We start from the raw sequence: 56,928 nt of genomic DNA on the forward strand, positions 1-56,928 counted from the left end.
GAAGCGGTACAGCACCACCTTGCCGTCGCGCCAGACCTCCTCGCGCGGGGTGACCCCGAAATCTACGTCGCCCATTTCGCGCAGCGTTTCCACGCTGGCGGAAAGCTTGCGCTGAAACCGGCCGGTTTCCTCGGCCAGCGACTCCAGAGTGATGTTCAGCGGCCCGATCATCTCAACGCCTCCTGGCGGCGGGCTTGCCCGCGCGCGCGTTCACCCCGGCCGCACTGTCCTTCGCGGCCGGCTTCACGATCTTCCCTGCCATTTTCGTCGCAACTCTCCTGGCCGCACCCGCTGCCGGCGCTTTCTTCGCCGGCGCATTGGCCGATGCAGCCTTGGCCGCGGGCGGCTTCTTGGCCCCGGGCGTCCGCTTCGACGGCGCCTTGCGCGGTTCCACGTCGCCGGCAGCCGCCGGCACGGGCGCGCGCTGCATGCGCCGCAGCTGGCGCTCCAGCTCGGCGATCTTGCGGTGGGCGCTGTCCAGCTCGCCGCGCTCCGGCCAGCCGTAGGTGCTGGCCACCTGCTCGCCAATGGCCTGTGCGGCGGCGCGCTGGCGCATCTGCGCGTTCACCAGCGCACCGAACGCGTGGCGGTATTCCTGCGACAGCGCCAACTCCGCCCAGGCCTCCTCCGCAGCCTCCACCCACAGATCGAACAGCGCACGCACGCTGGAGATCTGCCGACCGGGCTCCTCGTGGCTGGCCAGCTTGGATTCGAAGCGCGAAAACGCGTCGCGCGACGCCTTCGCCATCAGCCTGCCGTAATCCTGCTGCGCCTCCTGCCAGCGCAACTGCGCCAGCGCCAGCGCCTGCAACCGCTCCTGGTGCTCGCGGGCGAAGCCGAATGCCGGCATCCGCATCGCCGCTGCGGTCTCCGCGCGCAGGCCGTGGAGCGACGGCATGCCCGCCTCTCCCCACTGCGCGATGGTTTCCAGCCCCGGCCCGCGCATGCTTTCCATCAGCCCTGCGAACGGGTGGGTGCCGGCAAACGCCTCGCGCCAAGCGCCGGCAACGTCGCCCGCGCTGTGGTCGCGGCCGCTGAACCGCGACGCCACCTGCTGCATCTGCGCATACCAGTCGCTGCTCTGCCGGTTGAAGTGCTCCATCGCGGGGCCAAGCCCACCCTGCCCGCCGGCCTTGCGCCCCCACGCCTCCAACATGTCGTTCAGCCCGGGCACGCCCACAGCGGCGGGCTGTGGCGCGCTCCCGCGCAGCGCCTGCCCCCACAAGTCCAGATATTGGCGCGTCAGCGCCGCGAAATCATTGGATGCGTCCGCCATGTCCCCTCCGTCCATGCAGCGATGCTAGCAACGCCGCGGTGACACCGCCATTGCAGGAACCTCAGGGTTTGGGGATGCGCAGCGTCTTGCTGATCATCAGCGCGCCGGACAACGCGAACACCAGCGCCAGCGGATGCAGCTGCCAAGGGCCCAGCCGGACCACGCCCAGCCACAGGTCGGCACCGATGTCGCCGCGCCAGGCCGCCCACGCCAGCATGCCAACGATGACCACGCTGGTCGGGATCGGCGTGCCTTCGAAGTACTTCACCTTGTCGCCCCCATCCGCCAGGGTCTCCGCGGTGACGTTGTAGCGCGCCAGCCGGCTCACCCCGCAGCCGACGAAGCCGCTCAGGATCAGCCAGTCCCAGCCGCCCTGCAGGCCGCAGGCATAGCCCAGCGCCGCCGGGGCGACGCCGAAGCTGATCACGTCGGCAAGCGAATCCAGCTCGCGCCCCAACGTCGAAGACACCTTGCGCCAGCGGGCGATGCGCCCGTCCAACGCGTCGAACACGAACGCCAGCGGGATCAGCGCCATGCCGATGAGCAGGTCGCGCACCACGCCGTCCTGCAGGAACCGCATCGCCGCGAAGATCGCGCCGGTTCCGCAGAAGGCATTGGCCAGGGTGAACCAGTCGGCGAGGTGGAACTCCCGCAACATCGAGAAATGGCGCTGCTTCATCGGCTGCTCCGGTTGGCCTGTAGGCAGAGCCTAACCCACCGCGCGCGTGGCCTGCGTGGAGTCGGCCGCGCGGTCAGCGCGGCATCGCAAGGTGTTCCGGCGCCAGCGGCTTGCCCATCCGCGGCACCGTGGCCACCACCGCATCGGCCGGCAGCGCGGCCTTGCCGTCCAGGTACGCATCGATGCGGTCCAGCGCCTCGTACACGTACGGCAGCAGCGGCAGGTAGGCCGCCGCCATATGCGGCAGCGCCAGGAAACCGTCGAAATGCTGGGCGTTGCGCACCTGCCAGTAGCGCACGTCCCGCCCGGCCGCCTTGGCCATCGCCACGTACGGCGCGCTGGAGAACGCCTGCGGCACCAGCCCGTCGTCGGTGCCATGGACGACAACCACCGGCAGGCCGGTGCGTGGCGCGCTGGCGCGGGTCCGGGCGATGCCGTCGCGCACGCGCTGCGCATCCGCGCCGTCGTCCGTCCACAGCGCGCGCAGGCACTGCAGGCCGGTCAGGCCCAGATCGGCGAGCGGCTGTGGATCGACGATGCCCACGCCGGCGCCCGGCGGAATGCCGCTGCCGTCGGCCCACCACGCAGCTCGCTCGGCATCGGTCACCGCGCGCGGCTGCATATCCGCACCCAGCGCCGCATAGCGATACCCGCAGGGATGGGCGTCATGCGCGTAGCGGCCATAGGCGGAGGCATAGCCCACCGCCACCGCGCGCCATAGGTCGAAGCCCACGCTGATCGCACCCGCCCGCAGCGCCGCATCGGTCCAGCCGGCCGCGCGCAGCTTCGCCAGCGCGTCCTTCTGCAACGCGTCCGCGCTGGCGCCGGACAGCAGGCCGCGCGCGGACAGCGCCGCGCACTTCGCATCCAGTCCCGGCATCGCCGGAATGCCCAGCTGCGGCAGCGCGCACGGCATCAGCAGCGCGGCTTCGGTGGTGTAGTCGTACAGGCTGCGCGCACCCGCGCCTTCGGCCAGCACGTTGGGTTCGCCGGCCACCACCGCGTCCAGCCACGGCTCGCCGTCTTCCGCCGCGCGCAGCACTGCGCCGCCGCCGTTGGAGATGCCCACCGCGATGACGCGGGTGTTTTCAAAGGTGAACGGCGCCTGCTGCGGCAGCTGCGCATCCAGCGTGGCCAGCGCGAACTGCGCGGCCTGCTTGACGTGGCGACCCCAGTCGGCCTCCGGGTTGTCCTGTGAATGCGCGTGCTTGAACGCCACGCCGCTGCCACCGGCCGGTTGCGGAACAAATGCCAACGCCGCATCCGCAGAGGCCAGCGTACCGTCGGCGGCCACGCCCTGCCCCGCATCGAGATCGAAATAGTCGGTGCCCGCGCCCTTGTCGGTATAGGCCACTGCGCAGCCGCGCGGCAGCCCCCACGCACCGGCTACCGCGATGGCGCCATAGATGCCGCGCGACCCCGATGACGCGGCCACCACTACGCAGCGCTTGCCGGCATCGAAGGCGTCCGGCAGCTGCACCAGCACGCGATGCGGCTGGGTCGCCCCGGCGAGCTTGGCGAACGCGCTGAACTCGCGGCCCGGCACGGCGGCGACGCTGCCGTAAAGACTGCCGTAACCACCGCCGGGCGAAAGATCCGCGATCCCGCGCCAGTTGCTCCACAGCGCGCGTTTGCGCAGCTCGGCCGGGGCCGGACGCGCGGCGTCGGCGAAGCCTGGCGGCAGCATGGACTGCAGGCCGGCAAGCCCCAGCCCGCCGGTAAGCAGGTCGTCCTGCCCGCGATGTTCGGTGGCACGCGGCTGGCTGAACATGGCGGCGGTTTCCTTCGCGGCGGGCAGGCTGGCGCAGCCGGCCATCAGGGCGACGGTCGCGGCGAGGGCGCAATGGCGGAGTGTGTTCATGCTGCGACCATAGCTGCTGCCGCGGCGCGTCGCATCGTACTTTCGTACCAGCAGGCGGCGTCGCGTTCCTGCTAGCGTATGCGCCTCTCCTCCGTTGCAGAGCCGCACCATGAGCGACACCTTCCTGCTGGGCCGCACCGCGCTGGTGACCGGCAGCACGTCCGGCATCGGGCTGGCCATCGCCAAGGGGCTTGCGGCCGCCGGCGCGAAGGTGGCGATCAATGGCCTGGGCTCGCCCGAGCAGATCGCTTCCGCGATCGCCGAGGTGGATGCCGCGGGCGATGGCGGGACCCGGCACTTCGGCGCCGACCTGCGCGACCCCGCCGCCATCGAAGCAATGATGGCCGATCTTGCCGGCTGGTCGAACGGCGGCATCGACATTCTGGTCAACAACGCCGGCATCCAGCACGCGGTGCCGCTGCACGAGATGCCGGTGGGAAAGTGGAACGACATCATCGCCATCAACCTGTCCTCGGCCTTCCACACCATGCGCCTGGCGATGCCGGCAATGGCCGGCCGCGGCTACGGTCGCGTAGTGAACATTGCCTCGGTGCACGGGCTCGTAGCCTCGAAGGACAAGGCCCCGTACGTGGCCAGCAAGTTCGGCATCGTCGGCCTGAGCAAGGTCGCGGCGCTGGAATACGCCGCGCAGGGCAACCGTGACTCCGGCGGTGTCACCGTCAACTGTATCTGCCCGGGCTGGGTGGAAACCCCGCTGATCGAGCCGCAGATCGAGGCGCGCATGCAGGGCGGCAGCTGCGACGACGGCGTGCGCGCGCTGCTGGCGGAAAAGCAGCCCAGCCTGCGCATGACCCTGCCCGCCGAAATCGCTGCGCTGGCGGTGTTCCTGTGCCGGCGCGAGGCCCACAACATCACCGGTACCGCGATGCCGGTGGACGGGGGCTGGACGGCGCAGTAACGCCATGGCCTCCCTGCTGATCGCCGACGACCACCCGCTGTTCCGCGCCGCGTTGCGGCAGGCCGCGCGCGACGCGCTGGGCGACGTACAGCTGTTCGAAGCCGGGACGCTGGACCAGGTGCTGGCGCTGCTGGATGCGCAGCCGCAGGTCGACCTGGTGCTGCTGGACCTGCACATGCCGGGCAACCACGGGCTGGCCGGTCTGGCGGCGATCCGCGCGCAGTTCCCGGGCGTGGCGGTGATCGTGGTTTCGGCCAACGACGACCCGCGGGTGGTGCGCCGCGCGCTGGACCACGGCGCCGCCGGCTACCTGCCCAAGAGCGCCGGCCTCGACGAACTGCGCGACGCCATCCGCAGTGTGCTGGCCTGCGAGACCTGGCTGCCGCCGGCGCTGCGCGCAAGCGTGGCGCGGGCGCAGAGTGCGCCGCAGGATGCGGATCTTGCCGCGCGCCTGGCCAGCCTGTCGCCACAGCAGTTCCGGGTGCTGGCGCTGGTCGCCGAGGGCCTGCTCAACAAGCAGATCGCCGACCGCCTGGACGTGCAGGAGCGGACGGTGAAGGCGCACCTGACCGCCATCTTCGAGCGCCTCGGCGTGCGCAACCGCACCCAGGCCAGCGTGGTGCTGCGCGAGCTGGAGCTGTCGGATCCCGCGCGGCAGATCGAGGCCTGACCCGCACCACGGGAGGGAACCGCATGGCTATTTTTTAGCCAACGCCATTGACAGCCGCACCCCGCCTCGCGCTCGGACGGTTATCCACACCGTTATACGATTTCCATCCACAGCGGCTGTGGACAACGCACTTGCCGGAACGCGCCGGCAACCGGAAAAACTCTGGCGAATTTTTCACCACGCCTGTTGACAGCCGCGCCACGCCTGTCGCGCAGGTGGTTATCCACACTCTTATACGAGTTCCATCCACAAGCGCTGTGGACAACCGCCACCGCGCGGGCCGTCGCAACGGGAACGGGGTGGCGAAATATTCGCCACCCCGTTGGAAGCATTGGCACGGCTTGCGATCAGCCGCTTATCCACATCGTTATGCGACCACCGATCCACAGCGATTGTGGACAACCGTCGCGACTCACATCGTCGCCGCGTCGATCACGAAGCGGTACTTGACGTCGCTCCTGAGCATCCGCTCGTAGGCCGCGTCGATGTCCTGCGCGCGCACCATCTCGATGTCGGCGACGATGCCGTGCTTGGCGCAGAAGTCCAGCATCTCCTGGGTCTCGGCAATACCGCCGATCAGCGAGCCAGCGATCGCCCGGCGCTTGAAGATCAGGTTGCCGATGTTCGGCGAGGGGTGCGCATGCTCCGGCACGCCCACCAGGCACAGGGTGCCGTCACGCTTGAGCAGCGCGGAGAACGCATCGAGATCGTGGCTGGCCGCCACGGTATCCAGGATGAAATCGAAGCTGTTGCGCTGCGCCTTCATCTGCGCGGCATCGCGCGAGATCACCACTTCGTCGGCACCGAGGCCGTGTGCTTCGGCGCGCTTGGATTCGCTGGTGGTGAACGCCACCACCCGCGCGCCCATCGCGTGCGCGATCTTGATGCCCATGTGGCCCAGCCCGCCGATGCCGACGATGCCGACCTTCTTGCCGGGCCCGACGTTCCAGTGCCGCAGCGGGGAATAGGTGGTGATGCCGGCGCACAGCAGCGGCGCCACTGCCGCCAACTGCTCCTTCGGGTGGTGCACGCGCAACACGAAATCCTGGTCGACCACGATGCGCTGCGAATAACCGCCCAGCGTATGGCCCGGCGCGTCCGCGGTGGGGCCGTTGTAGGTGCCGACCATGCCCTGCTCGCAGTACTGCTCCAGCCCTTCGCCGCAGGCGGCGCAATGCTGGCAGCTGCCCACCATGCAGCCCACGCCGACGGTATCGCCCACCTTGAAGCCGGAGACTTCGGCGCCAACCGCGCTGACATGGCCGACGATCTCGTGCCCGGGCACGCAGGGATACAGCGTGCCCGCCCATTCGGCGCGCACGGTATGCAGGTCGGAATGGCAGATGCCGCAATAGGCGATTTCGATCTGCACGTCGCGCGGCCCCGGCGCGCGACGCTCGATGTCCATGGCGACGATGGGTTTGTCGGCGGCGTGGGCGCCCCAGGCTTTGATGGTCATGACGGCTTCCTGTCGGGGGGAAACGCCAGATTCTGCACCCGTCGCGGCCGCGCGGGGAGTGCCCGGCCGGGATGCAGCGTTGCGCCCGTTCAGACCCGGGAATAGCGCCAGGACAACATGCGCCCGCCGCTGTAGGGCATCACCCCATGGAACGCCCGCGGATCGTCGTCGAACACCAGTGGCAGGAAGTGGCGGTCGCCCTCCCACAGCGGCAGCTCCAGGAGGCGCTCGCGTGCCACCCACTCCAGCGCACCTTCCGGGTTGCGCTCCAGCGGCGCGCCTTCGAACGCATCCACCACGAACACGAAACCCAGCCAGTCCTCGCCATGCTTGCCGAAGCCCGGCCAGCTGATCGTGCCGCGCAGGCGCAGCGACGTGCACTCGATCCCAGCCTCCTCGCGGATCTCGCGGCGCATGCCGGCCAGCACGTCTTCATCCGGCTCGATTTTCCCGCCCAGGCCGTTGTACTTGCCGAGGTGGTGATCGCCGGGCCGTGCGTTGCGATGGATCATCAGCACGCTGCCGCCATCGGGCGACAGCACGTAACCGAGGGTGGCGACGATGGGGGTGTAGGGCATGGGGTAGTGTCCTTGCGGGTCAGGGCAGCCGGACATCGGTTCGGCAAAGTCATTTGCCTTTATCTCATCTGCCCGCCCGCTCTCTGCCCATGTCCTCCGGTAAATGCTTGTCTCAGCCAGTCATAACGGAACGGCTCGAACACCAGCAACTGTTCGATGACCTTTGCCCTCTCCTCCTGTGGCATCTGCGTCAAGATCGAGCGGATCTCCGAATCGACATGCTTGGGGGGCGCACCACGCTCTTCGGCCTTTTGATACCACTCATGCCCCAGGGCAATTTCCCGTTGCTCCATGTGGATCGCACCCAACAAGGTGCAGGGACGAAAATCGTCAGGAAGCAATGTGTGCGCATCTTCCGCCAGGCGCAAGGCTACCTCGCGTCGGTTGAGGTCGCGCAGAGCACCTCCGTGCGTCGTGCGTACCGCCGACTTGAGTTTCGGCGAATGCTGACGCCGCTCCGGAATGTTGGCCAGCAAATCGTGAGCTTCCTGCGACGCACCGCATTTCCGCAAATGCCCGCTTGCCGTCACCGCCTTCCAGACGTTTGCGGTGGTGTGGTACTCGGCCAAGGCCGCATCCGCCTCGATGCGATGATACGCGCGCAACACCTGTTCCGTCCGATGTTCACGCCCCTCAGTCGCAAGCCAGACCATCTCCGTTTCCGCAACACGGCCGCGGTTGTCCAGCCGGGTCAGGATGGCCATCAACCGCTGGAAGTGGTCCTGCTCGACATAGCCCGGAATGCCGTATTTTTCACGCAGCGCTTGGTTTCTCCTCCGGGCGATGCAACGCGGGTCGCTCTCGCGGCGCAGCCTGTCCGCTTCGATGGCTTGTTGATGGGCTTGCATCTCCGCATTCCGCGCGTCCGCCCTTGCGGTCGCCTCCGCCCGCGCTTGCTCCGCGGCCCCGCGTCGGGCCTCTTGCTCGGCTTGTGCGGCCTTGGCGAAGTCAGCATCGGCCATACCGCCTTTCGCATAGCTGCTCAAGGCATGTAGTCCGCGCGAGGCCAAGAACGCTTGCGTGGTTTCCGACGCCGGTCGACCCGCCTCGAGCAATTGCAGGATGTTGGCAAGTCTGGTTCCTGGCACGTTGGCCGCCGGCACGTCCTCCACCCGATATCGCTCCGCGCGTTGTCTCACCGAATCCTGCATCAGCAATTCCTCTTTGGCCCACCAAGCATGTGGCTACCCCAGAAGCTATCCGAATCGGCAGATTGATTGGGAACCCGGTGCAATCAGGCATCGGCGATGCCCATGGCATGCGACAATGACGACCGAGGGAAGCGTGGCCGAGTGGTTTAAGGCAGCGGTCTTGAAAACCGCCGATGGGTCAAACCATCCGTGAGTTCGAATCTCACCGCTTCCGCCAAATCGCATTGCATTCCGCAAAGCGGGATCGTGAGTTCGGCGAATCGGCAGGACTGCCGATTTGGACAACCGAAGGCTGCCCCACGCACAGCGTGGGGTGAGGCCCAGCGACGGGCCGAATCCATCTCACCGCTTCCGCCCCCCTCTACGCCGCCTTGGCCTTACCGCCGGCCTTGGCCTTGGCCTTTGCCTTCAGGCATTCCGGGTCGCTGCATTCCAGCCGCGCCTCTTCCAGCATCTTCGGCAGCTTCTGGGCGAGGAAGTCGATGAATACCCGCACCGCCGGCAGCATGCCGCGGCGCGAGGCGAACACGGCATGCGCGATGCCCTGCGGCAGCCGCCAGTCCGGCAGCACCACTTCCAGCGCACCGCTGCGCACCGCGTCGGCGCAGATGGTTTCCGGCAGCAACGTGATGCCCACCCCGCCTTCCGCCATCGCCTGCATCATCGGGAAATCGAAGCCGGTGACCCGCGGCTGCAGCTCGATGCGGCGCACCTCGCCATTGGGGCCGTGCAGCTCCCAGCGCTGGCGGGCCTCGTCTTCGCTCACGCTCAGGGTGACGTGGTCGGCCAGCTCTTCCGGCACGCGCGGGCGGCCGGCGCGGTCCAGGTATTTGGGGCTGGCGACCAGCAGTTCCTGGATCTGGCCGAAGCTGCGCATCACCAGGCTGCCGTCCTCGTCCAGCTTGCTGCGCACGCGGATGGCGACGTCCACGCCCTCGTTGATGACATCGACGCGCCGGTTGCTGACGGTCAGCTGCACCCGCACCTTCGGATACAGCGCCATGAATTCCGGCAGCAGCTTGGGCATCTGCTGCTGCGCCATCGACACCGGCACGCTGACCCGCACGCTGCCGCGCGGCTCGGCGCTGAGCCGGTCCACCGCCTCGCGCGCGGCCTGCGCCTCGGCCAGCATCGACTGTGCGTGGCGATGCACGCTGGTGCCGACGTCGGTGACGGCGAAGCGCCGCGTGGAACGCTGCAGCAGGCGCACGCCCAGCTCCGCCTCCAGCGCGCTGATGCGCCGGCTCAGGCGCGACTTGGGAATGCCCAGCGCGCGTTCGGCAGCGGCGAATCCACCGTGGTCGACCACCGCGGCGAAGTAGTAGAGATCGTTGAGATCCTGCATTGGGGCAATTCCAAATATGGAACGTAAAGTAGTATTTGACTTACTTTATCCCAAAAAAGCAACAATCTACATTGATCCCATCGCGGCTGCGCCGCACCTACCGGGATCGCCCACCATGAAACTGCTGCATCTGGACTCCAGCATCCTCGCCGAAAACTCCGCCAGCCGCGAACTCTCCGCTGCCATCGTGGCCCGCTGGCAACGCGAGGTCCCAGGCATCGAGGTCCTCCACCGCGACCTTGCCGGCAGCCACGCCCTGCCCCATCTCGACGGCGCCAGCCTGGCCAAGGCGGACGCCGTGCAGGCGGCCCGTGCACAGCGCGCGCTGGATGAGTTCCTGGCCGCCGACGTGGTGGTCATCGGCGCGCCAATGTACAACTTCGGCATCCCCAGCCAACTCAAGGCATGGATCGACCGGGTGGCGGTGGCCGGGCAGACCTTCCGCTACACCGAAGCCGGCCCGGTGGGGCTGGCCGGCGGCAAGAAGGTGATCGTGGCCGGGACCTACGGCGGGCTGTACCCGGTGGAGGAAGGGCGAAATTTCATCGAGCCCTACCTGCGCCAGGTGTTCGGCTTCTTCGGCATCGACGACATCAGCTTCATCACGGCCGAGGGCCTGGCCATCTCGCCCGCAATGCGCAGCGAAGCCATGGCCGCCGCCCATGCGCGGATCGACGAGGCGCTGCCGCTGGCGGCTTGACGGCGCCCCGCGATGCAAACGCGAACGGGCCCTCCCGGACCCGTTCGCTTTGCATCGGTGGCGGCGATCAACCGATCCGTTCTGCCCCGCCCATGTACGGGCGCAGCACTTCAGGAACGTCGATGCTGCCGTCGGCGTTCTGGTAGTTCTCCATCACCGCGATCAGCGCGCGGCCGACGGCCACGCCGGAGCCGTTCAGCGTGTGCACCAGCTCGGGCTTGCCGGTGGCCGGGTTGCGCCAGCGCGCCTGCATGCGGCGGGCCTGGAAATCGCCGCAGTTGGAGCAGGAGGAAATCTCGCGGTAGGTGTCCTGCGACGGCAGCCAGACTTCCAGGTCATACGTCTTGGTGGCGCCGAAGCCCATGTCGCCGGTGCACAGCAAAACCTTGCGGTACGGCAGGCCCAGTTTTTCCAGCACGGTTTCGGCGCAGCGCGTCATGCGCAGGTGCTCGGCATCGGACTCTTCGGGTTTCGCGATGCTGACCAGTTCGACCTTCTCGAACTGGTGCTGGCGGATCATCCCGCGCACGTCGCGGCCGCCGCTGCCGGCTTCGGAGCGGAAGCACATCGAATGCGCGGTCATCCGCAACGGCAGGCGTTCGGCGTCGAGGATCTCGTCGCGCACGATGTTGGTCAGCGGCACTTCGCTGGTGGGAATCAGGTAGCGCCTGTGCTCGCCCAGCTGGGTGGAGAACAGGTCCTCCTCGAACTTCGGCAGCTGCCCGGTGCCGCGCATCGATTCGGCGTTGACGATCACCGGCACGTTGGTTTCCTCGTAGCCGTGCTCGCCGGTGTGCAGGTCCAGCATGAACTGCGCCAGCGCGCGGTGCAGGCGGGCCAGCTGGCCGCGCAGCACGGTGAAGCGGGAGCCGGAGAGCTTGGCCGCGGTCTCGCCGTCCAGCCAGCCATTGCGCGCGCCCAGCTCCACGTGGTCCTTGACCGCAAAATCGAAGCTGCGCGGGGTGCCCCAGCGGTGCTGCTCGACGTTGTCGGCCTCGCCACCGCCCAGCGGCACGCTGGCATCGGGCAGGTTGGGGATCGCGCCGGCAATCGCCTCGATCTCGCCGCGGATCCGCTCCAGCTCGATTTCGGACGCCTTCAGCTCCTCGCCGAAACCGGCCACCTCCTTTTTTAACTGCTCCGCAATTCCTTCGTAATGGCCGACATCTAGCCCGTCCTCTGCGGCCTCTTTATTAGCCAGCATCATGTTACGACCGATATCCTTTGACTTAGAGTTGCGCAGGCTCTGCAGCTCCTGCGTGCGCACCTGGATGCGCTTGCGGTCGGCTTCCAGCGCTTCGATGCGGACGACGTCGAGTTCGAAGCCACGCGTGGCGCGCAGGCGCTCGGCAAGGTCGGCGGGATTGGAGCGCAGCAGGGCGGGATCGAGCATGGGAGCTTCGCGGTGCGAGGGTGAACGCACATTATCGCCGAGCGCGCGCGTGATGACAGCGAGGCACGGGCGCTGTGCAAGAATGCGGCCATGTCCGCGCCCGACCCGCAGCTCCCGCAGCGCCAACCGCTGCTGCCGTCCAGGCTGGTGATTCGCCTGGCCATCGCCTTCGGCGTCGGCCTGCTGCTGTTCCTGCTGGTCTGGCTGAATTCGCGCCGAGACTATGACTTCTACAAGGCCGACGGCACCGAGGCGGCTGCCGGCCAGTCCGACACGCTGCCAGTGCCGTTGCCACCGGACGTGGCCGGCAGCGACGGCGGCGACGCCACCGCCAGCGGCCTGCGCACGGTCGCCAGGGGCAGCGCCACAGAACAGTCATCCACTCCGGGCAGCGACCAGCCGCGGATCATCGAGGCCCCGGTCCGTCCCGCGCCGCCGCGCGTGGCGCCGGCCGCTCCCGCGCCCGGCGATCGCGCCCAGCCGCAGCCACTGTCCACGCCCGCCCCGCGTTATCCGCCGGAAGCCTTGCGCATGGGCGCCGGCGGCACCGTGCGGATCACCGTCACCGTGGCCGCTGATGGCAGCGTGGAACGGCAGGCGCTGGTCGACAGCAGCGGCAACCGCCATCTCGACCGCGCCGCACTGGAGGCGGTGCGCCGTTGGCGCTTCCAGCCGGCCACCCGCAATGGGCAACCGGTGGCAGCCGAGGTATCGGTACCGATCGTGTTCAACCCGGACGGCAACTAGCGCCGGGCAAGGCATGGGTCGCGCGCAACACCCGTCCGCGGGGCGCGTTCGCCCCGGTCATCCCGCCTCGCTCTTGATCCCGCCCTTCGTCAGCGCCGCCGGGTCCAGCAGCTTGCGCAGCTGCTTTTCGCTCAGGTCGCTGTCTTCCAGCGCCACCTCCAGCACCGGGCGCCGCTCGGCATAGGCACGCTTGGCGATCTTCGCGGCCTTCTCGTAGCCGATCACCGGATTGAGCGCGGTGACGAGGATGGGGTTGCGGTCCAGCGCCTGCGCCACCACGTCGCGGCGGATCTTCAGGGTGGCGATGGCGTTGTCGGCCAGCTCGCGCATGGCATTCGCCAGCAGGCCGATCGCCTCGTCCAGGTTGCCGGCCAGCAGCGGCAGCATCACGTTGAGCTGGAAGTTGCCGCTCTGCCCGGCCACGGTATTGGCCTGGTGCAGCCCGATCACCTGCGCGCAGACCATGCACAGCGCCTCGGGGATCACGGGATTCACCTTGCCCGGCATGATCGAACTGCCGGGCTGCAGCGCCTGCAGCTCGATCTCGCCCAGCCCTGCCAGCGGGCCGGAGTTCATCCAGCGCAGGTCGTTGCCGATCTTCATGAGCGCCACCGCCAGTGCGCTCAGCTGACCGGACAGCTCCACCAGGTCGTCCTGCGCGGCCAAGCCTTCGAAGGTGTTGGGGTTCTGACTGAAACCCAGACCGGTGGCGGCGTTGAGCGCCTTTGCCACCGCTTTGCCGAACTTTGGATGGGCGTTGATGCCGGTGCCGATGGCGGTACCGCCGATCGGCAGCCGCGCCACCCGCTTCAGGCTGTCCTCGATCCGCGCCTGCGCCGACGCCAGCTGCGCCTCCCAGGCGCCGAACTCCTGCGCGAAAGTCAGCGGCATCGCATCCATCAGGTGGGTGCGCCCGGTCTTCACCACCGCACCGATCGCCTTGGCCTGGGCGTCGATGGTGTTGCGCAGATGCTCCAGCTGCGGCAGCAGCGCGGCTTCGGTTTCGCGGACCGCCATCACCCGCAGCGCGGTGGGGATGGTGTCGTTGCTGCTCTGGCCTAGGTTGACGTGGTCGTTCGGATGGACCGACAGGCCGGTGGCCTTGCCAGCGAGGTGCGCGATCACCTCGTTGGCGTTCATGTTGGAGGACGTGCCGGATCCGGTCTGGTAGCGGTCGATCGGGAACTGGTCGGCATGGGCGCCACCGGCCACGGCGGTGGCGGCCTCGACGATGGCGTCGGCGCGCTTGCCATCCAGCAGCCCCAGGTGCCCGTTGACCAGCGCCGCCGAGGCCTTCACCAGCGCCAGCGCGCGGATGAATGCCGCCGGCATCGGCCGTCCGGAGATGTGGAAATTGTCCACCGCGCGCTGGGTCTGCGCCCCCCACAGCGCATCTGCGGGCACCTGCAGCTTGCCCATGCTGTCGTGTTCGCTACGGAATCCCTTGCGCTTGCTGCTGGCCATGTCGCCCTGCCGTTCATTGACGTGTAGGGCGGGAGCTTGCGCCGGGCGGGCGCACTTCCACAAGGCAGCGGCACGGCCTCCGCTCTACAATATCGGCCCCGTTGCCAGCCGCTGCCCCCATGTCCGACGCCCTGACCGCCCTGTCCCCGCTCGATGGCCGCTACGCCGGCAAGGTCGATGCGCTGCGCCCGATCTTTTCCGAATACGGGCTGATCCGCGCCCGGGTGAAGGTGGAAGTCGAATGGCTGCTGGCGCTGGCTGAGGCCCCGGGGATCCCCGAACTGGCCCCGTTCTCCGCGGCCGCCGCCGGTCGGCTGCGTGCGCTGGCCGATGGTTTCAGCGTCGAGCACGCGGCGCGGGTCAAGGCCATCGAAGCCACCACCAACCACGACGTCAAGGCGGTGGAATACTTCATCAAGGAGCAGCTGAAGGACGACGCCGAGCTCGGCCCGGCGCTGGAATTCGTGCACTTCGCCTGCACCAGCGAGGACATCAACAACCTGTCCTACGCACTGATGCTGAGCCAGGCGCGGCAGGACGTGCTGCTGCCGAAGCTGGACGCACTGATCCAGAAGCTGCGCGCGATGGCGCACGAGCACGCGGCGCTGCCGATGCTCTCGCGCACCCACGGCCAGACCGCCTCCCCCACCACCGTCGGCAAGGAACTGGCCAACGTGGTGGCGCGCCTGCAGCGCCAGGGCGAAGTGCTGGCCGGCCTGCCGATGCCGGGCAAGATCAATGGCGCGGTGGGCAACTACAACGCCCACGTGGCCGCCTACCCGGACGTGGACTGGCCGGCGTTCTCGCGCCGCTTCGTCGAGTCGCTGGATCTCGACTGGCAGCCCTACACCACCCAGATCGAGCCGCACGACGGCGTGGCCGAACTGTGCGACGCGGCCAAGCGCATCGACACCATCGCCATTGATCTCTGCCGCGACATCTGGGGCTACATCTCGCAGGGCTATTTCAAGCAGGCGGTCAAGGCCGGCGAAGTGGGCAGCAGCACCATGCCGCACAAGGTCAACCCGATCGACTTCGAGAACGCGGAAGGCAACTTCGGCATCGCCAGCGCGCTGTTCGAACACTTCGCGATCAAGCTGCCGATCAGCCGCTGGCAGCGCGACCTCACCGACTCCACCGTGCTGCGCGCGCTGGGTACCGCCTTCGGCCACATGCTGATCGGCTTCGACGCTTTGCAGCGCGGCCTCAACAAGCTCAGCGTCAACCCGGAGCGACTGGCCGCCGACCTCGATGCCAGCTGGGAAGTGCTGGCCGAAGCCGTGCAGACGGTGATGCGCCGCCACGGCCTGCCGAACCCCTACGAGCAGCTCAAGGCGCTGACCCGCGGCCACGGCATCACCGCCGACTCCATGCGCGCCTTCGTTGAATCGCTGGACCTGCCCGCAGCCGACAAGCAGCGCCTGCTGGACATGACCCCGGGCAGCTACACCGGCCTGGCGGAGCGGCTGGCGCGGGAGGCCTGAGGTGCCGTACGGCCGCCAAGGAGTCCTCGTGGCGGCCATGCTGGCGCTGGCGGCCTGCGCCTCGCGGACCGCACCGTCGCTGGACCGCGCGGCCCCCGGCGCAACGCATGAAGACGGCGTGCCGGCCTGCCCGGCCGACGCCAGCCCGATGGACGGCTGGAACGACCGCGCGCCGCCGCGCAGGATCTTCGGCAACACCTACTACGTCGGCACCTGCGGCATCGCGGCCATCCTGGTGGTGGGCGATGCCGGCGCGATCCTGATCGACGGCGCAACCGACCGCGCACCCGCCGCCATCCTCGCCAACATCCGCGCGCTCGGCTTCGCCCCCCGCGACATCAGGCGGCTGCTCAACACCCACGAGCACATGGACCATGCCGGCGGACTGGCTGGCCTGCAGCGCGCCACTGGCGCCCCCGTGCTGGCCCGTGCCCCCGCGGTCGCCACCCTGCGCAGCGGCAAGCCAGGCCAGGACGACCCGCAGCTGGGCGAGCTGGCCGGCTTTCCGGCCGTGGCGGACGTGCGCACATTGAGCGAAGCCGAAACCGTCCGGATTGGCGACCTCGTGCTGCAATCGCATGCAACCCCCGGCCACGCTCCCGGTGGCACCAGCTGGACCTGGCGGTCCTGCGAGGGCCCACGCTGCCTCGACATCGCCTACGTCGACAGTCACACCGCGCTGACCGACGGCCACTACCGCTTCGCCGACCACCCCGGCTACGTGGCCGCGTTCGAACGCAGCCTCGACACCGTCGCTGGCCTGCCCTGCGACCTGCTCCTCACCCCGCACCCGGCCGCCAGCAACCTGCTGGCGCGGCTACATGGCGAGGCGCCGCTGGTCGATGCCGGCGCCTGCAAGGCCTTCTCCGCGAATGCGCGCACCAATCTCCGCGTGCGCCTGGCCAACGAACGCAAGGAACCGTCGCGATGACCGACGCACGCCCCACGGCGACACCTCCCATCGAGATCGACGCCGCCGCCGGGCCGGCCCCGCTGGGCATGCCGCCGGCGACGTTCCTGCGCGACTACTGGCAGAAGCGCCCGCTGCTGGTCCGCAACGCCTTCCCCGGCTATGCGTCCCCGATCGAACCCGAAGACCTCGCTGGCCTTGCCTGCGAGGACGGCGTGCTGGCGCGACTGATCGAGCACGACAAGGCCAGCGATGGCTGGAAGGTGCGCCACGGGCCGTTCGCCGAGGACGATTTCCCCGGCCTGCCCGACCATGACTGGACCCTGCTGGTGCAGGACGTGGACAAGTGGGACGCCGACATCCGCACCCTGCTCGCCCATTTCGATTTCCTGCCGCGCTGGCGGATCGACGACGTGATGGTGAGCTTCGCCGCCACCGGCGGATCGGTAGGCGCGCACGTGGACCAGTACGACGTGTTCCTGCTGCAGGCGCACGGCCAGCGGCGCTGGCAGATCGATGCCAGCGCCCACCCGTCGCTGGATTTCCGCAACGACGTGGACATCAAGCTCCTGCGCGAATTTCACCCGACCCACGACTGGGTGCTGCAACCCGGCGACATGCTCTACCTGCCGCCGGGTGTGCCGCACCACGGGGTGGCGGAAAGCCCCTGCCTGACCTTCTCCGTGGGCATGCGCGCGCCCGCCGCAGCCGAACTGCTGGGCGACTACGCCGACACGCTGGCCGCCGACGCGCCGGACGAACTGCGCTACGCCGATCCGGACCTGGCCCTGCCGGGCGACGCCGGCGAGATCGACGATGCGGCCATGCAGCGGGTGGAAGCCGCCCTGCACCAGCTGCGGATGGACGATCCCGACCGCTTCGGCGACTGGTTCGGCAGCTTCATCACCACCTACCGCAGCGCGGTGCTGCCTGCCGCCGAGGAACATCCGCTGCCGCGCGCCGCGATGGAACAGGCGCTGGCCGGCGGCGCGCAGCTGTGGCGGCACCCCTGGTCGCGCATGGCCTGGCGCCGCGCCCGCCAAGGGGGCGACGCGGACCCGGGCCGGCTGTATGCAGGCGGCACCGCCTATCCGCTTGGCTTGGACGACGCCCGCCGGGTGGCCGCCGCGGACAGCATCGACCACACGCTGTACGCTGGGCTGGGCGAGTCGGGACGGGCGGCGGTGGTCGCCCTGCTGGCCGCCGGCCACTACCGGCTGGAACAGGAGGAGGACGAAGCATGAACGGCGACCCCAGCAGCGAACCGGTCCGCATCACCGACCATCCGGCGGCCATCGAGGCCGCCACCCGCATCGCCGCGGACGCACGGCGCAGCCTGTGGATCCGCAGCCTCGACCTTGAAGGCTGGCTGTTCGACCACCCCGACTTCCTGGCCGCGCTGCGCGGCTTCGCCACCTCCGGCCGCGACGTGCAGGTACTGGTGCTGCTGCACGATGCCGCCGCCCCGCAAGCCGCCCACGCCAAGCTGCTGGCGCTGGCCCAGCGTCTGCCCAGCGTGTTCCAGTTCCGTCAGGTGGACGATCCCGTCTACCGCGAGGAGCGCGTGGCGCTGGTTGCCAATGACGCCGGCGGCTACTACGTCCGCACCCAGGGCGACCGCGTGGAAGGCATCGCCGCGTTCGATGCGCGCGCGCGGGTGCGCCAGCTGCAGCAGCGTTTCGAGGAAATCTGGGAGCGTTCCCGCCCGGTAACCGAATATCGCGCCCTCGGGATATGAAATCGCCGCGTTCTTGACTTTGGTCGCATGCGCCCGCGACACCCCAGCGGCTATAATTCCGACTCTTTGCTTGCGCGCATTCAGAATTTGTCCCGCCCGGTCTGGCGCCAGTACCGGCGCGGGCGCACCCCCCACCCCACCGATAGGTTGCTAGCCACACCGTGGACAGTCTCCTCAAGCAGTTCGCTCAAACCTCCCAGCTCGGCGCCAACGGCGCGTTCATCGAAGACCTCTACGAGCAGTATCTGGTCGCGCCCGACAGCGTCGACCCCAAATGGAAGCAGTATTTCGATGGCCTGAAGGGCCGCGAGGCCGGGGATATCCCGCACTCCGCGGTGATCGACCAGATCGCCGAGGCCGGCCGCCAGGCCGCGCGCGGGGTGGTTCCCGCCAACAGCGGTAGCGGCGACGAGCGCGAGCGCCACGTCGGCCGCCTGATCACCGCCTACCGTTCGCGCGGCCACCTGGGTGCGCACACCGACCCGCTGGGGCTGACCCCGCCGGTCAACCCGCCGGACCTGGACCTCGCCTTCCACAAGCTGTCCGGCAGCGACCTCGACACCGAATTCAGCACCGGCGGCGTCGGCGGTGAGCCGCGGATGAAGCTGCGCGACCTGTACGCGCGCCTGCGCGCGACCTATGCCGGCAGCATCGGCGCCGAGTTCATGCACATCACCGACGCCGACCAGCGCCGCTGGATCTACGAGCGCCTGGAGAAGGCGGCCGGCAACTACGGCCGCAGCAAGGAAGACAAGCAGCGCATCCTCGAGCGGCTGACCGCCGCGGAAGGCCTGGAACGCTACCTGCACACCAAGTACGTCGGCCAGAAGCGCTTCTCGCTGGAAGGCGGCGACTCACTGATCCCGCTGCTGGACGTGACGATCCGTCGCGCCGGCCAGGCCGGGGTCAAGGACGTGGTGCTGGGCATGGCCCACCGCGGCCGCCTGAACGTGCTGGTCAACACCCTCGGCAAGCCGCCGCGCAAGCTGTTCGACGAGTTCGAAGGCAAGTTCGAGCACACCCGTCAGGGCGACCACGCCCATACCGGCGACGTGAAGTACCACATGGGCTACAGCGCCGACGTCGCCACCCCCGGCGGCCCGGTCCATCTGGCCCTGGCGTTCAATCCCTCGCACCTGGAGATCGTCGACCCGGTGGTCGCCGGCAGCGTGCGTTCGCGCCAGCATCGCCGCGGCGATGCCGAGCGCAAGCAGGTCATGCCGGTGCTGATCCATGGCGACGCGGCGTTCGCCGGCCAGGGCGTGGTGATGGAACTGCTGCAGATGTCGCAGGCCCGCGGCTTCCGCGTTGGCGGCACCCTGCACGTGGTGGTCAACAACCAGGTCGGCTTCACCACCAGCGCTGCCGAAGACGCGCGTTCCACCCTGTACTGCACCGACGTGGCCAAGATGGTCGGCGCGCCGGTGCTGCACGTGAACGGCGACGACCCGGAGGCCGTGGCGTTCGTGGCCGAGATGGCGTTCGATTTCCGCCAGACCTTCGGCAAGGACGTGGTCATCGACCTGGTCTGCTACCGCCGCCACGGCCACAACGAGGCCGACGAACCTGCTGCCACTCAGCCGGTGATGTACAAGAAGATCCGCGCGATGAAGACCACGCGCGAGCTGTACGCCGACAAGCTGATGGCCGAAGGCACGCTGTCCGCGGCCGATGCGCAGGCGCTGGTCGATGCCTGCCGCGACCGCCTTGATGCCGGCGAGGTCACCACCGACGTGGTGCCGGCCGAGGCCAACGCACTGACCGTCGACTGGTCGCCGTACCTGGCCGGCAAGCTGTCCGACCCGGTGGACACCAAGGTGCCCCGCAAGGCGCTGGACAAGCTGGCATCGCAGATCAACACCATCCCGGACGCGGTGAAGCTGCATCCGCGCGTGGCCAAGATCTACGAGGACCGCCGCAAGATGGCCGCAGGCGAACAGCCGGCCGACTGGGGATTTGCCGAGAACCTGGCCTACGCCACCCTGCTGCAGGACGGCTACCGCCTGCGTCTGGTCGGCCAGGACTGCGGTCGCGGCACCTTCTTCCATCGCCACGCGATCCTGCACGACCAGAACACCGACGCCTACCACCTGCCGCTGCGCGAGCTGGTGCAGAACCCGGAAGACGTCACCATCATCGACTCGCTGCTCAGCGAGGAAGCGGTGATGGCGTTCGAATACGGCTACGCCACCGCCGATCCGATGACCCTGGACATCTGGGAAGCGCAGTTCGGCGATTTCGCCAACGGCGCGCAGGTCGTGATCGACCAGTTCCTGGCCGCCGGCGAAGCCAAGTGGGACCGCCTGTGCGGGCTCGCGCTGTACCTGCCGCACGGCTATGAAGGCCAGGGACCCGAGCACAGCTCGGCGCGCCTGGAGCGCTTCCTGCAGCTGTGCGCGCTGGACAACATGGTGGTCTGCACGCCGACCACCCCGGCGCAGGATTTCCACATGATCCGCCGCCAGATGCGCCAGAGCACCCGCAAGCCGCTGGTGGTGATGACGCCGAAGTCGCTGCTGCGCCACAAGCTGGCGGTGTCGAGCCTGGACGAACTGGCCAACGGCGAGTTCCAGCGCCTGATCCCCGATACCACCGCCACCGCGAAGAAGGTCAAGCGGGTGGTGGTGTGCGCCGGCAAGGTCTATTACGACCTGCTGGAAGAAGCGCAGAAGAAGGAGATCAAGGACGTGGCGCTGGTCCGCGTGGAGCAGCTGTACCCATTCCCGCGCCCGGAGCTCGTCGCCGAGCTGAAGCGCTTCGGCTCCGCCACCGACGTGGTCTGGTGCCAGGAAGAGCCGCAGAACCAGGGTGCCTGGTACCAGATCCAGCACCACCTGCGCGCCTGCCTGCAGCCCAAGCAGGTGCTGGGCTACGCCGGCCGCCTGCGCTCGCCCTCGCCCGCGGCCGGCCACATGGCCGAGCACGTGGCCGAACTCAACAAGCTGCTTGCCGACGCACTGGTCAACCCGGTGGGCAACGACAGCGACGCCGACTAATTCCCCTCCGAATTCCGACAGGACGCCCTCATGGCCATTGAAGTCAAAGTCCCGGTTCTCCCCGAATCCGTTTCCGACGCCACCATCGCCAGCTGGCACAAGAAGGCCGGTGACGCGGTCAAGCGCGATGAAAACCTGCTCGACCTCGAAACCGACAAGGTGGTGCTGGAAGTGCCCTCCCCGGTCGACGGCGTGCTGAAGGAGATCAAGTTCGACGCCGGCGCCACCGTGACCAGCCAGCAGGTGATCGCCGTGATCGAGGAAGGCGCCGTCGCCGCAGCCGCGCCGGCCGCCCCTGCCGCGGAAGCGCCGAAGGCCGCCGCGCCCGCCGCTGCCGCCCCGGCCAAGGCCGCGGCACCGGCCGCCGCCTCCGCCGACGTGCCGCCGGGCGCGCGCTTCGCCGCCGCCACCAGCGGCGTCAACCCGGCCGAGGTGGCCGGCACCGGCCGCCGCGGCATGGTCACCAAGGAAGACATCGTCAACTACGCCAGCGGCAAGACCGCCGGCGTGGCCGGCGGCGCGCGCCCGGAAGAGCGCGTGCCGATGACCCGCATGCGCGCCCGCATCGCCGAGCGCCTGATGCAGTCCAAGAACTCCATCGCCATGCTGACCTCGTTCAACGAGGTCAACCTCTCCAAGGTCATGGAGATGCGCAAGGAGCTGCAGGATGACTTCGTCAAGGCGCACGGCATCAAGCTCGGCTTCATGAGCTTCTTCGCCAAGGCCGCCGCGAACGCGCTGCAGAAGTACCCGGTCATCAACGCCTCGGTCGATGGCAATGACGTCATCTACCACGGCTACGCCGACATCAGCATCGCCGTGTCCACCGACAAGGGCCTGGTCACGCCGGTGCTGCGCAACGTCGAACGGATGGGCTTCGCCGAGATCGAACAGGGCATCGCCGACTACGCCAAGAAGGCGCGTGACGGCAAGCTGGGCCTGGACGACCTGCAGGGCGGCACCTTCACCATCACCAACGGCGGCACCTTCGGCTCGCTGATGTCCACCCCGATCGTGAACCCGCCGCAGAGCGCCATCCTCGGTATGCACGCGATCAAGGAGCGCGCCATCGTCGAGAACGGCCAGGTGATCGCCGCGCCGATGATGTACATCGCGCTGAGCTACGACCACCGCATCATCGACGGCAAGGACGCGGTGCTGTTCCTGGTCGACATCAAGAACCAGCTCGAGAACCCGCACCGCATGCTGCTGGGCATGTGATTCCGGCGACGGGAACCGGCAACGGTTCCCGTCCTGTTTCGGGGCACCGCAGGTTCGGATCCTGCCCCCCCGCTACCAAGTTCAGGAATGAAGCAATGAGCGAACAACAGCAATTCGACGTCGTCGTCATCGGTGCCGGTCCCGCCGGCTACCACGCCGCCATCCGCGCCGCGCAGCTGGGCCTGAAGACCGCCTGCATCGACGCCGCGCTGGGCAAGGACGGCAAGCCGGCGCTGGGCGGCACCTGCCTGCGCGTGGGCTGCATCCCGTCCAAGGCGCTGCTGGATTCCAGCCGCCAGTTCTGGAACATGGGCCACCTGTTCGACCAGCACGGCATCAGCTTCGAGTCGCCTTCGATCGACGTGAAGAAGATGGTCGCCCGCAAGGACGGCATCGTGAAGCAGTTCACCGGCGGCATCGCCGCGCTGTTCAAGGCGAACAAGATCACCGCGTTCTACGGCTTCGGCCAGCTGCAGCCGGGCAACGTGGTGACGGTCAAGCAGCACGACGGCAGCGAAGTCGCGCTGAAGGCCACCAACGTCATCCTCGCCGCCGGTTCCGATTCCATCGAGCTGCCGTTCGCCAAGTTCGGCGAGCACATCATCGACAACGTCGGCGCGCTGGACCTCGAGAAGGTGCCGAAGCGCCTCGGCGTGATCGGCGCCGGCGTGATCGGTCTGGAACTGGGCAGCGTGTGGAAGCGCCTGGGCGCCGAGGTCACCATCCTCGAAGGCCTGCCGAACTTCCTCGCCGCCGCCGATGCGGAAGTGGCGAAGGTCGCGGCGCGCGAATTCAAGAAGCAGGGCCTGGACATCAAGCTGGGCTGCAAGTGCACCGCCACCGAGGTCAAGAAGGACGGCGTCCATATCAGCTACACCGACGACAAGGGCGCGGCCCAGGAACTGGTGGTCGACAAGCTGCTGGTGGCCGTGGGCCGCCGCGCCGCCACCAAGGGCCTGCTGGCCGATGGCACCGGCGTGCAGGTCAACGAGCGCGGCCAGATCGTGGTCGACGAGCACTGCCACACCGGCGTCGACGGCGTGTGGGCGGTCGGCGACTGCGTGCGCGGCCCGATGCTGGCGCACAAGGGCTTCGAAGAAGGGATCGCGGTGGCGGAACTTATTGCCGGCCTGCCGGGCCACGTCAACTTCGACACGATTCCGTGGGTGATCTACACCGAGCCGGAAATCGCCTGGGTCGGCAAGACCGAGGAGCAGCTGAAGGCCGAAGGCGTCCCCTACAAGGCCGGCAGCTTCCCGTTCGCAGCGGTCGGCCGCGCGGTGGCGATGGCCGAGCCGGCGGGCTTCGTGAAGGTACTGGCGCATGCCGAGACCGACACCATCCTGGGCATGCACCTGGTCGGCGCCAACGTGTCGGAACTGGTCCACGAGGGCGTGCTGGCGATGGAGTTCAAGGGCAGTGCCGATGACTTGGCGCGCATCTGCCACGCCCACCCGTCGCTGAGCGAGGCCGTGCACGACGCCGCGATGGCGGTGCACAAGCGGGCGATCCACAAGGCCAACTGATACGCGGCTCTGCATCGCATGGAAACGGCGCCAAGGTGGCGCCGTTTTCGTATGCGCCGCGCGATAATCGCCTGATGAACGCGCAATTCCTGCTGAAACTCGCAATCACCGTGGTGCTGGTGTTGACCGCCTCCGCGCTGTCCAGGCGCCCCGGCGTGCTCGGCGCACTGGTGGCGGCACTGCCGGTGACATCGCTGCTGGCGCTCGGCTGGTTGCAGGTCGAAACCGGCGACAGCCAGCGCGTGGCCATGATGTCGATGGACATCTTCTGGTTCGTGCTGGGTGGCCTGCTGTTCTTCCCGGTGCTCAGCCTTTGCCTGAAAGCCGGCTGGCAGCCTTGGCTGTGCTTCGTCGCAGCGGGGATCGCGGGCTTCGCCGGCATGAACGGCGTGCAATACCTCCTTACCCAATTCAGGGCTCCGGCATGAAAACCCTCTGCGTCTATTGCGGCTCCAATGCCGGCAGCGACCCTGCCTATGCCGCGCTGGCCCGCGACCTCGGAACCCGCCTCGCGCGCGACGGCATCGCGCTGGTGTACGGCGGCGGCAACGTCGGCCTCATGGGCATCGTGGCCGATGCGGTGCTTGCCGGCGGCGGCGAAGTCATCGGAGTGATCCCGCAGCAGCTGGTCGACTGGGAGGTCGCCCACAAGGGCGTCACCCGCCTCGAAGTCGTAGATTCCATGCACACCCGCAAGGCGCGGATGTTCGAACTGGCCGACGGCTTCGTCGCCCTGCCCGGCGGCTTCGGCACCCTCGACGAGATGTTCGAGATGCTGACCTGGCGCCAGCTGGGGCTGGGCCGCAAGCCCTGCGCCTTCCTCGGCGTGAACGGCTTCTGGGAGCCGCTGATGGCGATGCTGGACACGATGGTACGCGAGCGCTTCCTGCATCCCGAGCAGCGCGCCGACATGTGGCATGGGACCGACATCGAGGCCCTCCTGGAATGGATGCGCGGCTACGTGCCGGCGCAGGCCGACAAGTGGCTGGACGAGAAGCGTCGCAGCCAGCTCAAGCTCACCACGGAGGATGTATGACCATCCCGGCGACGTTCCGCGCCTTCCGCATCCACAGCGACGCCGCCGGCTACCGCAGCGGCATCGAGACCATATCGCTGGGTGATCTCAATCCCGGCGAGGTGGTGGTCAAGGCCGCGTACTCCTCGGTCAACTACAAGGACGCGCTGGCCGGCACCGGCAAGGGCAAGATCCTGCGCAGCTTCCCGCTGGTCGGGGGGATAGATGTGGCCGGCCACGTGGTGGCATCCACCGACCCCGCGTTCCGCGAGGGTGACGCCGTGCTGGTCACCGGCAGCGGGCTGTCGGAAACCCGCGACGGCGGCTATTCGGAGTACGCGCGGCTGGATGCACGCTGGGTCATCCCGCTGCCTGCCGGGCTGAGCCTACGCGAAGCGATGATCCTCGGCACCGCCGGTTTCACTGCGGCGCTCGGCCTGCTGCGGATGACCGAGAACCGGCAGACGCCCGCGCTGGGCCCGCTGGCCGTGACCGGTGCGACCGGCGGCGTGGGTTCACTGGCGGTCGCGATCTACAGCCAAGCCGGTTACCAGGTCCATGCGATCAGCGGCAAGCCGGAACATGCGGTCTACTTGAAGGCGCTGGGGGCCTCCGAGGTGCTGGGCCGCGACGCACTGTCGACCACCAAGCCAATGGACAGCGCCCGCTTCGGTGGCGGCCTGGACAATGTCGGCGGGCCAATGCTTGCGGCGCTGCTGGCGCAGACCGCCCCCTATGGCAACGTCGCCAGCTGCGGACTGGCCGCTTCGCCCGAACTGCACGCCACCGTGATGCCCTTCATCATCCGCGGCGTCTCGCTGCTGGGCGTGGCCTCGGCCGGCACCGCCCGCGACATCCGCGACGAGGTCTGGCGCCGCCTGGCCGGCGACTGGAAGCCGGACAACCTGGAGGCGATCTGCACCCGCGAAGCCAGCCTGGACGAGCTGCCGCAGGTATTCGACGGGATGCTTGCCGGCGGCGCGCTGGGGCGCACGCTGGTGCGCATCCAGCCTGTCATCTGACCGCGCTTGCAGGCCGCTGGCCTGCGGCTACAATCGACCCGCATACCCGGGGATTCACATGGCACGCATCCTGATTGTCGACGATTCGCCCTCCCAGCTGATGAGCATCCGACGCATCGTCGAGAAACTCGGCCACGATGCGCTCACCGCCGAGGACGGCGCCGCCGGCGTGGAAGCGGCCAAGCGCGAACTGCCCGACCTGATCCTGATGGACGTGGTGATGCCGAACCTCAACGGCTTCCAGGCCACCCGTTCGATCAGCCGCGAAGCCACCACCAAGCACATCCCGGTCATTCTGGTCACCACCAAGGACCAGGACACCGACCGCGTCTGGGGCATGCGCCAGGGCGCCAAGGCCTACATCACCAAGCCGTTCAGCGAGTCCGAACTGGCCGACGTCATCAACCAGTACATCGCCACCGGTCCCAGCGCCGCGTAAGGCGTTCTTTGTAGGAGCGCACCGCAGGGGCGCGATGCTCTTGGCGGGATCCTGCGAAAGCGTTCGCGCCCCTGCGGTGCGCTCCTACAAAAATGGGGCAGCGTCAGCCGCGCCGCCAGTCGTCACCGAACGCGTCGCGCATCTTCGCGTAGGCCTTCCGCTGGGCGTCGTTGTGCGCCTTCGGCGCGAGGATTTCCAGCTCCACGATCTGGTCGCCGGCCGCCGCACCCGTGGTGCCCGGCAGCCCGCGTCCGCGCAGCCGCAGCTTGCGTCCGGATTCGGAATCGGCCGGAATCTTCAGCTCCACCGGGCCGCCCAGGGTGGGCACGCTGAGGGTGGCGCCCAGCGCCGCTTCCCACGGGGCCACCGGCAGCACGTGGATCACGTTGCGACCATCCACCTCGAACTGCGGATCGGCGGCGTATTCGACTTCCAGCAGCAGGTCCCGGCCGCCGTTGCCCTGCCGGGCCAGGCGGATGACCTGGCCCGGACGCACGCCCTTGGGCACGCGGACGTCCAGAGTCTTGCCGGCCACGCCGATGCGCACGCTGCTGCCGTTGTAGACGGCATTCAGCGGCACCGCCAGTTTGGCGCGGGTGTCGCCGGCCGGCTGGCCGCCGCGGGCGCCGCCGTTGCCGCGCCCGCGCTGACCGAACAGGTTCTCGAAGAAGTCGGAGAAGCCGCCGCCCGCGCCGCCACCGGCGAAGATCTCGTCGAAGTCGAAGTCCGGCTGGCCACCCTGGCCACGTCCGAAACCGCCGGGCGGCGGACGGATCTCGTCGCCGGGGCGGTAGCCGCCTGCGCGCAGCTGGTCGTAGGCCGCGCGCTTCTGCGGGTCGCGCAGCGCCTCGTAAGCCTCATTGACCGCCTTGAACTTCTCCTCGGCGCCCTTTTCCTTGCTGACGTCGGGATGGTATTTGCGCGCCAGCCGCCGATAGGCGGTTTTGATCTCGGCCTCGCCCGCGCTGGGCTCGACCCCGAGGATCCCGTAGTAGTCCTTGAATTCCATCGATGCTCCCTGCCGCGGCCTGCGTACGGGGGATTATCCCACCGCGCATCGCAACCGCAGCCACAGGCCTTAGACTGTATTCCCGTCGAAGTGAGGTCCGGTCATGTCGATTCAAGTCGGCCAGCACGTTCCCGCGGCGATCCTGCAGTACATCGACAACGGTGTGCACCGGATCGATACCCACAGCCTGTTCGGTGGGCGCAAGCTGGTGCTGTTTTCGGTGCCGGGCGCGTTCACGCCCACCTGTTCCGAACGCCACCTGCCCGGCTTCATCCAGCATTTCGATGCGTTCCGAGCGAAAGGCATCGAGGTCGCCTGCATGGCGGTAAACGATGCCTTCGTGATGCAGGCGTGGGGCAGGAGCCAAGGCGTACCGCAGGGCATGAAGATGCTCGCCGACGGCAATGCCGACTTCACCCGCGCGCTCGGGCTGGAACTGGACGCCAGCGGCTACGGCATGGGCGTGCGCAGCAAGCGCTTCGCGCTGTATGCCGAAAACGAGATCGTGCGCGGCCTGTGGGTGGAAGCGCCGGGTGAATTCCGGGTGTCGTCGGCGGAAAACGTGCTGGCGAACCTGCCCGGCTGATTGCAGCGCCCGCCCGGGCACCACGCCTCAACGGGGCGGCAGGATCGCAAAACGCAGGCTGTCCCAGGCACCGCTGTCGGCCAGCGCGGTGAGTTCGTGCCGGCCCGGCTCCGCGAACTCCCGAAGCAGCGGGCGCGCACCTTTGGTTTCGCCGATCCAGCGCCCATCCAGCAACCACTGCACCCGGGTGCTGGCGCCCAGCGCACGCAGCGAGAGCCGCACCCCGCGCGCACTGCCCGGCGCCGCGGCAAGCGCCGCGCCATCGTTGAGTCCTTCGATGCGCAGGGTTTCCAGCGCACCGCGGCCATCGTCGGCGCAGTCCGTGGCCAGCGGCGGCAGGCTCGCCGCCGCCCGCCATGCTGACGGCAGCCACGGCATCGCCAGCGCCGGCCAGCGTGCGATCTGCCTCTCCTGCGCGGCATGCGGCAAGCGGCAGTCGGCCGACAACCGGCGTCCGCTGCCGGCGTCCACTTCGAAGCGTTCGATGCCGGCGCTCCACAACCGCGCCTGACGCTCCGGCAGGGTCGGCGGCACCATCCCGTCCAGCGTCCAGGCCTCGCGCCGGTGCTGGCACAGCGCCTCCGGCTGCGCGGCGGCGGCAGTGCCCAGCGGCCAGCAGATCCCGGTTTCCGCCACGCTGGCCGGCATCGGCACGCGCCGTGCGTCGCCTGGCGCGCGCGGCAGGCTGTCGATCACTTCGAACAGCAGCGGCAGTGCGGTAACCGCGCCGTACTGGCCGGGCAGCGGCGTGCCGTCCGGCCGCCCCACCCAGACACCCACGCTGTAACGCGGGGTGGCACCGATCGCCCAGGCGTCGCGGAAGCCGTAGCTGGTGCCGGTCTTCCACGCCACCTGTGGCCGCCGGTCCGTGTCGAACATGCCCTCGGCCTCGCCGGGACGCGGATTGGCGGCGAGGATCTCGCGCACGATCCAGGCCGCGCCGGGCGACAGCAGGCGGCGCTCGAGCTTCGGCGCATCGCCGGTGTAGCGCACACGCCCGGCGATGCCGCCACGCTGCAGGGCGGCAAAGGCGCCAACCAGGTCTTCCAGCCGCGCGCCGGTGCCGCCGAGGATCATCGACAGGTTCGGCGCCGCCCCGCGCGGAAAACGCAGCGCGATGCCCGCATGCTCCAGCCGCGCAGCGAAGCGCGCCGGGCCCACCCGGTCCAGCAGGTCCACCGCCGGCACGTTGAGCGACAGCCGCAGCGCCTCGGCGACGCTGACCGGGCCGTTGAAGGCGGTATCGAAATTGGACGGCCGGTAGCCGTCGAAGGACTGCGGCGCATCGACCAGCAGGCTTTCCGAATGCACGAGCCCATCGTCCAGCGCCATCCCGTACAGGAACGGCTTGAGCGTCGAACCGGGCGAGCGCCAGGCCTGCACCATGTCGACATGCCCCAGCCGCGCCTTGTCGGCAAACGCCACCGAACCGACGTAAGCGCGAGCCTCCAGGCTGGCGTTGTCGACCACCAGCAGCGCCGCCGAGGTCCGCGGCGGCAGGCCAGAGAAGTACGCGGCGACCCGCTCCTCCAGCGCACGCTGCAGCGCCGGCTCCAGGGTGGACACGATGCGGCGGGCATCCGGCTGCGCGGCATGCAGGCGCTGCGCCAGCAGTGCGGCATCCATCGGCGTGCGCAGGCGCCGCGACACCACGTTCTCGATGCGCGCATCGTCCACCTGCGCGCGTGTCCACACGCCGCGCGCGGCCATCCGCGCCAGCAGCTTGTCGCGCGCCGCCTGCGCGGCATCCGGGTAGCGGTCCGGCCGCAGCCGGCTGGGCGCCTGCGGCAGCACCGCCAGCAGCGCCGCTTCGGCATGCGACAGCTTTGATGCCGGCTTGCCCAGATAGGCCCAGCTGGCGGCTTCCACGCCCTCGATGGTGCCGCCGAACGGCGCGCGCTCCAGGTACAGGGTGAGGATCCCGCGCTTGGACAGGTGCGCTTCCAGCTGCAGCGCGCGCAGCAGCTGCCGCAGCTTGCCGGCGGCGCTGCGGGTGCGCGCGCCGTGCAGGCCCGGATCGATGATCCGCGCCACCTGCATGGTCAGGGTGGAGCCGCCGGAGACGATGCGGCGGTTGCCCAGCACCTGCGCGCCGGCGCGCAGCATCGCCACCGGGTTGACGCCGGGATGGCGCCAGAACCAGCGGTCCTCGTAGCCCAGCAACGCCTGCACGTACAGCGGCGACACCTGCTCCGGCGTGGCCGGATAGCGCCAGACGCCGCCGGCATCGGCAAACGCGCGCAGCGGGCTGCCGTCGCGGGCGGTCACCACGGTCGCGGCGTCACGGCGGCTGGGCAGCGGCAGCGGGAAGGCGACGTCGAGCAACAGCAAGCCGACCAGCAGGGCCACCGTGCCCCAACGCAGCCAGGGCAGCAGCGCGCGCAGGGCACCGCGGAGCCGGCGGATCCGCTGACCGGGAAGTGCGTGCGTCACGCCTTACGCCCCGCCGCGCGCGCCCCGCCTCACGGCTGCACCACCGTGATCCGCTCCGGCACGGCTCTGCCCACGCCGCGCAGGTCCGGACGGTACATGTCCTCCACCAGCGGCGGCGGCACTGTGTAGTTGCCGGGGGTGACCGCGCGCACGAGGTAGAACACCTTGGCGGTGCTGCCCGCGTCCAGCTTGAGCGCCGCCACGTAACGGTCGTCGCGGAACTCCTCGTGGCGCAGGTTGGCGCTGTCCCCACGCTCGCCGATGCCGATGCCGTCCACCACCACCTCGGCCCATTGCTTGGCGTCACCCAGGTTGAAGTTCTCGATCTCCAGCCCCGCCGGCAGCAGGTCGGTCAGCAGCGCGTCGGGCATGTCGCGGTCGGCGGTGACGGCAACCCGCACGATCAGCGCCTCGCCTTCCTTCAACGCTCGCGGCGCCCACGGCTTGCCGTCGGTGCCGAACAGCGCCCGCTCGACCTTGATCACGCTGGCATCCGGCGCAGGCGCGGCGCGCGGCACGCCGGCCACCTCGAGGCTGGCGTAGAACGGCGGCTCGCCGGCCGGCAGGAAGCGCAGGCCCTTGGCCAGGGTGGCGTAATCGACGTCGCGGGCAAAGCTGCGCGCCTTGGCGATGGCTTCCTCGGTGCCGCCGCTGGCCAGCTTGCCGGCCACTTCCTTCTTCACGTCCATCAGCAGCGCCTTGCCCAGCCGCGCCAGCGCGATCTGTTCCTGCGTGCTCAGCCAGAACCACGACGATGCGCGGCGGCGCGCGTCCAGTTCGCGGCTAACCTCGATCACCTTGGCGTCAAAGGCCGGGGCGGCGTAACCGCGCTCGTGGGTCATCGCGATCATCAGCGCCAAGTCGCGCAGCGGCGTGCCGTAGTCACCCAGCCAGTCGTGGCGGTCGCCCTCGAAGGCGAAACCGGCGGCAATCGCCTTGCCGCCGCGCACCTTGTCGCCCTGCATCGACAGCGCCAGCCCGAGGTGCACCAGCGGCAGCCCCTTCAGCGCCTGCTTGCGGTCGTTGTCGTACAGCGCCCGCAGCGTTCCCAGCGGCGCGCGGTTGACCCGCGCCAGCACATAGCCGGCATGCGCCTGGTAGGCGAACTTGAGGTACTGCCGGTGGCTGCGCCCGTAGAACTCGTTGCCACCGGACAGCAGGTCCTCGCTGAGCCGCTGCAGCGCCTTCTGCAGCACCGCCTCGGGCACCACGAAGCCGGCCTGGCGCGCGTCCAGCAGGAACTCGGCGATGTACGGCGTCAGCAGCGGATCGACGTTGTCATCATCACCCCACATCGAGAAATGGCCGTTGCCCGCCTGCATCGACGCCAGCCGGCCGAACGCGCCCTCCATCCGCGCGCGCCGCTTGCCGGCGTCCAGCCCGGCCACGCCGAAGCGCCGGGCGGTTTCCGCATCCAGCGCCAGCGCCGCGTAACCCTTGCTGGTGGTCTGCTCGGCACAGCCATAGGGATAGTCCAGCGCGCCCTTCAGCGCGGCGCCGAACGGGATCGGCGGCAGCGCGCTGACCAGCATGCGCGCACGCACCGAACCCGGCAGCAGCCCCTCGGCAAGGCCGGCATCCATCGACGCCGCTTCGCCCGCGCCCAGCACCTGCGTGCGCGAGCGCAGCACCTGCGGCCACGCTGCACGCACCGGCAGGTCGTACTTGCGGTCCACCTTGAAGCCGTTGCCGTCCACCCGCACCCGCACCTGCGCCATGCCGTAGCCTTCCTGCGCGGTGAGCGGGAAACTCAGCGTAGACTTGGCCTCGCTGCCCAGCGTGAGCGTGCGACTGGCCTCACCGATCGCGGCAGGCCCGATCCCGTCCAGCTTCACCTTGAACGCGCCGGCCTTGCCGGTGAAGTTGGTGATGTCCAGGCTGACCATGCCGCGATCACCCGGCGCCATCGCCCGCGGCATGCTGGCCTCGGCCACGATCGGCGCGCGCACCACCACTTCGGCATCACGATTGCCGTACTGCGCATCGGCATAGACCAGCGCCGACACCCGCAGGGTGCCGTTGAAATCCGGCACCGGCAGCGACACGCGCGCGGTGCCCCTGGCGTCCAGCTTCACCGGCCCGGAGAACAGGTCCACCGTCTGCACCCGCGCGGTCGGCCGCCGCGCCTGCGGCAGCGCGGCCAGCGCCATGTCGCCACCGAAGCGCAGCTTGGCGATACCACCGTCGAAACTCTCGATGACCCGGCCATAGATGTCGTACGCGTCCACGCCCAGGCGGCGCTGGGCGAAGAAGTGCGCGCCGGCATCCGGCACCGGGAAGCGGGTGATGTTGAGGATGCCGACATCCACTGCCGACACCGTGGCATAGGCCGTCTTGCCGGCCAGCTGCGGCGCGCTCAGCGTGACCTGCAGCGGCTGCTGCGGGCGCACCTGTTTCTTCACCGCCAGGCCCACGGCGACGCGGCGGTCACGCCGATCCATCGGCACGAACGCCTCGCCCACCGCCCGCGCGGGGGTGATCTTGCTGGCCGCGCTGCCGCCACGGAACACCAGCGCGGTCACGTACACGTCGTGGCGCTCCCAGTCCTGCGTCACCGGGATTTCCACCACGGTGCCCGGCTTCACGTCCACCGACTGCACGAACAGCATGCGGTCGCTTTCCACCATCACCAAGCCCTTGCCGGCATGCGGCGGCGTCAGGGTGACCTTCAGCTTGTCGCCGGCGCGATAGGCGGTCTTGTCCAGCGCCAGCTTGACCTTGTCGGGGCGCGCGTCCAGTCCGCGGTTCTCGTCGCCCCAGCCCCAGCCGGCGCGGAACGGATAGCGCATGGTCAGCCTGGTCGCCGGATCGAACACCTCCAGCCGGTAGTCGCCCCACTCCACCGGAAAGTCGATGCGCGCCGCGGTGGCGCCGGCGTCGATGCTGCGCGTCTCCACGGTCTGGAAGCGACGGGTGAAATCGTGGCGCCAGCCGCTGTCCTCGTCGTGGCTCCAGTGGTAGTCGCGGAGTTCGCGCACCAGCGACACCTTCAGCCCGGCGGCCGGCCGCGGGCGGCCGTCGCTGCCGTAGCGCATCAGCTCGAACCCGGCGCTCGCATTGGCATTGGCGCCGTCCCCGTCGTCGAACAGCGGGCGCACGCCGACCAGAGCATCGGCCGGCCACAGCGTGCGCACGAGGCTGCGGTTGACGCTGCGGCCGCCGGACTCGAACAGACTGCCCGACACGATGGCCTGCACCGGCGTGGTGCCCTTCACTTCCTCGGGCAGGGGAATGTCCCTGCGCAGCTCGCCTTTCGCATCCAGCTCGGCATCGATGGCGTCCACGGCGTCCTTCGGCAGCGCCACGGTGGGATCGCCGAAGAACCAGCCCTTCAGATTCTCCAGCGGGTGCTGGTCCACCCGCACCGTCAGCTTGGCGGTGAAGCGGTTGCCCGCGGCCGGCGCGCCGTACAGGTAGGCACCCTTGGCATGCAGCGCCAGCGGCCGGCCGTGGCGCAGGATCGGCGCCGCGCTGCCCAGGTCCAGCTTCATCCGCTCCGGCAGGAACTCCTCGATGCGCAGGCTCATGCCCTGCACCGCCTCCTTGCTGGCCGGATCCGTGCGGAACTCCACCTGCCAGCGGCCGGTGGGCGCTTCTGCAGGAATTGCTTTCTCGAAGCGGAAATAGCCCTGCGCACCGGGCTCGATTTTCGACTCGACGAAGGTCCTGCCATCCGGCTGCTTCAGGCGGACGAACAGGGATTGCGACTTGCCGCCCTTTGCCTGCACCGGCCGGCCGTCGAAGTCGCGCAGCAGCGCGGAGACGCGCACGGTTTCACCCGGCCGGTAGAGGTCGCGGCCCGACCAGGCGAACACGTCGAACCAGGCCTGCTCGCGCCCGGCCACCGCGAACTCGGACAGGTCCAGCGCCGGCTGGTTGAACGGCAGCATCGACATGTCCTTGCCGCGCAGCGCGGTGAGCACATGACCCGCGTCCAGCCGGTAGTCGAGCAGCGCGTTGCCGTTGCCGTCGGTACTGCCCTTGAACACCGGCTGGCCGCGCGCGTCCAGCACCCGCAGCTCGATGTTGGCAAGGCTGTCGCCGCTGGCCAGCGAGGCGGTGTGCACGAACAGCTTATCCTTGTAGGCACGTGCGTGCAGGCCGATGTCGCTGACGCTGAAGAAGGCAACCTCGAACTCGCCCCGGAAGCTGCCCGTCTTCTTCATCACCGCGAAGTACAGGCCGGGTTTCTGCAGTTCGGCGATGTCCTGCAGCGGCAGGTAGGTCAGCACGCGCTCGTTGCGTTCGCCACCCAGCACGAAGCGGTTGACATAGACCGGTTCTGCCATCTTGCCGATCGGCGCGCGGCTGTCCGCGTCGTCCGGGTCGTACCAGGACGGGTCCAGCTCCCAGCTGCCGCGGCGACCACCACGCTGGTAGTCGGCGAAGAACTTCGGCAGCGCGTCATCGCGCACGCGCAGGAACTCGACGTCGACCTCGTCCACGTTCACCGACACCACCGGCAGCCCACGCGATTCCTTCGCCGGGATCACGCTTCCCTGCGAAGCGAAACCCACCGCGGGTTCCAGTTCGCCGGTGAACACCTTCAGCTCCAGGTCCTTGCCGAGCTTGCTGCCGTCGGCGGCGGTCAGCGCGGCGGAAATCCGCAGCGTGTAGTGCTTGTTGGCTTCGACATAGGGAAAGCGCAGGGTCCTGCCGTCGTCCGACAGCGCCCAGCCGCTCTGGCCATCGCCCTTGGCGTCGATGACCAGCAGCTTGTCGAAGTCCTGGGTGCCGACCAGCGGGCGCGAGAACTCCACCGCCACCGCCAGCCCATCCGGTCGCTGGTCCGGCCAGGCGCGCGCCACCGCGAAGCCGGTGATCTTCGCGCGCTCGGCCTTGATCGCCTCACCGCTGGGAGGCGGCAGCTGGCCGCCCGGATCGCGCTTGCAGCCGGCGATCCCCGTCGCCAGCAGGGCCAGCAGCAACAGCCCCAGCAGGCGCCCGGGCGCAAAAGTCCGTGCACGCGTCATCGCGATGTCCATTCCGTGGGATCGCGCCGAGTATAGGGCGCCGGCATGGCCCCGCACGCTGGCCGGCGGGATGCGAAACGCCCGCCGTGAGGGGCGCGGTTCAGACCAGCAGGCGCGACCACATGCCGGCGAAATCCGCGTAGACCCGACGGTGTTGCGCCCATGCCTCCAGCATCGCCAGGCCTTCGTCGCGACTGAATTTCCCCTGCCGGGCCAGCATCGCCAGCGCCGCGGCAAGCCGGCCCGCACGCAGTGCGCGCCCCAGCGGGTCTGCCGGCATCGCATCCAGGCGCTGCGCCTCGAGCGCGGTGCCGATCCGCTCGGAGAGCTCCCACGACACTGCGATGCGGTGCGCCATCGGCGCCGACTGTTCGTCGAGGACGCGGGCTACCGTGCGCGGATCCGGCGACAGGTGCGGGTGCAGCGCATAGTTGTCGCGCAGTACCTGCGCCACCATGATCGCCCCCAGCCCGTGCAGCAGCCCGACCATCTGCGCGGCGAACGCGTCCTCTTCCCCGCGGCCGCCGCGGATCATCCCGGAAGCGACATCCGCGGCCAGCTGGGTGTGTTCCCAGATCACCCCCGGCAACCGGCCGAACGGGCCATCACCGGTCTGCATGACCGGCTGCACCAGCGCCGCGGCGATGACCGGACGCAGCCCGTCGAGCCCAAGCAGGGTCGCGGCCCGCATCAGGCTTTCCACCGGCTTCTCCTGGATCCGGTAGAACGGGCTGTTGGCGATGCGCAGCAGGTTGACCGACAGCGCCGGGTCTTCGCTGACGATGCGCGCGATGTGCTCCAGCGACACGTCGGGATCGTTGATCGCCCGCATCAGTTTGGGCAGCAGGTAGGGCCGGCGCGGCATGTGCCGGGCCTGGAACTGCGTCCGCGACAGCAGGTTGGCGCAGGCCGCGGCAATCGCCGCATGCGCGGCGGCGGCATCGGCCGGCGGTGCGGACGCCGCGCCCCTGGCATCCACCGCCAGCGCGTACAGCTCACGCACCAGCGCACGCCCGCGCGGAATACCGGGATCAGCGGTTTCATCCACCTCGGCCGGCGCCCAGTCCTCGTCGGTGTCCTGCACATCCGCCGGGTCGATTGCCGTGCGCGCGTCAGCCGCGTCGGCGCGCTGGTACCACCAAGCGCCGATCCCGGCCAACACGGCCACCGCGCCCGCTACCGCCATCCATACAAGAGCATCCATCCGCGACTCCGCCGAGCGTGTATCCCGTCCTGCATCCCGCTGCATCCTTCGCGGGAGGGGGACAGGCTAGCCGATGTCGGCGCGGAAATGGCATCCGCGCGCCGATCAGGCGGCTACCGGGGCCGCCGGTGGCCTCAGTCGACGGCGTCTTCCGCGCCCTCGGCTTCCGCGTCCAGGGTCGCATCGAGCCGCTCGATCGCCTGCAGCTTCTCGTCTGCCGCCAGCCGCATCAGGGTCACGCCCTGCGTGTTGCGACCGACCTGCGCGATCTCCGCGGCGCGCGTGCGCACAAGGGTGCCGCCATCGGAAATCAGCAGCACGTCGTGGCGCTCGGTGAGCTGGATCGCGCCAACCAGCGCGCCGTTGCGCTCGTTGGTCTTGAGCGCGATCACGCCCTGCGTGCCACGGCCCTTCTTCGGGAATTCCTCGATCGGGGTGCGCTTGCCGAAGCCGCGCTCGCTGGCGGTGAGCACGTCGCCGTCGCCATCCACCACGATCAGGCTGCGCACCTCCTCGCCCTCGGCCAGCTTCATGCCGCGCACGCCGGTGGCGGTCCGGCCCATCGGGCGCACGCTGTCGCCACCGAAACGCACCGCCTTGCCGTTGCTGGCGAACAGCATGATGTCGCGGGTACCGTCGGACAGCTCCGCGTTCACCAGGGCATCGCCTTCGGCCAGGTTGATGGCGATCTTGCCGCGCGCCAGCCGGAACGCGTATTCGGTCAGTGGCGTCTTCTTCACCGTGCCGTTGCGGGTGGCGAAGAACACGTACTTGCCGTCCTCGTACTCGCGCACCGGCTGCACCGCCTGCACCTTCTCGCCTTCTTCCAGCGGGATCCAGTTGATGATCGGGCGGCCACGCGCGTTCGGCCCGGCCTCCGGCAGCTGGTACACCGGCAGCCAGAACACGCGGCCGTGGCTGGTGAAGGTGAGCAGGGTGTCGTGGGTATTGACCAGCCACAGCTGGTCGATGAAATCCTCGTCCTTGGTCGCCGCCGCGTTGCGGCCCTTGCCGCCGCGCTTCTGCGCGCGGTAGGTGGTGGCAGGCTGGCGCTTGGCGTAGCCGGCATGGGAGAGCGTGACAACCACGTCTTCCGGCGCGATCAGGTCGAGGATGTCGAGGTCTTCCTCGGAGGCGCGGATCTCGCTGCGGCGCGGGTCGTTGAACTCGGCTTTGAGCGCGCGCAGCTCCTCGCGGATCTTTTCCAGCAGCACGTCCGGGTTTTCCAGGATGAGGATCAGCCCGGCGATTTCCTCCAGCAGCTGGCGGTATTCGTCGGTCAGCTTCTCCTGCTCCAGCCCGGTCAGTCGGTGCAGGCGCATTTCGAGGATCTGCTGGGCCTGCGTCTCGGTCAGCTGGTAGCCATCCGCCAGCAGGCCGACGCCGGCAGGCAGGTCTTCCGGCCGGCTGGCCTCGGCGCCAGTGGCGGCCAGCAGCGCGCCGACCAGCCCCGGCTGCCAGCGCCGCGCCAGCATGCGCTCGCGGGCGACGCCCGGGTTCTCCGAGGTCTTGATCAGCTCGATCATCTCGTCGATGTTGGCCAGCGCAACGGTCAGGCCTTCGAGGATGTGCGCGCGTGCGCGCGCCTTGCGCAGTTCGAAGATGGTCCGGCGCGTCACCACTTCACGGCGGTGGCGGACAAAGGCTTCGAGGATCTGCTTGAGGTTCAGCAGCCGCGGCCGGCCATCGACCAGCGCCACCATGTTGATGCCGAACACCGACTCCATCTGGGTCTGCGAGTACAGGTTGTTCAGCACCACGTCGGCGGATTCGCCGCGCTTGACCTCGATGTAGATGCGCATGCCGTCCTTGTCGGACTCGTCGCGCAGTTCGCTGATGCCCTCGAGCTTCTTCTCCTTGACCAGCTCGGCGATCTTCTCGATCAGCCGCGCCTTGTTCACCTGGTACGGGATCTCGGTGACGATGATCGACTCGCGGCCGTTGTCGGCCACTTCGATGTCGGCACGGGCGCGCATGCGCACCCGACCCTTGCCGGTGCGGTAGGCGACGTGGATGCCGCCGACGCCGTTGAGGATGCCGGCGGTGGGGAAATCCGGGCCGGGGATGTATTCCATCAGCCCGTCGATGTCGATCTGCGGGTCGTCGATCAGCGCCATCAGCGCGTCCACCACCTCGCCCAGATTGTGCGGCGGGATGTTGGTGGCCATGCCCACGGCGATACCGGCCGAGCCGTTGACCAGCAGGTTCGGGAACCGGGTCGGCATGACCGTGGGTTCCAGTTCCTTCTCGTCGTAGTTGGGCTGGAAATCGACGGTGTCCTTGTCGATGTCGGCCATCAGCTCGTGGCTGAGCCGCGACATGCGCGCCTCGGTGTAACGCATCGCCGCGGCGCTGTCGCCGTCCACCGAACCGAAGTTGCCCTGCCCGTCCACCAGCAGGTAGCGCAGCGAGAACGGCTGCGCCATGCGCACCAGCGTGTCGTACACCGACTGGTCGCCGTGCGGGTGGTACTTACCGATCACGTCACCGACGATGCGCGCCGACTTGTAGTACGGCTTGTTGCTGTGCGCACCCAGCTCGTTCATCGCGAACAGCACGCGGCGATGCACCGGCTTCAGGCCGTCGCGGACGTCCGGGAGCGCGCGCCCCACGATCACGCTCATGGCGTAATCGAGGTAGCTGCGACGCATCTCGTCTTCCAGCTTGACGGGGATGATTTCCTTGGCGGATTCGGCCATCGTGCGTCCGTTTCTCGTGGTGGTGCCTATCGTGAATTCCGGCCCGCAGGCGACCGGCGGAAACCTGTTCCGCAAGTGCTTCCAACGGGAATTTCCAGCAACGGGAAATCATACCATCCGGGGGCTCTTAAAGCACCCCGATTCCATCGGAAATCAAGCAGTTGCGGGCCTTCCAGCGCCCCGCGCAGCGCCGGAAGCCGCATTTCCGCCGCTGACAGGCGTGATGGCGGAAGCGGATGCGAAAGTCACGCCGTCGGCCGCCGGCAGGGCCGCGTGCGCTCCGCGCCTCAGCTGCCGAACATCGTCCGCATGCGTGCCGCGTCAGGACGCTCCACCACGCCCTTCTCGGTGACGATGGCGTCGATCAGTTCGTGCGGGGCAACGTCGAACACGGGGTTCCACGCGTGCACGCCGTCCGCCACCACGCGCTTGCCGCGGAACGACAGCAGTTCCGCCGGGTCGCGCTCCTCGATCTCGATCAGATCGCCGGAGGCGGTTCCCATGTCGACCGTGGAAGACGGCGCCACCACCATGAACTTCAGCCCGTGGTGCTTCGCCGCGATGGCCAGCTGGTAGGTCCCGATCTTGTTGGCGGTATCGCCGTTCGCGCAGATGCGGTCCGCACCGACCACCACCCATTGCACCTGCCCGGTCTTCATCAGGTGCGAGGCGGCCGCATCGGCGATCAGGGTGGCATCGATGCCGTCCTGCGCCAGCTCCCACACGGTCAGCCGTGCGCCCTGGTTCCACGGCCGGGTCTCGGTGGCGAAGACGCGCGCGATGCGGCCGTCGGCCACGCCGGCGCGGATCACGCCGAGGGCGGTGCCGAAACCCGCCGTCGCCAGCGAGCCGGTATTGCAGTGTGTCAGCACGCCGCTGCCGGGCGCGATCAGCGCGGCGCCGGCGCGCCCCATCGCACGGTTGGCGGCCAGGTCTTCGGTTTCGATGGCCAGCGCTTCGTTCTCCAGCGCCGCGCGCCAATCATCGCCCGGATCCAGCGCGGCCAGCGCGCCGGCCATGCGCGCCAGCGCCCAGGCCAGATTGACGGCGGTGGGACGGGCAGCGTTGAGCCGTTGGATGGCGGGCTCAAGCAGGCGCGAGGCTTCGGCCGGATCACCGGCCTCCAGCCCGCGGCCGGCCAGCACCACGCCCCAGGCCGCGGCGATGCCGATGGCGGGCGCGCCACGCACGGTCAGCGCGCGGATCGCTTCGGCCACCTCATCGCTGGTGCGGCATATCTCGTGGACCACGGTGAACGGCAGCACCCGCTGGTCCAGCAGCTCCAGTGTTTCCCCGGTCCAACGGATCGGACGGACGTGGTCGTAACGGTCGTAATCGATGGCGGAATCGTTCATGCACGCATTTAACCACGGTCACCGCGGGGTACCCTGCGGACCCCGCGATGCCGTCACGCATGGCTCGATCAGAAGCTGCGGAATTCGGCGCGGCAGCCCTGCGACACCCAGATCCCGCTGCGGCCATAGCCCCAGCTGCGGCCTTCGATGCAGGACGCGCGGGACAGCTGGCGGATGAGCTGCACGCCGGCGCGGGTGTTGGCCGCGCATTCGACATAGCGCCCGTCGTTGGATTCGCAGCGGAACACGCGCCCGCCGTAACCGTAATCCGGGCGGTCCCAGCCGCCGCCGCGGCGCACCGCGAACTCGCCGCGGCAACCCTGCGACACCCACACGCTGCCGCGGTCCGAGCCCCAGCTGCGCCCCTCGATGCAGGCCGAGCGCGACACCTGGCGGACCAGCTCGGCGCGACCGCGACCAGGGAACGCGCAGCGGTTGTAGCGGCCGTCGTTGGAATCGCAGCGCACGATGTTGCCGTAGCCCTGTCCGTAGCCATATCCATCGTCGCGGTCATAACCACCACCCTGGCCGGACAGGCGGAAATCAGCGCGACAACCCTGCGACACCCAGACGCTGCCGCGCCCGTAACCCCAGCTGCGACCCTCGATGCACGGCGCCTTCGATATCTGCCGCTCCAGCAGCACGCGCCCGCCGCCGGTGGGACACTCGCGGGTGCGGCCATCATTGGATTCGCAGCGGATGACCTGGTCGCGATAGCCGTCGCCGCCGTAGTACTGGGCGGCGGCAGGCGCCGCGGCGGAGCCGGCGAACAGGGCGATGGCAATGACAAGCTGGCTACGCATGGACTGGCTCCTCCTGGCTCGGCCCGGCATGGGCGCGATTCACGGTTCCGACTGTAGGCGGGCCGGATTAACCGCAGGCAAAAATAGCGCGTCTGCCGCACGCGCGGACACGACGCATTCAGATTTCCGGCAATGCCGCCGCGTGCACTCAGGCGCGGGAGAATTCGAAGGCCAGCACGTCGCAGATGCGCGGCGTGCCCAGCAATGCCATGAGCAGCCGGTCCACCCCCAACGCGACTCCGGCGCAGTCCGGCAGGCCGTAATCCAGCGCACCCAGCAGCGCGGCATCCAGCGGGGTTGCCGGCAGGCCGCGCTGGGCGCGCACCTGCACGTCACGCTCGAAGCGCGCCCGCTGCTCGCGCGCATCGCAAAGCTCGTGGTAGCCGTTGGCCAGTTCAAGCGGGCCCAGGTACAGCTCGAAACGCTCGGCCACGGGCGGATCGCCTGCGCGAATGCGTGCCAGCGCCGCCTGCGATGCCGGCCAGTCGTGCACCGCCAGCAACACGTCGTTGCCGAACAGCGGCTGCAGCCGGTGGGTCATCAGCAGGTCCAGCCAGTCGTCGCGGTTCAGGCCGTCGGGATCGATGCGCACCTCGCCCAGCGCGCTGCGCAGGGTATCGATGTCGGCGGTCAAGGGATCCAGCTGCAGGTGCTGCCAGTAGAGGTCGCGGAAGCTTGTGACCACCGGCGCTGCATCGCGCCCGACCAGCGCCAGCGCGGCGCGCACCAGCGCCGCGGTTTCGTCGAGCAGACGCAGGTGGTCCCAGCCGATCCGGTACCACTCCAGCATGGTGAATTCCGGGTTGTGGCGGCCGCCAGCCTCGCCGTCGCGGAACACCCGGCCAAGCTCGTAGCAATCGCCGATACCCGCGGCCAGCAGGCGCTTGAGCGCGAACTCGGGCGAGGTGCGCAACCAGCGCGTGCGCGGCGCGCCGTCGGTGCGGCCGGAAAACTCCAGCGAGAACGAGGCGATGTTCGGCTCGGTGTTGCCGGCCAGCGACAGCACCGGGGTTTCCACCTCCAGCACGCCGCGGGCGTGGAAGAACTCGCGCACGAGGCGGTTGAACGCGGCGCGCAGGCGCAGCGCCTCGGGCAGCGCGGTCGGCTGCCAGCTCATGCGTGCTCCGCCAGGAACGCCAGCAGCTTCGCCTCGTCCCAGATTTCGATGCCCAGCTCCTCGGCCTTGGCCAGCTTGGAGCCCGCCTCGCTGCCGGCCACCACGAACGAGGTCTTCTTCGACACGCTGCCGGCGGCCTTCGCACCCAGCGCCTCGAGCTTCTCCTTCGCTTCGTCGCGGCCCATCGACGCCAGCGTGCCGGTCAGCACGACGGTCTTGCCGTCCAGTGGTCCCCCCGCCAGAGCGCCGCGCTCGGGCAGGCGCCCGCGCAGCGCCGCCTGCGCCTGCGCGGCGCGCAGCAGCAGGCCGGCGTTGGCCTCGACCTCCAGCCACGCAACCAGCACGCCGGCGGTCTCGGCCGGCAGGCCGGCGGTGACGAGGTTGTGCACTGGTGCATCCAGCAGGGCCTGTGCGTCGGCGAACGCACCGCCGAGCTGGGCGGCGCGGACCGGCGTGATTTTCGGGATTTCCAGGTCGACCAGCAGTGTCGCCAGGTCCAGCGCCTCGGCCAGCTTCGGATTCGGCGCACGCGCATCGGTGATGCGCACGCCGCGCGCCAGCAGGCGGTCGATCACCTGCTGGTTGCCGGGTTGGTCGAGGAAATGACCGAGCGCGCGCGCGACTTCTCCACCGATGTCGGGCACGCGCTTGAACAGCGGCCAAGGCAGGTGGCGGATCAGCTCGAGGTCGCCGAACCACTGCGCCAATGCCTTGGCGGTGCTTTCGCCGACGTGTTCGATGCCGAGCGCGTACAGGAAGCGGGCCAATGTCGTCTCGCGGCTGCGGTCGATCGCCTCGATCAGGTTGTCGGCCCATTTGGTCGCGATCTTGCCGGCCTTCACCGTCTCTGGAACGGAGCCGTCGCGTTCGTCCACGCGGCGCTTCATTTCCAGCAGGTCATCGAGGGTCAGGCGATACAGGTCGGACACGTCCTGCAGGTAGCCGAATTCGGCCAACGATTCGATGTAGCGCTCGCCGAGGCCGTCGATGTCCATCGCGCGGCGCGAAGCGAAGTGGAACACCGCCTGCACCCGTTGCGCCGGGCAACTCAGTTCACCCGAGCAGCGCCACACCGCAGCGCCCTCCTCGCGCACCACCTCCGCGCCGCAAACGGGGCAGCGCACCGGCATCGACCACGGCTGCGTGCCCGGCGGGCGCTGGTCCGGCACCACCTGCACCACTTCCGGAATCACGTCGCCGGCGCGGCGCACGATCACCGTATCGCCATTGCGCACGTCCAGCCGCGCCACGTGGTCGGCGTTGTGCAGGGTGGCGCGGGTGACGGTGACGCCGCCGACCTGCACCGGCTTCATCAGCGCCCACGGCGTTACCGCGCCGGTGCGACCGACGTTGACTTCGATCGACTCCAGTACCGTCGTCTGTTCCTGGGCCGGGAACTTGTGCGCGATGGCCCAGCGCGGCGCGCGTGAAACGAAGCCGAGCTCACGCTGACCGGCGTAGTCGTCGAGCTTGTACACCACGCCATCGATGTCGAACGCAAGGCCGTCGCGGGCGGCGCCGATGCGCTGGTAATAGGCCAGCAGGCCTTCGACGCCCTGCACCACCGTGGCCAGGTCGCTGACCGGGAACCCCCACTCGCGCAGCAGCGCCAAGGTGGCCGAATGGGTGGCCGGCAGCGCGCCGCCGTCCACCAGGCCGATGCCGTAGGCGAAAAAGCTCAGCGGCCGCTGCGCGGTGACGGCCGGATCCAGCTGGCGCAGCGAACCGGCGGCACCGTTGCGGGGGTTGGCCAGCACCTTGCCGCCGTGCAGGCGCGCGTGTTCGTTGTACTTCTCGAAGTCGGCGCGGGGCATGTAGACCTCGCCACGCACTTCCAGCACGCCCGGCCAGCCGCTGCCGCGCAGTTGCAGAGGAATCGCCTTCAGCGTGCGCAGGTTCGCGGTCACGTCCTCGCCGCTGGCACCGTCGCCGCGGGTGGCGCCCTGCACGAACACCCCGTGTTCGTAGCGCAGGCTGATTGCCAGGCCATCGAGCTTGGGTTCCGCGGAGAACACCAGCGCGCCGCGGTCCAGGGTTTCGTCGATGCGTCGCACGAAGTCCTGCACTTCCTCGTCGCTGAAGGCGTTGCCAAGCGACAGCATCGGGATGGCGTGACGGACTTCGGCGAACCTTCCCGACGGCGCACTGCCGATGCGCCGGGTAGGCGAATCGGGGGTCGCCAGTTCCGGATGCGCGGCTTCCAGTTCGTCGAGTTCGCGCAGCATCCGGTCGTACTCGACGTCCGGGATGTCCGGCGCGTCGAGGACGTGGTAGCGGTAGCTGGCGTCTTCCAGCTTCTTTCGCAGCTCGGCGGCGCGTTCGGCGAGATTGGCGGTCATGCCGCGATTTTAGCGTTGCGCCGGTGAGCGCCGACGGACGGTGACGGATTCCGGCCCCGTCCGCATCCGCTCCAGCCGATCACGCCAAGCCCATCACCGGAGCCCGACCCGGAATCGGCGGTTTCAGAGCACCCGCGGCGCGCTGGAAAAGTACCCGCCCGTGGTTTCGTAGCTGATCGCGCTGCTGGCGTTGAACAGCGCGGCGGTGGCGGTGAACTGGGTGGGACTGAGGAACACCTGGGTCGTCGCCGTCGAGCCTTCCAGAGTGTAGTAGAGCCAGTATTTCCTGTCGCTCGGCTTGTAACCGAAGCTGTAGCTTTCAACCTTCTTCCAGGCCATGACCTGCTCCGCGATGGGTGTGTCCCCAAGTCAACGGGGAAACCGCGCCGCACAGGCCTGCCCCGCGCGGGTTACCAGCGCGAGGTCCTGCCCAGCGGTGGCGCCGCGTTCTGGCGATCGTACGCACGAAGTTCGTCGCGGATGTGCTGGATGCGTTGGCGGCCCAGCGCGCTGCGCTCCTCGTCCAGCACCACGCCATCCAGCAGGTCGGCCATGCGCTGCGCCGCCGGCTCCATGGTTTCCCACGCATCCAAGGCCGGCACCGGTGCCGGCAGGGTGAGGAAGAAGGCGATGGCCGGGGTTTCGACGTCGGCGATGCGGGCCATGTCGAAGCTGCCCGGCTTGATGATGTTGGCCACGCTGAAGATCGGCCCGGCCTCCGGGCGCCCGTCCACCAGGCGGTGGAAGACGTCCATGTAGCCGAAGGTCAGGCCGGCTTTCTCGGCCGCCACCACGATATCGGAGCCGCGCAGCTTGCTCCCCGCCTTGGCCGCGACGTACAGCGAGATGATGCGGTCGAACTGGTCCACCGGGCGCCGGCCCAGCTCGCTCTGCGGCGCGCCGGTCGCCAGGGGCAGCTCCTCCTGCTCCGCCTCGCCCTGACCCCAACTGTCGGCCAGCTGCTCGCCCAGCGAAGGCTCGGTACGGTCGGCAGCGTCCCGCGCGGTCTCGCGCGCCACGCGACGGCCCTGCCCGTCCTTGCGGCTGCGGCCGAAAAAGATGATCGCACCGAGCAGCAGCGACATCGCCACCGCGATGCCGATCCGGAGCAGGGTCATGTCCGACATCAGGCAGTCTCCATGAAACAGATTATGCGGCGCCGGCCAGGCGCGCGGCTTCGGCAAGGTCGACGGACACCAGGCGCGACACGCCCGGCTCGCGCATGGTCACGCCCGAGAGCTGCCGGGCGGCTTCCATGGTCGCCTTGTTGTGGGTGACGAACAGGAACTGTACCGCCTCGCTCATCTCGCTGACCATCGCGGTGAAGCGACCGACGTTGGCTTCGTCCAGCGGCGCGTCCACCTCGTCCAGCAGGCAGAACGGCGCGGGGTTGAGGCGGAAGATCGCGAACACCAGCGCCACCGCGGTCATCGCCTTCTCGCCACCGGACAGCAGGGTGATGTTGGACACGCGCTTGCCCGGCGGCCGCGCCATGATCGTCACGCCGGTATCCAGCAGGTCGTCGCCGGTGAGTTCCAGATAGGCATGGCCACCGCCGAACAGCCGCGGGTAGAGCTCCTGCACGCCGGCGTTGACGCGGTCGAAAGTGTCGCGGAACCGCCCACGGGTCTCGCGGTCGATCTTGCGGATCGCCTCTTCCAGGGTTTCCAGCGCGGAACTCAGATCGGCGTCCTGCGCATCCAGGTATTCCTTGCGCTGGGCGGCTTCCGCGTGTTCGGCGATCGCCGCCAGATTGACCGGCTCCAGCCGGCGCAGCCGCGCGTCCAGCTCGCCAACCGTGCGCTCCCACGCGCCCGCGTCGGCGTTTTCCGGCAGCGCGTTCAGCACTTCGTCCATGACGAAGCCGGCCTCGACCACCGCCGCCGTGAACTGTTCCGCCTTCAGCGCCAGTGCCTGCTGGTCGAGGCGGCGCTGGCCAATGGCCTCGCGTTGCGCCAGCGCCTGCGCGTCGCGCTGCTGGCGCACCTGCTCGTGCTGGCGCAGCTCGGCATCGATGCCCTCCAGCGCGGAGCGGGCCTGCGCCAGCTCGCGGTCGGCGCGCACGCGTTCTTCCAGCGCAGCCTGGCGCTCGGCTTCCAGCGCCTGCACCGGCGCATCGCCCTCGGCCATCTGCGCGGCAAGATCACCCAGCCGGGAATCCAGCTGCCCGCGCTGTCCGCCCATGCGCTCCAGCGCCTGCGCCAGCGCCACCGCCTGTACCCGCTGCGATTCCAGCGTCAGCGCCAGGGCGTGGGCGGCGTCGCGCGCCTCGCGGGCGGCGGTGCGGGCTGCCTCGCGCTTGTCGCTGAGGTAGCGACGCTCGTTGTCCAGCGTCTGCCGCGTGGACTCCAGGTTGCCCATCCGGCCCAGTGCGTCCTCGATGCGGATGCGTGCCTCGGCGGCCTGTTCCTTGTTCGCCTCCAGCGCTTCGCCCAGCTGCGCCAGTTCGGCATCGATGCGGGCGATGCGGTTGCGTGCGTTCTCCAGCCGGCCCTGCTGGCTCTGCAGCTGGCCGCCCAGTTCCGATACGTTGCGATGCGCCATGTACAGCTGGCGCTGCGCGTCCTCGCGCTGCTGCTCGGCCGCCAGGTGCGCATCGCGCAGCTGGACCAGCGCGGCGTCCAGCTCACGCTCGCGCTGGGCATGCTGCTCGATCTCGGCGCGCAGCGACTGGATTTCCTTCTCGCGCAGCAGCGCGCCCTGCTTGGCCGCGCCGGAACGGGCGATGCGAACCCAGCCGTCGCCCAGGCGCTCGCCGCCGCGGGTAATGACCGAGTCACCGTCCCCCAAGGTAGCCTGCAGCGCACGGGCATCGGCCAGCGTGTCTGCGGCGTGCAGCCGCGCCAGCAGGCGGCGGATCGCACGCGGGCCCTGCACTTTCGCCGCCAGCGAGGTGGCGGGATAGGTGGCGTCATCGGCCGTGCCGGCAACCAGCGCCAGCCGTCCTTCGCCGAGCTCACCCAGCGCATCGACCAGATGCTCCGGCGCGTCCACGATGACCGCTTCGATCAGCTGGCCCAGCGCAGCTTCGACCGCGTTCTCCCAGCCGGCGTCGACCTGCAGCCGCTCGCCCACGCGGGCCGCGTCATTCAGGCCCTGCGCTTCCAGCCACTGTCTGGCCGCGCCCTTCTCCTGCCCAAGCGCGGCGGCCTGCAGGGTTTCCAGCGAGGACAAGCGGCCGCGCGCCGCCTGCGCCTGCTTGCGCAGCTCGGCCAGTTCCGACTGCGCGGCGCGCTGGCGCTCCTGCACCTGGGCAGTGGCCTGCTTGCGGGTTTCCACCTCGCCGGTCAGTGATTCCAGCGATTCCTTCTGCGTTTCGTGCTGCAGCTGCAGCTGCTCGAAGGCATCGCTGAGGGTGTCGAGGTCGAGCCCGGCGCGCTCCTCGCGCAACTGCTGGCGACGCCGGTCGGCATCGAGGATCTGCCGGTCGAGATGTTCGATGCGGGTGCGCTCGACGTCGCCGGCGCGCGCGGCTTCGGCTTGTTCGCGGCTGTGCGCGTCCCAGCGCTGCTGCCAGTCTGCCAGCCGGGCCTCGGCGTCGTGCAGGGCGTCCTGCCGCAGCAGGTCTTCCTCCTGCAGCAGCTCGAGCCTCGGCTCGGCCTCGGCCAGCGCCTCCTTCAGCACATCGAGCTTCTGCTGGTCACCACTGATGTGGCTGCCGAGCTCGGCCAGCGCCGCCTGCGCCTCATCGCGCGCGCGCTGCAACCGCACCGACAGTTCGCGCTGGTGCGCGATCTGCTGTTCCACCCGCGCCAGCGTGCTGCCCACCTGGTAGACGACGGCCTGCGCGGTGTTGAGCGCGTCGCTGGCGGTTTCACGACGCTCGCGGCCGGTTTCCAGCTCGCTTTCGGCGTGGCGCTGTTCTGCAATCAGCTGCTCCAGCCGGGTTTCCTCGCGCGCCAGTTGCTCGCGCAGGCCCTGCAGGCGGGCATCCAGCACGCGGAACTCCAGCGCCTTCCATTCGGCATCCTTGACCCGGCGTTCGGCCTGGATCGCGGTGTACTGCTCGGCCTGCTTGGCCTGCCGCGCCAGGTGCTGGAGCTGCTTGCCGACTTCCTCGCGCAGGTCGTTCAGGCGGTCGAGGTTTTCGCGGGTGTGGCGGATGCGGGTCTCGGTTTCCTTGCGGCGCTCCTTGTACTTGGAGATGCCGGCGGCTTCCTCCAGGTAGACGCGCAGCTCCTCGGGCTTGGCCTCGATGACCTGCGAGATCATGCCCTGCTCGATGATCGAGTAGCTGCGCGGCCCAAGGCCGGTGCCGAGGAACAGGTCGGTGATGTCGCGGCGGCGGCACTTGCCGCCGTTGAGGTAGTAGCCGCTCTGGCCGTCGCGGCTGACCGTGCGCTTGACCGAGATCTCGTTGAACGCCGCGTATTCGCCGGTGATCGTGTGGTCGGAGTTGTCGAAGATCAGCTCGACGCTGGCCTGCGATACCGGCTTGCGCGCGGAGCTGCCGGAGAAGATCACGTCGGTGAGCGAGTCGCCGCGCAGGCGGCTGGCCGCGCTCTCGCCCATCACCCAGCGGATCGCGTCGATGATGTTGGACTTGCCGCAGCCGTTCGGACCGACGATGCCGGTCATGTTGGTCGGCAGGTGCAGCGTGGTCGGATCGACGAAGGACTTGAAGCCGGACAGCTTGATGGTGGACAGGCGCATGCGCGTCGGTGAACCCTTGGCGGCGCGTACCCGCGCCGCTGGAAAATTGGACTGACTCGATCCCCTAAACCATTGTTTTATCTAAGGGAAACTCTGCGGCAACCTGATGCCGACAGATGAGTATAGCGGCGCTATGCGGCCTCGTCGGGGGTACGCGCCCGGATCGCCAGCGCATGGATGTCGGTCTGCATCATCTCGCCCAGCGCGGCGTAGACCAGCCGGTGGCGGGCCAGCGGCAGCTTGCCGACGAAGGCGGCGCTGACGATATCGACGCCGAAATGCCCCTGCCCGCCGCGCGCACCGGCATGCCCGGCGTGCTTGTGGCTGTCGTCGGTGACCTCCAGCGAGAGCGGCGCCAGCGCCTGCGACAGCCGCTCGCGGATGCGCTCGATCCGTACCGGGTTCAGCCGCGGGATGTCGGCCTCGCTCCAGCCGCCGCTCACGGCAGCACCTTGCGGAACGGACGCACGTCCACCCGCGCGTACACGCCGGCGGCGCAGTAGGGATCTGCATCGGCCCAGGCGCGGGCGGCCTCCAGCGAGTCGAACCGGGCCACCACCAGGCTGCCGGAGAACCCCGCCGGACCCGGATCCTCGGCGTCGATGGCCGGGCACGGGCCGGCCAGCAGCAGCCGGCCCTCGTCGCGCAGCGCGTGCAGGCGTGCCAGGTGTTCCGGGCGCGCGGCCTGCCGCCGCGCCAGCACGTCCTGTCCGTCATAGCCCTCGATCACGTACCACATCGCATCCGCCCTCCATGAACCGTTGCCGCCATTGTAGGGGCGGCCAGTGGACAGCCGCGGCGGCAGCCCGTACCCTTGACCGATCGTGTAAGGCCCGATCCCGCGGCCCGCGCGGCCATCCGGCGCCCCACACGCCGCCCCGCGCCCGCCGATCCGGCCTCCTGCCACCCGTTCCGATGCCGCCCGCTGGCCGGGTGCATGCGCGCAGTGGCGGATTGCTGCAGGCGCAAGGTGACCCGGCCGGTACGGCCATCGACACATGCTGTGGCCCGGAGGGGGCCGCAAACCAGATGACATCCGAATCCAGCAGCGGCCCGGCGGCCGATGCCCCCGCCCACAACCCGAGCATGCGCCCCGAACAACAGGCCGCGCCACAGCAGCAGGAAATGCCGCTGGCGATGGTGCTTGGCCAGCCGGTGGTGGAGATCCCGAAGGATCTCTACATCCCGCCGGACGCGCTGGAAGTCATCCTCGACGCCTTCGAGGGCCCGCTGGACCTGCTGCTGTACCTGATCCGCCGGCAGAATCTGGACATCCTCGACATCCCCGTCGCCGAGATCACCCGGCAGTACGTGGACTACATCCAGGCCATGCACGAGATGCGCTTCGAGCTGGCGGCCGAATACCTGGTCATGGCCGCGATCCTGGCCGAGATCAAGTCGCGCATGCTGCTGCCGCGGCCGCCCAGCGAGGAAGGCGTGGAAGACGATCCGCGCGCCGACCTGGTGCGCAGGCTGCAGGAGTACGAGCGCTACAAGAAGGCCGCCGAGGACCTGGACACGCTGCCGCGGCAGGACCGCGACACCAGCGTGGCCATGGCCCACGTGCCCGACCGCGCCGCCGTGCGGCTGCCGCCCCCGGTCGAGCTGAAGGAAATGCTGCTGGCCCTGCACGACGTGTTCAAGCGCGCCGAGCTGTACACCCAGCACGCGATCAAACGCGACGCGCTGAGCGTGCGCCAGCGCATGGGCGAACTGCTGGAACGGCTGGCCGGTGGCGCCTTCCACCGCTTCGAATCGCTGTTCACCGTGGAGGAAGGCAAGCTGGGCGTGGTGGTCACCTTCCTCGGCCTGCTCACGCTCGCCAAGGAACAGCTGATCGACATCGTGCAGGAGGCGCCGCTGGCGCCGATCTACGTGAAGTCGCTGACTTCGGGCGAAGACGCGCCCGCGCTGGACGAGCTGTCCAGCGAGTTCGATGACGCAACCGGGCCGAACGCATGACCGAAATCGACCAATCCCTTGTCACCCGCGTCGTCGAGGCCGCACTGCTGGCGTCGCACCAGCCGCTGACGCTGGTCCAGCTGAAGGGCCTGTTCCCGCTGGACGAGCCGGCGCCGGACGACAGCGTGGAAACCGCGCTGGCCGAGCTGCAGGCGGCCTGCGAGACGCGCGGCGTGGAACTGGTCGAGGTGGCCTCGGGCTGGCGCTTCCAGGTCAAAGCCGATGTACACCCGTGGGTGGCACGGCTGTGGTCCGAGCGGCAGACCAAGTACACCCGCGCGACGCTGGAGACGCTGGCGCTGATCGCCTACCGCCAGCCGATCACCCGCGGCGAGATCGAGCAGATCCGCGGCGTCACCGTGAACAGCAGCATCATCAAGGCGCTGGAAGAGCGCGAGTGGATCCGCGTGGTCGGCCATCGCGACGTGCCCGGCAAGCCCGAGCTGCTGGCCACCACCAAGACCTTCCTCGATTACTTCGGATTGAAGCGACTGGATGAACTGCCGCCGCTGTCGGAGCTGAAGGAGATCGGCGAGCTGGAACCACAGCTGCCATTCGCTCCGGCCATTCCGGCCGGGATGTCCGCCGGCGCGGAAGAAGCAGCGCCGGAGACCCCGTCCATCGGTGCAAGCCCGGACGGAATGCTCTCCGACCCCATATCCCAGGAACCCGAGGTACCGGCGCAGTCGGATACAGAAGTCGACTCCGCTTCCGCAGACCCCGCTTTCGCAAGCGAAGACGCGAGCGAACTCCAACCCAACGAAGAACCCCATGGAGACGAGGCGGACGCCGCATCGTCGGAGCAGAAAGATGAGCAATAAGGAAACAACCCGCCGCCCGCTGAGCCTGAAGCGCGCCGCTACCGAAACCGCCGCCCCGCAGATCAGCGAACGCCTGCACAAGGTGCTGGCGCAGGCCGGCCTCGGCTCGCGCCGCGCGCTGGAAGCCCGCATCGCCGACGGTCTGGTCAAGGTCAACGGCGAGGTCGCGCAGACCGGCATGAGCATCACCGGGGGCGACAAGATCGAGATCGACGGCCGCACCTTCGTGGCCAGCGCGCTGACCGATCCGCCGCGCGTGCTGATGTACAACAAGCCGGAAGGCGAAGTGACCACCCGCGAAGACCCCGAAGGCCGCCCGACCATCTTCGACGCACTGCCGTCGCTGAAGGGCGCGCGCTGGATCGCGATCGGCCGCCTCGACATCAACACCACCGGCCTACTGCTGCTCACCACCGACGGCGAGCTGGCAAACGCGATGATGCATCCCAGCCACGAGGTGGAACGCGAATACGTCTGCCGCGTGCGCGCGCCGGAAGGCGAGGAAACCGTGTCCGACAAGCTGGTCGACCGGCTGGCCCGCGGCGTTGCGCTGGAGGACGGCCCGGCCAAATTCGACGAGATCGAACGCGTGACCGGCGCCAATGCCCCGCAGGAAAGCAGCCACGACTGGTTCCGGGTGCTGCTGAAAGAAGGCCGCAACCGGGAAGTGCGCCGGCTCTGGGAATCGCAGGGCTGCCAGGTCAGCCGCCTCAAGCGCATCCGCTATGGCCAGGTGCGCCTGCCGCAGCCGCTGCTGCGCGGGCACTCGCAGGAGCTGCCGCAGGCCGAGGTCGAGGCGCTGCGCAAGGCGGTCGGGCTGGAAGACGGTACGCCGTCCGCGCTGACGCTGATGCCGGTGCTGGGCCAGCGCAAGGCCGGCAAGACCGTGGTCGCCGGCAACGCCCGTAGCCACGGCTACGTCGGCGGCCACACTACCGCCGATGAAGGCCGCGAACTGCGCCGCTTCGACGCCTTCCGCGAGGATCGCGGTCGCCGCGGCGCCCCCCGCAAGCCCGGTGGCCTGACCGTCAGCGGCGAGATGGCGGCGGCGCAACGCGACAAGCGCCTGAAGGTGAAGGGTCCGCGCCAGCCCGGCCAGCGCATGAAGCCCGGCGAGCAGCGTGGCGAGAATCCGGCGGCGATGCGCACCTGGTTCGTGCCGGATGGCGTGGACACCGGCCCCTCCGGCCACCGCAACCCCGGCCAGCGTGGGCCGAAGAAATTCGGCGACAAGCCCTATGGCGAACGCAGTGGCGGCGCTGGCCGCCCCGGCGGCGGCAAGCCGCGTGGTCCTGGTGCAGGGTTCGGTGGCGACGCCCGCGGCCCGAAGCCGTTCGGTGAGCGCGGCCCGCGCCGCGAGGGCGGACAGGGTGCCGGCGAAGCACGCCCGCAGCGCGCACCCAAGCCCTACGGGCACCCGGGCAATGCACCGCACTTCCCGTCCGACCATGCCCACGGCGGCAGCTTCAATCCCTACGCCACGCAGCAGCAGCGCCCGCGTGGCGGCAAGCCCGGCGGTGGCGGTCGGCCCGGCGGCAATGCCGGCCCCCGCGGTCCGCGTCCGGCAGGCGGCCGGCCCGGCGGTGGCAACCGCGGCCCGCGCAGCGGCAATCGCTGAGTCCCGTTTAGCAGCAGGGCATGTCCCGCCGCGAACGTGCATCGACCGATCGAAAACCCGCGCCCTAGGGCGCGGGTTTTTCGCTTTCCACCGCGGGCGGCGACGCAGTGATGGAGGCGAGCCGGTACGTGCGGGAATATCCGCCCATCGACGAACCATCGTGGAAACCGGGCGCCGCTTCACCTCTTGCCGCCGTCAGCGTCTGGATGCCACACGTGGGCGCGCATGCCCAGATGGTGCCGGCGGGATAGGAAACGAGTACCGACACCGGATGCAGATCGGCCAACAGTTTGCCGCTGGGCGTCAGCATCGCATCGCCGGCCCACATCGATTCCTGCCTCGCATGGACATTGCCCATCAACGCGATGATCCGCGCGTCCGGATGCGCGTCATGGAATCGGCGCAGACCATTGGCGATGGCCACATTCCGCTCCAGGTTGGTACCCGGTTGATCATCGACGGCGAACAGGGAGACCGGTCGGCCCGCCTGCTTCAGCGCGCGCAGATCCTCAATCAGCCTGAGCATCGCCACACTTGACCGGCCATCCCTGCCCCGCTGCCAGAAATCGCTGGCTATCAGCTTGCGCACGTCGTCCGCAGCGCCCGCACTGGCCATGAAGGCTTCGAGCAACGGTTGATTCCGCGAAGAGATCTCCAGGCCAACGGCGACTTCCCGGGCTTCCGAAATCGAGCAGGCCAACCCGTGGATCAATGCCGGCGCTTCCTGCGAACCATGCATCTCACCAAACAGCAGCAGCGGCGCATCCGGTGCGCCTGACACCGCCGCGCAATCGACCGCGACCGCCTCGGCCGCATCGCGGCTGCATGCGGCCAGCGGAATCAGCACCGCAATTGCAACCGCCATCGCCAATCCAATACAGGCCCTGCTCGCCGCGCGGTTTTCCATTCAATGCCCCTTGGCATGCACGAGTGCGAAAGCGCTTACGATCACACAACGCCCCAATCACCGACAGCCGCCATGCCTACCCTGCTGCTCGCTCTGCTTTTGCTCGCCGATCCGCAAACGTCCACCGCCGCCGCGCTCATGGATTACGCCGACGCCAAGCGCCTGGCCGATGCGGACGAAGCCGCGGTGACGGGTCCGGCCAAGGAGAAACTGCTGGCGGCGCAGGCTGCGCTGCTGGATGCCGGGGTGGCCGACTGCAACCGCTTCGACCTGCGCGGCGATGTCACGCCCTTCATCGTGGTGATGCAGCTGGATGCGCAGGGCCGTGTCCGACAGACCTGGCGTGAGGGCGGCTCGCCGCTGGCGATCTGTCTGGAGCGGTATGTGCGTGACCGGATCCTGGTTCCACCACCGAAAGCCCCTTTCCATGCGTCGCTGGAAATCAGCTTCGGCAGGTAATCCGAATAATCTGCAAAAACAGAACAATCCGTCATTTTTCATCGGATTGAATCGTATTTGCGCACAATCCATGATGACACCCAAGGCAACCGGCATCGCGCCGGCCCGCATTGGAGCAACGCCATGAAGAAGGTCCTCGAAGTCGCAGGCGCCCCCAGCCGGCACTGGGTCGGCAACGGGTTTCCCGTGCACGGCATGTTCGGCTACAACGGACCCGGGGTGGCCGAACGCAGTCCATTCCTGATGCTGGATTACGCCGCACCGGTGCGGTTCGAGCCGACCACCGAGCGCCGCGGCGTCGGCCAGCATCCGCACCGCGGGTTCGAGACCGTCACCATCGTCTACGAAGGCGAAGTGGAACACCGCGATTCCACCGGCAACGGCGGCGTCATCGGCAAGGGGGACGTGCAGTGGATGACCGCCGCGGGCGGCATCCTGCACGAGGAATTCCACTCTCGCGCCTACGCCGCCAGCGGCGGCCCGTTCGAGATGGTCCAGCTGTGGGTCAATCTGCCGGCCAAGGACAAGATGGCAGCGCCCGGCTACCAGGGCATCCTGGATGCGCAGATCCCGGCGATTGCCCTGCCGGAAGGCGCCGGGACGCTACGGTTGATCGCGGGCGAATACGCCGGCCAGCGCGGACCGGCGCACACCTTCACCCCGATGAACGTCTGGGACCTGCGGCTGGCCGCCGGCCAGCGGCTGTCGCTGCCGCAGCCGGAAGGCTGGACCACCCTGCTGGTGGTGCTGGACGGTACCGTGCAGGTGAACGGCGAGGCGATCGTCCGCGCCGCCCAGATGGCCACGCTCTCCACCGCCGGCAGTGGGGTGGAGATCGAAGCCAGCGGTGCGGCGAAGCTGCTGTTGTTGGCTGGCGAGCCGATCGACGAGCCGGTCGTGGGTCATGGCCCGTTCGTGATGAACAGCCAGCAGGAGATCATCCAGGCGATCGCCGACTTCAACAGCGGCAAGTTCGGGCGGATGGCGGGGTAATCTCGGGCTATCGACCCGCGCCCCAACTGAAAACGGAACCGGCGTCCCTGCGACAGGGACGCCGGATGCCGTATCGCGGAAACGTGCGCCCGCGCCTGCGGGCGCGCTGCCGTCAGCCCAGCGCAGCGAGGGCTGCAGCGTAATCGGGTTCTTCGGTGATTTCCGGCACCAGCTGGGTGTGAAGCACCTTGTCGTGGTCATCCAACACCACCACTGCGCGCGCGGCCACGCCGGCCAGCGGGCCGTCTTCCAGCGCCACGCCATAGTCGCGGAGGAACTCGCGCCCGCGCATGGTCGAGAGCATGGTCACGTTGTCCAGGCCTTCGGCACCGCAGAAGCGCTGCTGCGCGAACGGCAGGTCGGCGGAGATGCACAGCACCGCGGTATTGGCGAGCCCCGCGGCG

46 protein-coding genes, 1 tRNA gene and 1 pseudogene (2 of these 48 running past the window's edge) are annotated in these 56,928 nt (G+C 69.1%); 22 read left to right on the forward strand and 26 right to left on the reverse strand.

Features of this window, described 5'->3' with window-relative positions; genetic code table 11:
* From ICG51_RS01555 to ICG51_RS01570, 4 genes are all read right to left on the reverse strand, one after another.
* A protein-coding gene (locus tag ICG51_RS01555) for a class III poly(R)-hydroxyalkanoic acid synthase subunit PhaC (protein WP_190281238.1) crosses the window boundary here: on the reverse strand, positions 1-171 show its 5' end (the start). Its footprint begins 900 nt before the window's first position; only the first 171 of its 1,071 coding nucleotides appear in the window; the start codon lies at positions 169-171; the stop codon falls past the left edge of the window.
* Position 172: 1 nt separating this feature from the next.
* A complete protein-coding gene (locus tag ICG51_RS01560) occupies positions 173-1,276 on the reverse strand; it encodes a poly(R)-hydroxyalkanoic acid synthase subunit PhaE (RefSeq protein WP_190281239.1) in 1,104 nt (367 codons plus the stop codon).
* Positions 1,277-1,337: 61 nt separating this feature from the next.
* A complete protein-coding gene (locus ICG51_RS01565) occupies positions 1,338-1,955 on the reverse strand; it encodes a CDP-alcohol phosphatidyltransferase family protein (RefSeq protein WP_190281240.1) in 618 nt (205 codons plus the stop codon).
* A gap of 73 nt (positions 1,956-2,028) precedes the next feature.
* A complete protein-coding gene (locus ICG51_RS01570; protein ID WP_190281241.1) occupies positions 2,029-3,816 on the reverse strand; it encodes a 3-hydroxybutyrate oligomer hydrolase family protein in 1,788 nt (595 codons plus the stop codon).
* 109 nt (positions 3,817-3,925) lie between these two features.
* Here ICG51_RS01570 and ICG51_RS01575 point away from each other — a divergent pair, with 109 nt between their 5' ends.
* Together ICG51_RS01575 and ICG51_RS01580 are read left to right on the forward strand one after the other, a co-directional pair.
* Positions 3,926-4,735, forward strand: coding sequence for a 3-hydroxybutyrate dehydrogenase (locus ICG51_RS01575; protein WP_190281242.1), 810 nt, complete (start codon positions 3,926-3,928; stop codon positions 4,733-4,735).
* Between the two features lie 4 nt (positions 4,736-4,739).
* Positions 4,740-5,405 carry a response regulator transcription factor gene (locus ICG51_RS01580; protein WP_190281243.1) on the forward strand — a complete coding sequence of 222 codons (666 nt, stop codon included), beginning with the start codon at positions 4,740-4,742 and terminating at the stop codon, positions 5,403-5,405.
* 412 nt (positions 5,406-5,817) lie between these two features.
* Here ICG51_RS01580 and ICG51_RS01585 read toward each other — a convergent pair whose 3' ends face one another.
* The 3 genes from ICG51_RS01585 to ICG51_RS01595 all read right to left on the reverse strand — a co-directional run bounded on the left by ICG51_RS01585 (position 5,818) and on the right by ICG51_RS01595 (position 8,593).
* Positions 5,818-6,864 carry an NAD(P)-dependent alcohol dehydrogenase gene (locus ICG51_RS01585; protein ID WP_190281244.1) on the reverse strand — a complete coding sequence of 349 codons (1,047 nt, stop codon included), beginning with the start codon at positions 6,862-6,864 and terminating at the stop codon, positions 5,818-5,820.
* Positions 6,865-6,953: 89 nt separating this feature from the next.
* Positions 6,954-7,442 (reverse strand): 8-oxo-dGTP diphosphatase, encoded by a 489-nt coding sequence (locus ICG51_RS01590; protein ID WP_190281245.1) that lies wholly within the window; start codon positions 7,440-7,442, stop codon positions 6,954-6,956.
* 59 nt (positions 7,443-7,501) lie between these two features.
* Positions 7,502-8,593 carry a hypothetical protein gene (locus ICG51_RS01595; RefSeq protein WP_190281246.1) on the reverse strand — a complete coding sequence of 364 codons (1,092 nt, stop codon included), beginning with the start codon at positions 8,591-8,593 and terminating at the stop codon, positions 7,502-7,504.
* A gap of 127 nt (positions 8,594-8,720) precedes the next feature.
* Between ICG51_RS01595 and ICG51_RS01600 the strand changes: the two genes are divergently transcribed.
* A tRNA-Ser gene (locus ICG51_RS01600) sits at positions 8,721-8,810 on the forward strand.
* 210 nt (positions 8,811-9,020) lie between these two features.
* Here ICG51_RS01600 and ICG51_RS01605 read toward each other — a convergent pair.
* Positions 9,021-9,938, reverse strand: a pseudogene (locus tag ICG51_RS01605) (LysR family transcriptional regulator); the annotation flags it as partial.
* Between the two features lie 115 nt (positions 9,939-10,053).
* Here ICG51_RS01605 and ICG51_RS01610 point away from each other — a divergent pair.
* Positions 10,054-10,638: an NAD(P)H-dependent oxidoreductase gene (locus ICG51_RS01610; RefSeq protein ID WP_190281248.1), complete on the forward strand. Its 585-nt coding sequence runs from the start codon at positions 10,054-10,056 to the stop codon at positions 10,636-10,638.
* A 67-nt stretch (positions 10,639-10,705) separates the two neighbouring features.
* On the opposite strand, the gene serS is transcribed toward ICG51_RS01610, so the two are convergent.
* On the reverse strand, positions 10,706-12,031 hold the full coding sequence (gene serS, locus ICG51_RS01615) for a serine--tRNA ligase (protein ID WP_190281249.1): 1,326 nt from the start codon (positions 12,029-12,031) through the stop codon (positions 10,706-10,708).
* A 90-nt stretch (positions 12,032-12,121) separates the two neighbouring features.
* On the opposite strand from serS, the gene ICG51_RS01620 reads away from it, so the two are divergent.
* Positions 12,122-12,778: an energy transducer TonB gene (locus ICG51_RS01620; protein WP_190281250.1), complete on the forward strand. Its 657-nt coding sequence runs from the start codon at positions 12,122-12,124 to the stop codon at positions 12,776-12,778.
* Between the two features lie 57 nt (positions 12,779-12,835).
* On the opposite strand, the gene ICG51_RS01625 is transcribed toward ICG51_RS01620, so the two are convergent.
* Positions 12,836-14,242 (reverse strand): class II fumarate hydratase, encoded by a 1,407-nt coding sequence (locus ICG51_RS01625; protein ID WP_190281251.1) that lies wholly within the window; start codon positions 14,240-14,242, stop codon positions 12,836-12,838.
* Between the two features lie 119 nt (positions 14,243-14,361).
* On the opposite strand from ICG51_RS01625, the gene purB reads away from it, so the two are divergent.
* From purB to pilH, 11 genes are all read left to right on the forward strand, one after another.
* Positions 14,362-15,726 (forward strand): adenylosuccinate lyase, encoded by a 1,365-nt coding sequence (purB, locus tag ICG51_RS01630; protein WP_190281252.1) that lies wholly within the window; start codon positions 14,362-14,364, stop codon positions 15,724-15,726.
* Between the two features lie 37 nt (positions 15,727-15,763).
* The gene (bla, locus tag ICG51_RS01635) at positions 15,764-16,657 is read left to right on the forward strand and encodes a subclass B3 metallo-beta-lactamase (protein WP_190282306.1); all 894 of its coding nucleotides are present in this window, start codon (positions 15,764-15,766) and stop codon (positions 16,655-16,657) included.
* Positions 16,654-17,880 (forward strand): cupin domain-containing protein, encoded by a 1,227-nt coding sequence (locus tag ICG51_RS01640; RefSeq protein WP_190281253.1) that lies wholly within the window; start codon positions 16,654-16,656, stop codon positions 17,878-17,880. The genes bla and ICG51_RS01640 overlap by 4 nt, the downstream gene beginning before the upstream one ends.
* Positions 17,877-18,374 (forward strand): hypothetical protein, encoded by a 498-nt coding sequence (locus ICG51_RS01645; protein WP_190281254.1) that lies wholly within the window; start codon positions 17,877-17,879, stop codon positions 18,372-18,374. The genes ICG51_RS01640 and ICG51_RS01645 overlap by 4 nt, the downstream gene beginning before the upstream one ends.
* 161 nt (positions 18,375-18,535) lie before the next feature.
* Positions 18,536-21,370: a 2-oxoglutarate dehydrogenase E1 component gene (locus tag ICG51_RS01650; RefSeq protein WP_190281255.1), complete on the forward strand. Its 2,835-nt coding sequence runs from the start codon at positions 18,536-18,538 to the stop codon at positions 21,368-21,370.
* Between the two features lie 30 nt (positions 21,371-21,400).
* Positions 21,401-22,591, forward strand: a complete 1,191-nt coding sequence (gene sucB, locus ICG51_RS01655) for a dihydrolipoyllysine-residue succinyltransferase (protein WP_190281256.1) — start codon at positions 21,401-21,403, stop codon at positions 22,589-22,591.
* A 95-nt stretch (positions 22,592-22,686) separates the two neighbouring features.
* The gene (lpdA, locus tag ICG51_RS01660) at positions 22,687-24,117 is read left to right on the forward strand and encodes a dihydrolipoyl dehydrogenase (protein ID WP_190281257.1); all 1,431 of its coding nucleotides are present in this window, start codon (positions 22,687-22,689) and stop codon (positions 24,115-24,117) included.
* 74 nt (positions 24,118-24,191) lie between these two features.
* Positions 24,192-24,545, forward strand: coding sequence for a DUF3147 family protein (locus tag ICG51_RS01665; protein ID WP_190281258.1), 354 nt, complete (start codon positions 24,192-24,194; stop codon positions 24,543-24,545).
* On the forward strand, positions 24,542-25,153 hold the full coding sequence (locus ICG51_RS01670; protein WP_190281259.1) for a TIGR00730 family Rossman fold protein: 612 nt from the start codon (positions 24,542-24,544) through the stop codon (positions 25,151-25,153). Before ICG51_RS01665 ends, ICG51_RS01670 begins: the two co-directional genes overlap by 4 nt.
* Positions 25,150-26,154: a YhdH/YhfP family quinone oxidoreductase gene (locus ICG51_RS01675; protein ID WP_190281260.1), complete on the forward strand. Its 1,005-nt coding sequence runs from the start codon at positions 25,150-25,152 to the stop codon at positions 26,152-26,154. Before ICG51_RS01670 ends, ICG51_RS01675 begins: the two co-directional genes overlap by 4 nt.
* A 58-nt stretch (positions 26,155-26,212) precedes the next feature.
* On the forward strand, positions 26,213-26,593 hold the full coding sequence (gene pilH, locus ICG51_RS01680; protein WP_190281261.1) for a twitching motility response regulator PilH: 381 nt from the start codon (positions 26,213-26,215) through the stop codon (positions 26,591-26,593).
* A 103-nt stretch (positions 26,594-26,696) separates the two neighbouring features.
* Here pilH and ICG51_RS01685 read toward each other — a convergent pair whose 3' ends face one another.
* The gene (locus tag ICG51_RS01685; protein WP_190281262.1) at positions 26,697-27,602 is read right to left on the reverse strand and encodes a DnaJ C-terminal domain-containing protein; all 906 of its coding nucleotides are present in this window, start codon (positions 27,600-27,602) and stop codon (positions 26,697-26,699) included.
* Positions 27,603-27,705: 103 nt separating this feature from the next.
* Here ICG51_RS01685 and ICG51_RS01690 point away from each other — a divergent pair, with 103 nt between their 5' ends.
* A complete protein-coding gene (locus ICG51_RS01690; RefSeq protein WP_190281263.1) occupies positions 27,706-28,188 on the forward strand; it encodes a peroxiredoxin in 483 nt (160 codons plus the stop codon).
* A gap of 27 nt (positions 28,189-28,215) precedes the next feature.
* On the opposite strand, the gene pbpC is transcribed toward ICG51_RS01690, so the two are convergent.
* From pbpC to ICG51_RS01755, 13 genes are all read right to left on the reverse strand, one after another.
* Positions 28,216-30,621 carry a penicillin-binding protein 1C gene (gene pbpC, locus ICG51_RS01695; RefSeq protein ID WP_190281264.1) on the reverse strand — a complete coding sequence of 802 codons (2,406 nt, stop codon included), beginning with the start codon at positions 30,619-30,621 and terminating at the stop codon, positions 28,216-28,218.
* A 29-nt stretch (positions 30,622-30,650) separates the two neighbouring features.
* On the reverse strand, positions 30,651-35,594 hold the full coding sequence (locus tag ICG51_RS01700) for an alpha-2-macroglobulin (protein WP_190281265.1): 4,944 nt from the start codon (positions 35,592-35,594) through the stop codon (positions 30,651-30,653).
* 100 nt (positions 35,595-35,694) lie between these two features.
* Positions 35,695-36,798, reverse strand: a complete 1,104-nt coding sequence (locus ICG51_RS01705) for an HDOD domain-containing protein (RefSeq protein ID WP_190281266.1) — start codon at positions 36,796-36,798, stop codon at positions 35,695-35,697.
* Positions 36,799-36,932: 134 nt separating this feature from the next.
* A complete protein-coding gene (gene gyrA, locus ICG51_RS01710; RefSeq protein WP_190281267.1) occupies positions 36,933-39,497 on the reverse strand; it encodes a DNA gyrase subunit A in 2,565 nt (854 codons plus the stop codon).
* A gap of 287 nt (positions 39,498-39,784) precedes the next feature.
* Complete coding sequence (gene mtnA / locus ICG51_RS01715) at positions 39,785-40,852, reverse strand: S-methyl-5-thioribose-1-phosphate isomerase (RefSeq protein ID WP_190281268.1); 1,068 nt, start codon at positions 40,850-40,852, stop codon at positions 39,785-39,787.
* A gap of 68 nt (positions 40,853-40,920) precedes the next feature.
* Positions 40,921-41,655, reverse strand: a complete 735-nt coding sequence (locus ICG51_RS01720) for a DUF3011 domain-containing protein (RefSeq protein WP_190281269.1) — start codon at positions 41,653-41,655, stop codon at positions 40,921-40,923.
* A 148-nt stretch (positions 41,656-41,803) separates the two neighbouring features.
* Positions 41,804-42,772 (reverse strand): EF-P lysine aminoacylase EpmA, encoded by a 969-nt coding sequence (gene epmA / locus ICG51_RS01725; RefSeq protein ID WP_190281270.1) that lies wholly within the window; start codon positions 42,770-42,772, stop codon positions 41,804-41,806.
* Positions 42,769-45,111, reverse strand: a complete 2,343-nt coding sequence (ligA, locus tag ICG51_RS01730; RefSeq protein ID WP_190281271.1) for an NAD-dependent DNA ligase LigA — start codon at positions 45,109-45,111, stop codon at positions 42,769-42,771. The genes epmA and ligA overlap by 4 nt, the downstream gene beginning before the upstream one ends.
* Positions 45,112-45,234: 123 nt before the next feature.
* On the reverse strand, positions 45,235-45,450 hold the full coding sequence (locus ICG51_RS01735; RefSeq protein WP_190281272.1) for a hypothetical protein: 216 nt from the start codon (positions 45,448-45,450) through the stop codon (positions 45,235-45,237).
* Between the two features lie 71 nt (positions 45,451-45,521).
* A complete protein-coding gene (zipA, locus tag ICG51_RS01740; RefSeq protein WP_190281273.1) occupies positions 45,522-46,238 on the reverse strand; it encodes a cell division protein ZipA in 717 nt (238 codons plus the stop codon).
* A 22-nt stretch (positions 46,239-46,260) separates the two neighbouring features.
* Positions 46,261-49,764: a chromosome segregation protein SMC gene (gene smc / locus ICG51_RS01745; protein WP_190281275.1), complete on the reverse strand. Its 3,504-nt coding sequence runs from the start codon at positions 49,762-49,764 to the stop codon at positions 46,261-46,263.
* A gap of 131 nt (positions 49,765-49,895) precedes the next feature.
* Positions 49,896-50,171, reverse strand: a complete 276-nt coding sequence (locus tag ICG51_RS01750) for a BolA family protein (RefSeq protein ID WP_190282307.1) — start codon at positions 50,169-50,171, stop codon at positions 49,896-49,898.
* Positions 50,172-50,203: 32 nt separating this feature from the next.
* Positions 50,204-50,503 carry a YciI family protein gene (locus tag ICG51_RS01755; protein ID WP_190281277.1) on the reverse strand — a complete coding sequence of 100 codons (300 nt, stop codon included), beginning with the start codon at positions 50,501-50,503 and terminating at the stop codon, positions 50,204-50,206.
* Between the two features lie 347 nt (positions 50,504-50,850).
* On the opposite strand from ICG51_RS01755, the gene ICG51_RS01760 reads away from it, so the two are divergent.
* Genes ICG51_RS01760 through ICG51_RS01770 form a run of 3 tightly spaced genes read left to right on the forward strand, consistent with a single transcriptional unit; the run spans position 50,851 to position 54,165 of the window.
* Positions 50,851-51,726, forward strand: coding sequence for a ScpA family protein (locus ICG51_RS01760; protein WP_223809664.1), 876 nt, complete (start codon positions 50,851-50,853; stop codon positions 51,724-51,726).
* Complete coding sequence (scpB, locus tag ICG51_RS01765; protein WP_345776110.1) at positions 51,723-52,547, forward strand: SMC-Scp complex subunit ScpB; 825 nt, start codon at positions 51,723-51,725, stop codon at positions 52,545-52,547. The genes ICG51_RS01760 and scpB overlap by 4 nt, the downstream gene beginning before the upstream one ends.
* Positions 52,537-54,165 carry a pseudouridine synthase gene (locus tag ICG51_RS01770; RefSeq protein ID WP_190281281.1) on the forward strand — a complete coding sequence of 543 codons (1,629 nt, stop codon included), beginning with the start codon at positions 52,537-52,539 and terminating at the stop codon, positions 54,163-54,165. The genes scpB and ICG51_RS01770 overlap by 11 nt, the downstream gene beginning before the upstream one ends.
* Positions 54,166-54,229: 64 nt before the next feature.
* On the opposite strand, the gene ICG51_RS01775 is transcribed toward ICG51_RS01770, so the two are convergent.
* On the reverse strand, positions 54,230-55,072 hold the full coding sequence (locus ICG51_RS01775; RefSeq protein ID WP_190281283.1) for a hypothetical protein: 843 nt from the start codon (positions 55,070-55,072) through the stop codon (positions 54,230-54,232).
* Positions 55,073-55,144: 72 nt separating this feature from the next.
* On the opposite strand from ICG51_RS01775, the gene ICG51_RS01780 reads away from it, so the two are divergent.
* Entirely contained in the window at positions 55,145-55,531 is a 387-nt protein-coding gene (locus tag ICG51_RS01780) for a hypothetical protein (RefSeq protein ID WP_190281285.1), read from the forward strand.
* Between the two features lie 123 nt (positions 55,532-55,654).
* Positions 55,655-56,524 carry a pirin family protein gene (locus ICG51_RS01785; protein ID WP_190281287.1) on the forward strand — a complete coding sequence of 290 codons (870 nt, stop codon included), beginning with the start codon at positions 55,655-55,657 and terminating at the stop codon, positions 56,522-56,524.
* 112 nt (positions 56,525-56,636) lie between these two features.
* Here the strand turns inward: ICG51_RS01785 and tpx are convergent, their stop codons facing one another.
* Positions 56,637-56,928, reverse strand: the 3' portion of a protein-coding gene (gene tpx / locus ICG51_RS01790) for a thiol peroxidase (protein WP_190281289.1). It continues 209 nt past the right edge of the window; 292 of the gene's 501 nt are visible here — the last part of the coding sequence; its start codon lies beyond the right edge, outside the window; its stop codon occupies positions 56,637-56,639.

The organism is Thermomonas sp. XSG (assembly GCF_014678725.1).
Lineage (GTDB): Bacteria > Pseudomonadota > Gammaproteobacteria > Xanthomonadales > Xanthomonadaceae > Thermomonas.

What these genes read in the sequence shown, in the direction of transcription:
- ICG51_RS01560 (WP_190281239.1), bottom strand. Translation starts at nt 1,276, where the DNA reads ATGGCGGACGCATCCAATGATTTCGCGGCGCTGACGCGCCAATATCTG.
- ICG51_RS01565 (WP_190281240.1), bottom strand. Translation starts at nt 1,955, where the DNA reads ATGAAGCAGCGCCATTTCTCGATGTTGCGGGAGTTCCACCTCGCCGAC.
- ICG51_RS01570 (WP_190281241.1), bottom strand. Translation starts at nt 3,816, where the DNA reads ATGAACACACTCCGCCATTGCGCCCTCGCCGCGACCGTCGCCCTGATG.
- ICG51_RS01575 (WP_190281242.1), top strand. Translation starts at nt 3,926, where the DNA reads ATGAGCGACACCTTCCTGCTGGGCCGCACCGCGCTGGTGACCGGCAGC.
- ICG51_RS01580 (WP_190281243.1), top strand. Translation starts at nt 4,740, where the DNA reads ATGGCCTCCCTGCTGATCGCCGACGACCACCCGCTGTTCCGCGCCGCG.
- ICG51_RS01585 (WP_190281244.1), bottom strand. Translation starts at nt 6,864, where the DNA reads ATGACCATCAAAGCCTGGGGCGCCCACGCCGCCGACAAACCCATCGTC.
- ICG51_RS01590 (WP_190281245.1), bottom strand. Translation starts at nt 7,442, where the DNA reads ATGCCCTACACCCCCATCGTCGCCACCCTCGGTTACGTGCTGTCGCCC.
- ICG51_RS01595 (WP_190281246.1), bottom strand. Translation starts at nt 8,593, where the DNA reads ATGCAGGATTCGGTGAGACAACGCGCGGAGCGATATCGGGTGGAGGAC.
- ICG51_RS01610 (WP_190281248.1), top strand. Translation starts at nt 10,054, where the DNA reads ATGAAACTGCTGCATCTGGACTCCAGCATCCTCGCCGAAAACTCCGCC.
- serS (WP_190281249.1), bottom strand. Translation starts at nt 12,031, where the DNA reads ATGCTCGATCCCGCCCTGCTGCGCTCCAATCCCGCCGACCTTGCCGAG.
- ICG51_RS01620 (WP_190281250.1), top strand. Translation starts at nt 12,122, where the DNA reads ATGTCCGCGCCCGACCCGCAGCTCCCGCAGCGCCAACCGCTGCTGCCG.
- ICG51_RS01625 (WP_190281251.1), bottom strand. Translation starts at nt 14,242, where the DNA reads ATGGCCAGCAGCAAGCGCAAGGGATTCCGTAGCGAACACGACAGCATG.
- purB (WP_190281252.1), top strand. Translation starts at nt 14,362, where the DNA reads ATGTCCGACGCCCTGACCGCCCTGTCCCCGCTCGATGGCCGCTACGCC.
- bla (WP_190282306.1), top strand. Translation starts at nt 15,764, where the DNA reads ATGCTGGCGCTGGCGGCCTGCGCCTCGCGGACCGCACCGTCGCTGGAC.
- ICG51_RS01640 (WP_190281253.1), top strand. Translation starts at nt 16,654, where the DNA reads ATGACCGACGCACGCCCCACGGCGACACCTCCCATCGAGATCGACGCC.
- ICG51_RS01645 (WP_190281254.1), top strand. Translation starts at nt 17,877, where the DNA reads ATGAACGGCGACCCCAGCAGCGAACCGGTCCGCATCACCGACCATCCG.
- sucB (WP_190281256.1), top strand. Translation starts at nt 21,401, where the DNA reads ATGGCCATTGAAGTCAAAGTCCCGGTTCTCCCCGAATCCGTTTCCGAC.
- lpdA (WP_190281257.1), top strand. Translation starts at nt 22,687, where the DNA reads ATGAGCGAACAACAGCAATTCGACGTCGTCGTCATCGGTGCCGGTCCC.
- ICG51_RS01665 (WP_190281258.1), top strand. Translation starts at nt 24,192, where the DNA reads ATGAACGCGCAATTCCTGCTGAAACTCGCAATCACCGTGGTGCTGGTG.
- ICG51_RS01670 (WP_190281259.1), top strand. Translation starts at nt 24,542, where the DNA reads ATGAAAACCCTCTGCGTCTATTGCGGCTCCAATGCCGGCAGCGACCCT.
- ICG51_RS01675 (WP_190281260.1), top strand. Translation starts at nt 25,150, where the DNA reads ATGACCATCCCGGCGACGTTCCGCGCCTTCCGCATCCACAGCGACGCC.
- pilH (WP_190281261.1), top strand. Translation starts at nt 26,213, where the DNA reads ATGGCACGCATCCTGATTGTCGACGATTCGCCCTCCCAGCTGATGAGC.
- ICG51_RS01685 (WP_190281262.1), bottom strand. Translation starts at nt 27,602, where the DNA reads ATGGAATTCAAGGACTACTACGGGATCCTCGGGGTCGAGCCCAGCGCG.
- ICG51_RS01690 (WP_190281263.1), top strand. Translation starts at nt 27,706, where the DNA reads ATGTCGATTCAAGTCGGCCAGCACGTTCCCGCGGCGATCCTGCAGTAC.
- ICG51_RS01700 (WP_190281265.1), bottom strand. Translation starts at nt 35,594, where the DNA reads ATGACGCGTGCACGGACTTTTGCGCCCGGGCGCCTGCTGGGGCTGTTG.
- ICG51_RS01705 (WP_190281266.1), bottom strand. Translation starts at nt 36,798, where the DNA reads ATGGATGCTCTTGTATGGATGGCGGTAGCGGGCGCGGTGGCCGTGTTG.
- gyrA (WP_190281267.1), bottom strand. Translation starts at nt 39,497, where the DNA reads ATGGCCGAATCCGCCAAGGAAATCATCCCCGTCAAGCTGGAAGACGAG.
- mtnA (WP_190281268.1), bottom strand. Translation starts at nt 40,852, where the DNA reads ATGAACGATTCCGCCATCGATTACGACCGTTACGACCACGTCCGTCCG.
- ICG51_RS01720 (WP_190281269.1), bottom strand. Translation starts at nt 41,655, where the DNA reads ATGCGTAGCCAGCTTGTCATTGCCATCGCCCTGTTCGCCGGCTCCGCC.
- epmA (WP_190281270.1), bottom strand. Translation starts at nt 42,772, where the DNA reads ATGAGCTGGCAGCCGACCGCGCTGCCCGAGGCGCTGCGCCTGCGCGCC.
- ligA (WP_190281271.1), bottom strand. Translation starts at nt 45,111, where the DNA reads ATGACCGCCAATCTCGCCGAACGCGCCGCCGAGCTGCGAAAGAAGCTG.
- ICG51_RS01735 (WP_190281272.1), bottom strand. Translation starts at nt 45,450, where the DNA reads ATGGCCTGGAAGAAGGTTGAAAGCTACAGCTTCGGTTACAAGCCGAGC.
- zipA (WP_190281273.1), bottom strand. Translation starts at nt 46,238, where the DNA reads ATGTCGGACATGACCCTGCTCCGGATCGGCATCGCGGTGGCGATGTCG.
- smc (WP_190281275.1), bottom strand. Translation starts at nt 49,764, where the DNA reads ATGCGCCTGTCCACCATCAAGCTGTCCGGCTTCAAGTCCTTCGTCGAT.
- ICG51_RS01755 (WP_190281277.1), bottom strand. Translation starts at nt 50,503, where the DNA reads ATGTGGTACGTGATCGAGGGCTATGACGGACAGGACGTGCTGGCGCGG.
- ICG51_RS01760 (WP_223809664.1), top strand. Translation starts at nt 50,851, where the DNA reads ATGCGCCCCGAACAACAGGCCGCGCCACAGCAGCAGGAAATGCCGCTG.
- scpB (WP_345776110.1), top strand. Translation starts at nt 51,723, where the DNA reads ATGACCGAAATCGACCAATCCCTTGTCACCCGCGTCGTCGAGGCCGCA.
- ICG51_RS01770 (WP_190281281.1), top strand. Translation starts at nt 52,537, where the DNA reads ATGAGCAATAAGGAAACAACCCGCCGCCCGCTGAGCCTGAAGCGCGCC.
- ICG51_RS01775 (WP_190281283.1), bottom strand. Translation starts at nt 55,072, where the DNA reads ATGGAAAACCGCGCGGCGAGCAGGGCCTGTATTGGATTGGCGATGGCG.
- ICG51_RS01780 (WP_190281285.1), top strand. Translation starts at nt 55,145, where the DNA reads ATGCCTACCCTGCTGCTCGCTCTGCTTTTGCTCGCCGATCCGCAAACG.
- ICG51_RS01785 (WP_190281287.1), top strand. Translation starts at nt 55,655, where the DNA reads ATGAAGAAGGTCCTCGAAGTCGCAGGCGCCCCCAGCCGGCACTGGGTC.